The 57671-nt window shown below is 35.7% G+C and carries 59 protein-coding genes and 1 riboswitch (1 of these 60 running past the window's edge); of the genes, 33 read left to right on the forward strand and 26 right to left on the reverse strand.

The genetic code is table 11. The features are described from left to right. Positions 1–669 precede the first annotated feature (669 nt). From QWT87_RS02395 to QWT87_RS02405, 3 genes are all read left to right on the forward strand, one after another. Positions 670–2343 carry a glutamine--tRNA ligase/YqeY domain fusion protein gene (locus QWT87_RS02395; protein WP_302713265.1) on the forward strand — a complete coding sequence of 558 codons (1674 nt, stop codon included), beginning with the start codon at positions 670–672 and terminating at the stop codon, positions 2341–2343. 155 nt (positions 2344–2498) lie between these two features. Then, positions 2499–3731, forward strand: coding sequence for an MFS transporter (locus QWT87_RS02400; RefSeq protein ID WP_407933580.1), 1233 nt, complete (start codon positions 2499–2501; stop codon positions 3729–3731). Positions 3732–4051: 320 nt separating this feature from the next. Continuing rightward, a complete protein-coding gene (locus tag QWT87_RS02405) occupies positions 4052–6082 on the forward strand; it encodes a TonB-dependent receptor (RefSeq protein WP_302713269.1) in 2031 nt (676 codons plus the stop codon). A gap of 195 nt (positions 6083–6277) precedes the next feature. On the opposite strand, the gene QWT87_RS02410 is transcribed toward QWT87_RS02405, so the two are convergent. Further along, positions 6278–7240, reverse strand: coding sequence for a YpdA family putative bacillithiol disulfide reductase (locus tag QWT87_RS02410; protein ID WP_302713271.1), 963 nt, complete (start codon positions 7238–7240; stop codon positions 6278–6280). 175 nt (positions 7241–7415) lie between these two features. On the opposite strand from QWT87_RS02410, the gene QWT87_RS02415 reads away from it, so the two are divergent. Continuing rightward, positions 7416–8054: a hypothetical protein gene (locus QWT87_RS02415; RefSeq protein ID WP_302713273.1), complete on the forward strand. Its 639-nt coding sequence runs from the start codon at positions 7416–7418 to the stop codon at positions 8052–8054. 467 nt (positions 8055–8521) lie between these two features. Here QWT87_RS02415 and QWT87_RS02420 read toward each other — a convergent pair whose 3' ends face one another. From QWT87_RS02420 to QWT87_RS02455, 8 genes are all read right to left on the reverse strand, one after another. After that, complete coding sequence (locus tag QWT87_RS02420) at positions 8522–9817, reverse strand: glycosyltransferase family protein (protein ID WP_302713275.1); 1296 nt, start codon at positions 9815–9817, stop codon at positions 8522–8524. A gap of 85 nt (positions 9818–9902) precedes the next feature. After that, on the reverse strand, positions 9903–10310 hold the full coding sequence (locus QWT87_RS02425; RefSeq protein ID WP_116097837.1) for a GxxExxY protein: 408 nt from the start codon (positions 10308–10310) through the stop codon (positions 9903–9905). 31 nt (positions 10311–10341) lie between these two features. Continuing rightward, the gene (locus QWT87_RS02430) at positions 10342–12876 is read right to left on the reverse strand and encodes a hypothetical protein (RefSeq protein ID WP_302713280.1); all 2535 of its coding nucleotides are present in this window, start codon (positions 12874–12876) and stop codon (positions 10342–10344) included. Positions 12877–12911: 35 nt separating this feature from the next. Then, on the reverse strand, positions 12912–13145 hold the full coding sequence (locus tag QWT87_RS02435; protein WP_370688429.1) for a hypothetical protein: 234 nt from the start codon (positions 13143–13145) through the stop codon (positions 12912–12914). 72 nt (positions 13146–13217) lie between these two features. Beyond that, a complete protein-coding gene (locus tag QWT87_RS02440; RefSeq protein WP_116097843.1) occupies positions 13218–14270 on the reverse strand; it encodes a DUF6263 family protein in 1053 nt (350 codons plus the stop codon). 25 nt (positions 14271–14295) lie between these two features. After that, positions 14296–15039, reverse strand: coding sequence for a 23S rRNA (guanosine(2251)-2'-O)-methyltransferase RlmB (gene rlmB, locus QWT87_RS02445; RefSeq protein WP_076392298.1), 744 nt, complete (start codon positions 15037–15039; stop codon positions 14296–14298). Positions 15040–15164: 125 nt separating this feature from the next. Continuing rightward, on the reverse strand, positions 15165–15557 hold the full coding sequence (locus tag QWT87_RS02450; protein WP_302713286.1) for a four helix bundle protein: 393 nt from the start codon (positions 15555–15557) through the stop codon (positions 15165–15167). A gap of 34 nt (positions 15558–15591) precedes the next feature. Continuing rightward, on the reverse strand, positions 15592–16062 hold the full coding sequence (locus QWT87_RS02455; RefSeq protein ID WP_076392302.1) for a DinB family protein: 471 nt from the start codon (positions 16060–16062) through the stop codon (positions 15592–15594). Between the two features lie 251 nt (positions 16063–16313). Between QWT87_RS02455 and QWT87_RS02460 the strand changes: the two genes are divergently transcribed. The 10 genes from QWT87_RS02460 (at position 16314) to QWT87_RS02505 (ending at position 25140) form a co-directional block, all read left to right on the forward strand. Beyond that, positions 16314–17318, forward strand: coding sequence for an AAA family ATPase (locus QWT87_RS02460; RefSeq protein WP_076392594.1), 1005 nt, complete (start codon positions 16314–16316; stop codon positions 17316–17318). Beyond that, positions 17318–17773 carry a GNAT family N-acetyltransferase gene (locus tag QWT87_RS02465; protein WP_302713292.1) on the forward strand — a complete coding sequence of 152 codons (456 nt, stop codon included), beginning with the start codon at positions 17318–17320 and terminating at the stop codon, positions 17771–17773. The genes QWT87_RS02460 and QWT87_RS02465 overlap by 1 nt, the downstream gene beginning before the upstream one ends. Positions 17774–17854: 81 nt before the next feature. Next, a complete protein-coding gene (locus QWT87_RS02470; RefSeq protein ID WP_302713294.1) occupies positions 17855–18718 on the forward strand; it encodes a DUF58 domain-containing protein in 864 nt (287 codons plus the stop codon). A gap of 109 nt (positions 18719–18827) precedes the next feature. Further along, positions 18828–19724 carry a BatD family protein gene (locus QWT87_RS02475; RefSeq protein WP_374117541.1) on the forward strand — a complete coding sequence of 299 codons (897 nt, stop codon included), beginning with the start codon at positions 18828–18830 and terminating at the stop codon, positions 19722–19724. Beyond that, positions 19717–20709 (forward strand): vWA domain-containing protein, encoded by a 993-nt coding sequence (locus QWT87_RS02480; protein WP_108408815.1) that lies wholly within the window; start codon positions 19717–19719, stop codon positions 20707–20709. The genes QWT87_RS02475 and QWT87_RS02480 overlap by 8 nt, the downstream gene beginning before the upstream one ends. Next, on the forward strand, positions 20709–21716 hold the full coding sequence (locus tag QWT87_RS02485; protein WP_302713297.1) for a vWA domain-containing protein: 1008 nt from the start codon (positions 20709–20711) through the stop codon (positions 21714–21716). The genes QWT87_RS02480 and QWT87_RS02485 overlap by 1 nt, the downstream gene beginning before the upstream one ends. A gap of 100 nt (positions 21717–21816) precedes the next feature. Next, positions 21817–22554 carry a tetratricopeptide repeat protein gene (locus tag QWT87_RS02490; protein ID WP_076392314.1) on the forward strand — a complete coding sequence of 246 codons (738 nt, stop codon included), beginning with the start codon at positions 21817–21819 and terminating at the stop codon, positions 22552–22554. Beyond that, positions 22554–24293 (forward strand): BatD family protein, encoded by a 1740-nt coding sequence (locus QWT87_RS02495; protein WP_302713300.1) that lies wholly within the window; start codon positions 22554–22556, stop codon positions 24291–24293. The genes QWT87_RS02490 and QWT87_RS02495 overlap by 1 nt, the downstream gene beginning before the upstream one ends. Before the next feature lie 44 nt (positions 24294–24337). Continuing rightward, positions 24338–24940: a MarC family protein gene (locus QWT87_RS02500; protein ID WP_087709463.1), complete on the forward strand. Its 603-nt coding sequence runs from the start codon at positions 24338–24340 to the stop codon at positions 24938–24940. A gap of 5 nt (positions 24941–24945) precedes the next feature. Next, positions 24946–25140, forward strand: coding sequence for a hypothetical protein (locus tag QWT87_RS02505; RefSeq protein WP_076392320.1), 195 nt, complete (start codon positions 24946–24948; stop codon positions 25138–25140). Between the two features lie 347 nt (positions 25141–25487). On the opposite strand, the gene QWT87_RS02510 is transcribed toward QWT87_RS02505, so the two are convergent. The 8 genes from QWT87_RS02510 to QWT87_RS02545 all read right to left on the reverse strand — a co-directional run bounded on the left by QWT87_RS02510 (position 25488) and on the right by QWT87_RS02545 (position 33954). Next, the gene (locus QWT87_RS02510) at positions 25488–26459 is read right to left on the reverse strand and encodes a chorismate-binding protein (RefSeq protein ID WP_302713304.1); all 972 of its coding nucleotides are present in this window, start codon (positions 26457–26459) and stop codon (positions 25488–25490) included. A gap of 21 nt (positions 26460–26480) precedes the next feature. Continuing rightward, a complete protein-coding gene (locus QWT87_RS02515; RefSeq protein ID WP_302713306.1) occupies positions 26481–27374 on the reverse strand; it encodes a hypothetical protein in 894 nt (297 codons plus the stop codon). 15 nt (positions 27375–27389) lie between these two features. Further along, on the reverse strand, positions 27390–28505 hold the full coding sequence (locus tag QWT87_RS02520; RefSeq protein ID WP_302713308.1) for an RNA polymerase sigma factor: 1116 nt from the start codon (positions 28503–28505) through the stop codon (positions 27390–27392). Positions 28506–28923: 418 nt separating this feature from the next. After that, on the reverse strand, positions 28924–29358 hold the full coding sequence (locus tag QWT87_RS02525; protein ID WP_076392328.1) for a PaaI family thioesterase: 435 nt from the start codon (positions 29356–29358) through the stop codon (positions 28924–28926). 66 nt (positions 29359–29424) lie between these two features. Beyond that, complete coding sequence (locus QWT87_RS02530) at positions 29425–30021, reverse strand: 1-acyl-sn-glycerol-3-phosphate acyltransferase (RefSeq protein ID WP_288460715.1); 597 nt, start codon at positions 30019–30021, stop codon at positions 29425–29427. Between the two features lie 317 nt (positions 30022–30338). Beyond that, complete coding sequence (locus QWT87_RS02535) at positions 30339–32060, reverse strand: PspC domain-containing protein (protein WP_185206350.1); 1722 nt, start codon at positions 32058–32060, stop codon at positions 30339–30341. Between the two features lie 10 nt (positions 32061–32070). Next, complete coding sequence (locus QWT87_RS02540; protein ID WP_072952756.1) at positions 32071–32400, reverse strand: PadR family transcriptional regulator; 330 nt, start codon at positions 32398–32400, stop codon at positions 32071–32073. Positions 32401–32613: 213 nt separating this feature from the next. Next, complete coding sequence (locus tag QWT87_RS02545) at positions 32614–33954, reverse strand: cytochrome P450 (protein ID WP_302713317.1); 1341 nt, start codon at positions 33952–33954, stop codon at positions 32614–32616. A gap of 303 nt (positions 33955–34257) precedes the next feature. Here QWT87_RS02545 and QWT87_RS02550 point away from each other — a divergent pair, with 303 nt between their 5' ends. After that, positions 34258–34848: an HD domain-containing protein gene (locus QWT87_RS02550; RefSeq protein ID WP_087709479.1), complete on the forward strand. Its 591-nt coding sequence runs from the start codon at positions 34258–34260 to the stop codon at positions 34846–34848. Positions 34849–34937: 89 nt separating this feature from the next. Here the strand turns inward: QWT87_RS02550 and QWT87_RS02555 are convergent, their stop codons facing one another. The 3 genes from QWT87_RS02555 to QWT87_RS02565 all read right to left on the reverse strand — a co-directional run bounded on the left by QWT87_RS02555 (position 34938) and on the right by QWT87_RS02565 (position 37529). After that, positions 34938–35321, reverse strand: a complete 384-nt coding sequence (locus QWT87_RS02555; RefSeq protein WP_076392338.1) for an acyl-CoA thioesterase — start codon at positions 35319–35321, stop codon at positions 34938–34940. A 109-nt stretch (positions 35322–35430) separates the two neighbouring features. Further along, positions 35431–35611: riboswitch (cobalamin riboswitch) on the reverse strand. 60 nt (positions 35612–35671) lie between these two features. Beyond that, complete coding sequence (locus QWT87_RS02560; RefSeq protein WP_228459450.1) at positions 35672–36469, reverse strand: hypothetical protein; 798 nt, start codon at positions 36467–36469, stop codon at positions 35672–35674. 97 nt (positions 36470–36566) lie between these two features. After that, complete coding sequence (locus QWT87_RS02565) at positions 36567–37529, reverse strand: helix-turn-helix domain-containing protein (protein ID WP_302713324.1); 963 nt, start codon at positions 37527–37529, stop codon at positions 36567–36569. A gap of 229 nt (positions 37530–37758) precedes the next feature. Between QWT87_RS02565 and QWT87_RS02570 the strand changes: the two genes are divergently transcribed. Genes QWT87_RS02570 through QWT87_RS02580 form a run of 3 tightly spaced genes read left to right on the forward strand, consistent with a single transcriptional unit; the run spans position 37759 to position 39900 of the window. Continuing rightward, complete coding sequence (locus QWT87_RS02570) at positions 37759–39144, forward strand: hypothetical protein (RefSeq protein WP_302713326.1); 1386 nt, start codon at positions 37759–37761, stop codon at positions 39142–39144. Between the two features lie 25 nt (positions 39145–39169). Further along, complete coding sequence (locus QWT87_RS02575; RefSeq protein ID WP_302713328.1) at positions 39170–39598, forward strand: transposase; 429 nt, start codon at positions 39170–39172, stop codon at positions 39596–39598. Next, on the forward strand, positions 39574–39900 hold the full coding sequence (locus QWT87_RS02580; protein WP_087709489.1) for a transposase: 327 nt from the start codon (positions 39574–39576) through the stop codon (positions 39898–39900). Before QWT87_RS02575 ends, QWT87_RS02580 begins: the two co-directional genes overlap by 25 nt. Position 39901: 1 nt before the next feature. Here QWT87_RS02580 and QWT87_RS02585 read toward each other — a convergent pair whose 3' ends face one another. The 3 genes from QWT87_RS02585 to QWT87_RS02595 all read right to left on the reverse strand — a co-directional run bounded on the left by QWT87_RS02585 (position 39902) and on the right by QWT87_RS02595 (position 43705). After that, positions 39902–40570 (reverse strand): ATP-binding cassette domain-containing protein, encoded by a 669-nt coding sequence (locus QWT87_RS02585; protein ID WP_302713330.1) that lies wholly within the window; start codon positions 40568–40570, stop codon positions 39902–39904. A 495-nt stretch (positions 40571–41065) separates the two neighbouring features. Continuing rightward, the gene (locus QWT87_RS02590; RefSeq protein ID WP_302713332.1) at positions 41066–41557 is read right to left on the reverse strand and encodes a YcxB family protein; all 492 of its coding nucleotides are present in this window, start codon (positions 41555–41557) and stop codon (positions 41066–41068) included. After that, positions 41558–43705, reverse strand: a complete 2148-nt coding sequence (locus QWT87_RS02595) for an endonuclease MutS2 (protein ID WP_087709499.1) — start codon at positions 43703–43705, stop codon at positions 41558–41560. Between the two features lie 346 nt (positions 43706–44051). On the opposite strand from QWT87_RS02595, the gene QWT87_RS02600 reads away from it, so the two are divergent. The 3 genes from QWT87_RS02600 to QWT87_RS02610 are packed head-to-tail and all read left to right on the forward strand — an operon-like array spanning position 44052 to position 45707. Then, on the forward strand, positions 44052–44558 hold the full coding sequence (locus QWT87_RS02600; RefSeq protein ID WP_302713335.1) for a GNAT family N-acetyltransferase: 507 nt from the start codon (positions 44052–44054) through the stop codon (positions 44556–44558). 2 nt (positions 44559–44560) lie between these two features. Then, positions 44561–45055: a hypothetical protein gene (locus QWT87_RS02605; protein ID WP_302713337.1), complete on the forward strand. Its 495-nt coding sequence runs from the start codon at positions 44561–44563 to the stop codon at positions 45053–45055. Positions 45056–45065: 10 nt separating this feature from the next. Then, positions 45066–45707 carry a uracil-DNA glycosylase gene (locus QWT87_RS02610; RefSeq protein ID WP_288460703.1) on the forward strand — a complete coding sequence of 214 codons (642 nt, stop codon included), beginning with the start codon at positions 45066–45068 and terminating at the stop codon, positions 45705–45707. On the opposite strand, the gene QWT87_RS02615 is transcribed toward QWT87_RS02610, so the two are convergent. The 3 genes from QWT87_RS02615 to QWT87_RS02625 all read right to left on the reverse strand — a co-directional run bounded on the left by QWT87_RS02615 (position 45694) and on the right by QWT87_RS02625 (position 47939). Further along, positions 45694–46185: a hypothetical protein gene (locus tag QWT87_RS02615; RefSeq protein WP_288460702.1), complete on the reverse strand. Its 492-nt coding sequence runs from the start codon at positions 46183–46185 to the stop codon at positions 45694–45696. The genes QWT87_RS02610 and QWT87_RS02615 overlap by 14 nt on opposite strands. Before the next feature lie 8 nt (positions 46186–46193). Then, positions 46194–46685 carry a DUF456 domain-containing protein gene (locus tag QWT87_RS02620; RefSeq protein ID WP_116097893.1) on the reverse strand — a complete coding sequence of 164 codons (492 nt, stop codon included), beginning with the start codon at positions 46683–46685 and terminating at the stop codon, positions 46194–46196. 78 nt (positions 46686–46763) lie between these two features. Continuing rightward, on the reverse strand, positions 46764–47939 hold the full coding sequence (locus QWT87_RS02625) for a carboxypeptidase-like regulatory domain-containing protein (RefSeq protein WP_302713341.1): 1176 nt from the start codon (positions 47937–47939) through the stop codon (positions 46764–46766). Positions 47940–48105: 166 nt separating this feature from the next. On the opposite strand from QWT87_RS02625, the gene QWT87_RS02630 reads away from it, so the two are divergent. From QWT87_RS02630 to QWT87_RS02685, 12 genes are all read left to right on the forward strand, one after another. Further along, positions 48106–49374, forward strand: coding sequence for a mechanosensitive ion channel family protein (locus QWT87_RS02630; protein ID WP_302713343.1), 1269 nt, complete (start codon positions 48106–48108; stop codon positions 49372–49374). A gap of 88 nt (positions 49375–49462) precedes the next feature. Beyond that, positions 49463–49798, forward strand: a complete 336-nt coding sequence (locus QWT87_RS02635; protein WP_273074248.1) for a DUF2085 domain-containing protein — start codon at positions 49463–49465, stop codon at positions 49796–49798. Positions 49799–49801: 3 nt separating this feature from the next. Beyond that, positions 49802–50026, forward strand: coding sequence for a hypothetical protein (locus tag QWT87_RS02640; protein ID WP_273074246.1), 225 nt, complete (start codon positions 49802–49804; stop codon positions 50024–50026). Positions 50027–50082: 56 nt separating this feature from the next. Next, positions 50083–50802, forward strand: a complete 720-nt coding sequence (locus QWT87_RS02645; protein WP_087709511.1) for a pyridoxine 5'-phosphate synthase — start codon at positions 50083–50085, stop codon at positions 50800–50802. 92 nt (positions 50803–50894) lie between these two features. Continuing rightward, complete coding sequence (locus QWT87_RS02650; protein ID WP_302713346.1) at positions 50895–51674, forward strand: alpha/beta fold hydrolase; 780 nt, start codon at positions 50895–50897, stop codon at positions 51672–51674. A gap of 116 nt (positions 51675–51790) precedes the next feature. After that, positions 51791–52009, forward strand: coding sequence for a microviridin/marinostatin family tricyclic proteinase inhibitor (locus tag QWT87_RS02655; RefSeq protein ID WP_087709515.1), 219 nt, complete (start codon positions 51791–51793; stop codon positions 52007–52009). A gap of 27 nt (positions 52010–52036) precedes the next feature. Next, positions 52037–52255 carry a microviridin/marinostatin family tricyclic proteinase inhibitor gene (locus QWT87_RS02660; RefSeq protein ID WP_087709517.1) on the forward strand — a complete coding sequence of 73 codons (219 nt, stop codon included), beginning with the start codon at positions 52037–52039 and terminating at the stop codon, positions 52253–52255. 84 nt (positions 52256–52339) lie between these two features. After that, complete coding sequence (locus QWT87_RS02665; protein ID WP_302713350.1) at positions 52340–53296, forward strand: MvdC/MvdD family ATP grasp protein; 957 nt, start codon at positions 52340–52342, stop codon at positions 53294–53296. Beyond that, a complete protein-coding gene (locus QWT87_RS02670) occupies positions 53289–54293 on the forward strand; it encodes an MvdD family ATP-grasp ribosomal peptide maturase (RefSeq protein ID WP_302713352.1) in 1005 nt (334 codons plus the stop codon). Before QWT87_RS02665 ends, QWT87_RS02670 begins: the two co-directional genes overlap by 8 nt. Before the next feature lie 472 nt (positions 54294–54765). After that, positions 54766–55779, forward strand: a complete 1014-nt coding sequence (locus QWT87_RS02675) for an NAD-dependent epimerase/dehydratase family protein (RefSeq protein WP_302713354.1) — start codon at positions 54766–54768, stop codon at positions 55777–55779. Continuing rightward, positions 55776–57545 carry an AMP-dependent synthetase/ligase gene (locus tag QWT87_RS02680; protein WP_302713356.1) on the forward strand — a complete coding sequence of 590 codons (1770 nt, stop codon included), beginning with the start codon at positions 55776–55778 and terminating at the stop codon, positions 57543–57545. Before QWT87_RS02675 ends, QWT87_RS02680 begins: the two co-directional genes overlap by 4 nt. Positions 57546–57622: 77 nt before the next feature. Beyond that, positions 57623–57671: the start of a diphosphomevalonate/mevalonate 3,5-bisphosphate decarboxylase family protein gene (locus QWT87_RS02685; RefSeq protein ID WP_302713358.1), read on the forward strand. 1007 nt of this gene lie beyond the right edge of the window; the window shows 49 of its 1056 coding nt (coding positions 1–49); the start codon lies at positions 57623–57625; its stop codon lies off the right edge, out of view.

Here is a 57671-nt window from a genome sequence, read left to right on the forward strand (position 1 = left end):
TTTTTCATAGAAACATTTTTTTGGTTTTGTAATGTAAATATGAATTTCTTTTATTTAATGTACAACAACTTTAACTTATATTAACACACATTAAAGTGAATAATATAAGTTAAAGTATATAGAATACATCCAAAGTACATCAGAACTTTGTGTAACTTTCGGAAATTGTTTTGAGATTTTTAATTTGTAGTTTTCAGTCGTATAATCTTAGTGTTTATAATTAGGTGATTGGCGATTAGATAACATCTTTTACAAAAATCGCTTTCTTAATGTATTCCAAAAATAAAGAAAACTTACTTTTAACCTTTTTCATAATATAAAATGTTAATATTTTTGTGGTAATAAATTTACAATCTTTATGCCAAAAGTCAATGCATAATTTTTATTTTTTTAACATTTTTCTTTAATAAATTGTAAACTGTTGTATAATAGCTGTTTGGAGTTTTTTTTCTTTTATTTTTACTTTTACAGGTATAAATTTCTTTTATTTTGTTAATTTTTAGAAAGTATTGATGTTATTTTTATTTGAAATTTTGATATCTGCAAAAAATGTAACCCAAAAGAAATGCAAATCCACTATTACTCTTTTGCATTATTATTTCCATAAACCCTCAAAATTTCATAAATTTGCAAATTGCCGTATTATACAGCAATTAAAAGCGAAATTTAATGGAAGAAGAAAAAAAATCACTCAATTTTATTGAGCAAATTATCGAAGATGATTTGGCAAACGGTCTGGGAAAAGATCAGCTCCGTTTCCGTTTTCCGCCTGAACCAAACGGTTATCTACATGTAGGTCATACAAAAGCGATCTGCATCAACTTCGGTTTGGGTGAAAAATACAATGCTCCCGTAAACCTTCGTTTCGACGATACGAACCCTGAAAAAGAAGAACAGGAATTTGTAGATTCTATTATGAAAGACGTTGAATGGCTAGGTTTCAAATGGGATAAAGTTTTGTACGCCTCCGATTACTTCCAGCAGCTTTACGATTGGGCAGTTCAGTTGATAAAAGAAGGGAAAGCTTACGTAGATGAGCAGCCGTCTGAAGTGATTACCGAGCAGAGAAAAAATCCGGCAGAACCGGGTGTGGAATCTCCTTTCAGAAACCGTCCTGTTGAAGAATCTTTAGATTTATTCGAAAGAATGAAAAACGGTGAGTTCGAAAGCGGTTCTATGTCTCTTCGTGCAAAAATCGACATGACTTCACCGAATATGAACATGCGTGATCCTGTGATGTACAGAATTCTGAACAAACCTCACCACAGAACAGGAACCGATTGGAAAATTTACCCAATGTACGACTGGGCGCATGGTGAATCTGATTATATTGAACAAATTTCTCACTCGCTGTGTTCTTTAGAGTTTGAAAACCACAGACCTTTATACAACTGGTACTTAGATCAGGTGTACGAAGAAGGAAAAGTGAAAAACAAGCAGAGAGAATTTGCGAGAATGAACGTTTCTTACATGATTACTTCCAAAAGAAAACTGCAGAGGCTGATTGCCGAAAATGTAGTAAACGGTTGGGATGATCCGAGAATGCCTACGATTTCCGGAATGAGAAGAAAAGGATTTACGCCTGCTTCCATCAGAAATTTTATTGAAAAAGTAGGAGTTGCCAAAAGAGAAAATCTTATTGAGCTTCAGTTACTGGAATTCTGCGTTCGTGAAGACCTTAATAAAGTCGCAAAACGTGTAATGACGGTTGTGGATCCTGTCAAATTAGTCATTGAAAACTATCCGGAAGGAAAAGAAGAATGGCTGGAAACAGAAAACAATCCTGAACAGGAAAATGCAGGAACAAGAGAAATTCCGTTCTCCAGAGAATTATATATTGAGCGTGAAGACTTTAAAGAAGAAGCAAACAACAAATTCTTCAGACTAAAGTTAGGCGGAGAAGTTCGTCTGAAATCTGCTTACATCATTAAAGGTGAAAGAGTAGAAAAAGACGAAAACGGAAACATTACGACCATTTACGCAACCTACGACGAAAAATCCAAGTCAGGAAGCGGAACAGAAGAAAGCTTAAGAAAAGTAAAAGGAACCATTCATTGGGTGTCTGCGAAACACGCAATTCCTGTGGAAGTAAGAAATTACGACAAATTATTCACTGTGGAACAGCCAGATGCAGAGAAAGATGTCGATTTCCTAAACTTTATCAATCAGGATTCTGTAACTACCATTCAGGGATTTGCTGAACCAAGCTTAAAAGATGTGGCAGTTGGAGAACCTCTTCAATTCCAGAGAATTGGCTATTTCACGAAAGATCAGGATTCTACGGATACAAACTTTGTATTCAACAGAACTGTGACGTTAAAAGACTCTTATAAGCCGGAGTAAAAATTTATTATACATATAAATAAAACAGGGCTTAATTTTTAAGCCCTGTTTTTTGTTTTTAACCCTAACGAAACAAAAATGATAACCAAAAAATAAGGTTATCCGTGAAAAGTATTTGTGTCATTCGTGTTTAAAAACAGTAATTAAAATTAAAAATTGTGAAACTTATATATCTATACACCAACTCATTCAAAGGGCTTTCCAAAGAAAGCTGGATGCTTGCTTTGGTCATGCTCATCAATCGGGCAGGTTCCATGGTGCTTCCTTTTCTGGGAGTTTACATGACCGATCATTTGAAATTCAGTATCGAAAATACAGGAATTGTACTCAGCTTTTTCGGAATCGGTTCGGTAATCGGTTCCTGGCTGGGCGGATTTATTACAGACAGAATCGGGGAATACAGAGTTCAGTATCTCAGTTTATTGCTCAGTGTGCCTTTATTTTGTATGATTCCTCTATTTAAGACAGAAATAGGAGTGGCGACCATTATTTTGCTGCAAAGCATTGTAAGCGATTCCTTCCGTCCTGCAAATTCGGTTGCCATTACAAAATATGCGAAACCCGAAAATATCACCAGAGCATTTTCCTTAAACCGGATGGCAATAAATTTAGGCTTTTCCATTGGTCCTGCTTTGGGCGGTATTTTATCGGCAATTTCCTACGAATTTTTATTTTTCAGCAATGCTTTTACAGCTTTGGTGGCGGGAATTTTATACATCGTCTTTTTCAGAAAACGAAACATTCTGGCAAAATTAAAAGCCCGAAAAGTGCAGGAATCCATAGAAATTAAAAAAGAAAATTCACCTTACCGCGATGGTAAATTTCTGGTTTACTGTTTTTTCTGCATGCTGTTTTCAATCTGTTTCTTCCAGTTATTCAGTACGCTGACTATTTTTTATAAAGACACAGCACATCTGAGTCAGCAAAGTATAGGATATATTTTGGGATACAGCGGCTTTTTAGTCGTTTTACTCGAAATGGGATTGGTACAGGTTGCCGAAAAATATTTCAGTCTTGCTGTAACCATGCTTTTGGGAACCTTCATCTGTGGATTTGCTTATGCCATGCTTGGTTTTGATTACAGTATCGTGACTTTGGTTGTATCCATGAGCCTTCTCTGCGTAGGAGAAATTTGGGCTTTGCCGTTTATGTCAACCATCACGGCATTACGCTCCGGAAAAAACAACAAAGGAGCTTACATGGGCTTGAACGGAATTTCATTCTCCATCGCCTTTATTGTAACACCTACTTTGGGAACGTTCATCGCCGAAAGATTCGGATTTACCATATTATGGATCGGGACAGGAGTTTTATCCACAATCATTGCCATTGCGTTTTATTACATTGTTCCGTGGATGATTGGCGACAGAAAACAGGCAGAATCTTAAATATTTTGGGCGTGTCCCTCATTCCGGAGCTAAACCTCATAGGTTTTTAAAACCTATGAGGTTTCCCCTTACAATTCGGGTCGGGCTGCTTTGGGGTTCGCTTCGCTTCCGTACTCGTTCGTTCCTCACTCGCACCGGCGCCTTCGTCGCCGCCCGCCGCATCCCTCACGCGAACGAAGTAGTTCATAGAAATTTCAGTCCGTCACAGAAAATGTTATCATCAATTTCGTCTGAAGCCCAACTCACATTATTTTAAACAAATCTTCTGCGAATTTATATTTTCCACACAGAAAAGTACAGTTTTTGCTTCCCTTCATTCAATGACAAAACTCTGCTTTCTATTTTCATTATGTTCCGTTTCCCTGCTGTTTTCTCAAGAAAGAGATTCTGCAGCACTGATTTCAGAAGTCAGAATCGATGCCTACAAGAAACCCACAACTTTTATTTCGTCCACAAAATCGGTTGCTGTGGTTTCAGAAAATCTGCTTAACCAGAATACACCCGAAAGAATGCTCGAATCCATCAATCAGATTGCAGGAGCCAGAATGGAAGAACGTTCTCCCGGAAGCTACAGGATTTCCCTTCGCGGAAGCACTTTGCGATCCCCTTTTGGCGTTCGGAATGTGAAAGTTTATCTTGATGATTTTATTCTGTCCGATGCTTCGGGAAACACCTATTTTAATGTTGTTTCTCCTGAACTCATCAACCGGATAGAAATATATAAAGGCCCTGAAAGCGGAGATTATGGCGCCGTAACGGGCGGAACTGTTTTGCTTCAGACCAGAAAATCAGACCAGATTTCCGCAAATCTGGCAATTGGAAGTTATGGAACCTTTAACCAGAGTTTTGATCTTTCCAAACACATTGGGAAGCACTCTTTTCAGGTTTTTCAGAACTATTATCAAACCGATTCTTATCGGGAACAGTCGAAGGTTCAGCGAAAGCAGATTTTTGTAAAAGACCATTTTCAATATTTAGAAAATGGATTGCTCAAAGCCATGATTTTGTACGCTGATCTCGATTATCAGACTCCGGGAGGACTCACGTTAGAACAGATGCAGATCAACCGGAAACAGGCAAGACCGGCAACCAAAACAGTTCCGGGTGCAAAAGAACAGGATGCCGGAATCCGCAATAAAATGATTTTAGCAGGAGTTTCAAATGATTATAACTTCAGTCCGGATTTCTCCCATTTCATTTTAATTCAGGGTTCTTACGTAGATTTTGAAAATCCGTTTATCACCAATTATGAAAACCGTTTTGAAAAGAATTTTGCACTAAGAACGCATCTCAATTACGAAAAAAACTGGAATACTGTTTCATTAGCCTACCGATTGGGATTTGAAGTCGGAATTAATGATATTTTGGTCAGAAATTACGATAATAATAGAGGGACAGAAGGAAACCCGCAGAATTTCGATCAGATTAAAAATACTTCAGGATTTTTCTTTCTTTCTCAAAAACTGAATGTCAGCGAAAAATTATTCACCGATCTTTCCATCAGTTTAAATTCAAATTCTTACGACTGGAACCGGATATATCCCCGAAATGAAGAAGGAAAAGTTCATTTTAAAAATCAATGGCTGCCCAATTTTGGGTTTACCTATCTTTTGGGAAAAGGTTTTTCTGTGCGCGGAAAAATAGGGAAGGGGAATTCTGCACCCACGAATGAGGAAATCCGCTCTTCGAATCAGCAGTTTAATACAAATTTAAAACCCGAATTCGGTTGGAACAAGGAAATCGGGATTCGAAAACAATTCGGCAACTATATTTTTGTGGAAGGAAGTTATTTTGATTTCCGGATGAAAGATGCAATTGTGAGAAGGCAGAACGAAGCAGGACAGGAATACTTCGTCAATTCCGGAGAAACCGTTCAAAAAGGTATTGAAATTTTAATGGAATCGAAGAATTTTAATCTGAAAAACAACTTTTTAAGCCATTTTAAATTCAGGTTTTCGGGAAGTTTTTACGATTTTACATTTAAAAATTATCAGCAGAGCGTAAATGATTTTTCAGGAAATGAAATCACCGGAGTTCCCAAAACAACAATCAACAGTTTGCTGAATTTTACGTTTTTCAGAAAACTTTCGGTAGATTATTCCCATTTTTACACGTCAAAAATTCCTTTGAATGATGCCAATTCAGTATGGTCGGAACCAAGTTTGGTTGGGAATATTCAGTTCAGATTTCCTGTACATTTTGAAAAAACGAGAGTCAGTTTATATCTTCAGATTCAAAACTTATATAATGAAGAGTACGTTTTAGGCTTCGATATTAATGCTTTCGGAAACCGTTATTACAATCCGGCTGCCAAAAGAAATTTTGTGTTGGGGATGAAGGTTGATTTTTAATGTCATTGCGAGAAGCGAAGCGACGAAGCAATCTCGTGTTGTTGTCCGCAATTTGTAATCATTAAAAAATTTTGGATTCTTTGCTGAGTGAAAAGTTTATACTGAGTTTGTCTAAAACTAAACAGATGCTTAGTTAAAAATAAACAATAAAAATAGATAAAGATTGCTTCGTCACGTTTGTTCCTCGCAATGACATTATTTCGAAAGAATGTTTTTCACAATCATTTCCGCATGAATTCTCGAATTTTCAATAAACCAGAGATGTGTATCTTTTCCTCCGCAAACCACACCCGCCAAATACAGATTCGGAACATTGGTTTCCATGGTTTCAGGATGATAAAGCGGGTTCAAACAATCGCCCTGCAATTCGATTCCGGAATTTTTTAAAAAATCAAAATCAGGAAGATAGCCGGTCATTGCAAGAACAAAATCATTTTCAATTTCCTGCAGTTCACCTTTTTCATCTTTAAAAACAACGGAATGTTGTTTAATTTCCATTAATTCGGCATTGAAATAAGCAGCAATACTTCCTTCCGCAATTCTGTTTTCAATGTCCGGTTTCACCCAGTATTTTACACTTTTTGAAATCTCGGAATGTCGGATAATCATGGTGACTTCCGCGCCTTTTCTGTAAGTTTCCAAAGCAGCATCGACTGCCGAATTGCTCGAACCTACCACAACGATTTTCTGTTTTGCGTAAGGATAAGGTTCTGTATAATAATGTTTTACTTTGGGTAAATCTTCTCCGGGAATATTCATCAGATTCGGAATATCATAGAATCCCGTTGAAATAATGACGTTTTTCGCTAAATATTTTCCTTTCGATGTTTCAATGGTGAAAATTTCATTCTCTTTGGAAACTTTTTCTACCTTTTCATATAAATTGATTTTGATATTCCGCTGTCTTGCAATTCCCTGATAATATTCCAATGCTTCCTGTCTTCCCGGTTTTGGAGCCGTTGAAATAAAAGGAATTCCATCAATTTCCAGTTTTTCGGCAGTCGAGAAAAAACGCATATACAAAGGATAATTGTACAGAGAATTAACGATGGTTCCTTTTTCGATAACCCGATAAGAAAGATTGTTTTTCTGCGCTTCCAGTGCACAGTTCAGCCCGATCGGTCCGCCTCCGATGATAAGAATATCTAAAATTTCCATAGAACAAATGTAAGGAAAAGCCATCAACAAAGACTTTTTCAGTAAAAGCAAAAAACTATTCTTTTCATAATGACCATCTATTCGAAAAATATGAAATTCCTTCAACAGTAAACTTTCAAAACGATTCTAAAAGCATGGCATTTATTTTGGTAAATGATAATCAGACATTAAAAACATGAAAAAAATAATCATTTCCTTGCTGGTTTTATCTGCGGTTGCGTGTAAGAAGAACCCTGAAAAATTCGTTAATGATGAGGTTAATGCTAAAGGCAAAACCATTACGGATAGTTCAATCAGTAGTAGAACGAAAATTACCAAAGATCAGGCTTTAAAAAAGATCAATGAGGATATTATACAGGCTTTAAAGGATAAAAACTTTAAGAAGTTTGCGGAATTTATTCACCCTGAAAAAGGAGTCCGTTTTTCGATGTACGCTTTCGTGAATCCAAAAGAAGACAAAAAATTTTCAAAAGCAGATTTTATCAGATATCAACCTACCAAAACACTTTTCATTTGGGGAACAATGGACGGTACCGGAGATCTGTACAGAGCGAATATCCATGATTATTTAGCAGACTGGGTGTACTCCAAAGATTTTGCGACAGCGCAGGTTTCTTTAAATGAGTTTCAGGGAAAAGGAAATTCTCTGAATAATGTAAAGGAAATTTATCCAAATGCAGATTTTACGGAAAATTTCATGAAAGGCTCAGAAGCCAACTCCGGAATGGACTGGAAATGCCTTCGTCTGATTTTTGAAGAATTTCAGGGAAAATATTATCTGATTGGTGTTGTTAACGATCAGTGGACGATTTAGAATAAATTAAAAAAACTTCGACAGATCTAGTTCGATGTTGTGAATACTCAGTGTAATATTTAAACAATGTATCATTGTTAAATGTGTTTTCATTCATAAAGAAGTTCAACGATCTTATGTCATTCTGACGAAGGAAGAATCTCATAAATAGTTGTTTTGTAAGTAACTGAATTGTTAATAACTTATTCCGGTAGAGACCCTTCGACAAGCTCAGGGTGACATCTCTAATACTAACTGCAATATTTAAACAATATATGATTGTTAAAGATGATTTTCATTGAGACAGGAGTTTGACGATCCTATGTCATTCTGACGAAGGAAGAATCTCATAAATATTTGTTTTATAAGTAACTGAATTGTTAATAACTTATTCCGGTAGAGACCCTTCGACAAGCTCAGGGTGACACCTCTAATACTAACATAATATGATGTCTATACAGTAGCGTTAATATGTAAAATCTTCGTGATTATAAAATTTCCGCTAATTTTTTAGTTAAATTTTTTCTTGAAAACTGTTCAATATTCTGAGTGTTTTCTGAAAGATTTCCGTCTTTCCAAAGTTCAAATTTTTCTAAAATAAATTCTTTAATTTTCACGGAATCATCATAACTGAAATGTTTTCCGGCTTGTGTTTCATTTAAAATTTTCGAAACATCTGCATCTTTAGGTCCAAAAGAAATAATTTGTTTTCCTGTTGCCAGATATTCAAATATTTTTCCGGGGATGATTCCTTTGGAAGAATCGTTCGGAAAGTTGGTGATGAGCAGTATTTCCGAAGTCTGCATTTCTTCAATCGCTTTGTCGTGGGAAAGATATCCTAAATTCAGAATATGATTTTTCAGGTTTGAATGTTCTATTGAATTCAGAATTTTATCATCAATTCTTCCTGCAAATTTCAAAGTAAACTTTTCAGCGAATTCTTCATTTTCTGTAACCAGATCATTCAGAGCTTTCCATAGATTTTCAGGGTTTCTCAACTGTTCCAGAACACCGATGTAACTTAATGTGAATTTTGTTTGAGTGTCGGAGAATTTAAGTGTTTGAGAATTTGAGTCTGACTCGTCAAAACCATTCGTAATACAAAGTGCATTAGCTCCGTTTTTACGGAAATTTTCAGCATCGGTGTAACTTGTTGCCAAAGTAATATCTGCATTTCTGAAAACTTCGCTTTCCAGTTGACGGTGCTTTTGGTCGGAACTTTTGGTCAGTTTTAAGTGTTTGTAATAAGAGATTTCTGTCCACGGATCACGGAAATCGGCAATCCACTTTAGGTTAGGAAGTTTCTTTTTTAAATTCAAACCAATCAAATGCAGAGAATGCGGCGGCCCTGAAGTTACCACAACCTCAATCTGATTTTCTGTTAAATATTGTTCCAGAAATTTCACGGAAGGTTTTACCCAGAAAACTCTCGCATCGGGAATGAAAAAATTGCCTCTCACCCAAATCGAAAGCTTTGATTTCCAGCTTTGATTTTTACCGACATCAAACTGCCCCGCTTTAAATTTTTTATTGCTTTTGTTCAGTTTTTCAGCCAGTTGATAAGGCTCCCAGATTTTTGTTTTTACAATTTCCAGATCTTTCGGAACATCTTTCATCAAACTTTCATCCAGCAAAGGATAACTCGGGTTTTCCGGTGTATAAATCACAGGTTTCCATCCGAATTCAGGTAAATATTTTGCAAATTTCAGCCATCTCTGCACACCGGGACCTCCTGCAGGAGGCCAGTAATAGGTGATGATGAGTATTTTTTTTTGAGAATTCATTGATAATTATTTTAACCGCAAAAGGGGCAAAAGATGATGATGCTTTTTTAGATATTCAAAAGGTGACAAAATGTAATTCACTATTTTAATCGTATTGATCAAAATATTTATTAATAAATGTCTCTTGACCAAAGTGATAAATATTTTTTACATTAAAATTTACTAAAACACCTTTTGGTACTTTTAGTAGATTCATATAATTTAGAATTTGAGATTTGTGAATTTCCAAAAGAGAAGATACAGCTTTTATTTCCAAAACAATTAAATCTTCAATCAGGAAGTCGCATTTGAAATCACAATTTAAATACTCATCTTTATAAATTACAGGAATTTGAAACTCAGATTTGTATTCGATATTCCTTAATTTAAACTCTTTTTCTAAAGCTTTATGATATACAATTTCTGCCAAACCTGCGCCTAAAATCTTGTGAACTTCTATACAAGCTCCATTAATTCTATAGGTAAGATCTGTAATGTATTTTTGAGTAATCATAAGCTCAACGCTTTTTCAAACTTTTGAATTTCTAAATCTTTTCCATTTGTCTTTTGTCTCTTTTGCGGTAAAGAAAATAAATTCCAGCGCCACTCAAAACAATAAATAAACCGAAGCAGATTAATGAAATCCATTTTCCTTTTTCGATAACTTCCGGTTCGAAGACCATTCTCACACTATGATTTCCCGCAGGAACGTGAACGGCACGAAGAAGATAATCTGCCTTAATGTAAGGAACTTCTTTTTCGTCGATGAAGAATTTCCATCCGTGAGGATAGTAAATTTCAGAAAAAACTGCCAATTGCGGCGTTTTGGACTGAGATTTAAATTCCAGTTCGTTGGGTTGATATTTCGTTAAATTGATGAAGGCTGTTGAGTCTGCCTGAACAGGTTTTCCATCAAAATATTTCTTATCATCTGCGGAAATAACAGCGGTTCTTTTGCTGTTGATGGTTCCGATTGCTTTGATTTCCTGATTCGGAGATTCTACGAATTTAAGATCGCTTACAAACCATGCGTTTCCGTTGGCTTTTGGATTCGGCATTGCCTGAGGTTGTTCCGGACCTCCTAAAACCAAATATTTTGCATTCAGAAGATTCAGGATATTCGGAACTTTTACGGAATCCATGATCTGGAAATATTCGTTGATTACATCATCGTATCTTCTCAGTTTTACCGCATGATAACCTCCAATAGAAGATTTGAAATAAGAAGTATTTGTTTCGCTGAATGTTCCTAAAATATTGTTGAAAATTCTGTAATGCGTTTTGTCTTTTTCGGCGATGGTTTCTAATGTTTTGTTCACATTTACATTTGCTAAAATAGGTTCCAGATTTGGATTTCCCTGAACTTTTTCAGCCATCAGATCTGAGCTTTCCGTCTGGAAGGGATTTTCAGCAAAGATTTTATCAACATAATTATCATCGTTCAGATAACGTTTGTTAACCGTCCAAAGATCGAATAAACTGACTACTCCAATAATGACCAAAGCAATGTTCTGATTCAGCTTTTGCTTTAAGACAAGGAATAAAGCAGCAACTGCAATAGCAACATAAATGAATGCTTTAATGGCATCGATTCTGAATAATTTAAATCTTTCGTCTATAAGATAATCCAGTAAGAAAGGAGGAAGATAGGTCTTTTCATTATCGGTATGAAATCCTAATAAAGATTTTCCGAAAACCAGTAAAATCAATACAAATCCTAAAGTTCCGCCGCCTACGTAAAGAAGTGTTTTTTGTTTGTATTCCTGTGTGAGTGTTTTATCTGTGAAGAATCTGTATAATCCGATGATCGCAATTAAAGGAAATAATAATTCTACAACCACCAAAATAGAAGAAGGTGCTCTGAATTTATTATAAAAAGGCACAAAATCGATGAAAAAGTCGGAAAGTGCCATGAAATTACTTCCCCAAGCTAAAAATACGGTAAGAATAGAAGCTCCTAAAATCCAGTAGCGGTATTTTTTCCATGCGATGAAGAATCCTAAAAGCGCAAGAAAACAAACAATAGCTCCCTGATAAGCAGGTCCCGAAGTTCCCGGCTGATCTCCCCAATAGGTTAGATTCCCGAAACCTTTGGAAATTCTGTCATATTCAGCTTGTGAGCTTACGTTTTCCTGAACCAATTCCTGAATTTTAGCCATCATTTCTTTTCCTTCCGGTTCCTGACTTCCGCCTCCCATCAATCTCGGGATGAACAGGTTTAAGGTTTCCAGTTTTCCGTAGCTCCACATCAGCATACTTTCTTTATCCATTCCGGAATCTCCGCCTGTATTGCTGCTGTTCGTAAGGATCTGTTTTCCACGAACGGTTTCTTTGATGTACTCTGAATTCGCCATGATTCTCTGAGAATTCATTCCGACTCCGATTAAACATGAAGCGGCAACAATTCCGGACGAAATCAGGAAGTGTTTCATTGGTGTTTTTTTCAGAATACCTCTTATCAGCTCAGAAAGGAATAAAAATCCTAACGCTAAGAAAAGATAATACGTCATCTGTGGGTGGTTTGCAGCGATCTGAAGCCCCATAAACAAAGTCGTGACGATGAATCCCCAAACGTATTGTTTCCGGATGTAAACGAGTAAAATTCCGGCTAAGAGCGGTGCGAAATATTCAATGGTATTGATTTTTCCGTTGTGTCCCGCAGCAATGGCAATATAAAAATAGGTGGAAAGTCCGAAAAAAGTAGCTCCTAAAAGGGCGTATTTCCAGTTTCTTACCACAACCATTCCCAAAAGAAAAAATCCTGCGGAAAGAAGAAAAAGATAATTAACCGGTCTTGGCAGAAAATTCAGTTTGGAATCGATTTTTTTGATGATGTCTCCGTTAAACTGACTTCCCATCTGATACGTCGGCATTCCTCCAAACATGGAATCGCTCCAGTAGGTTTCCTTTCCGGTATCGGCTCTGTAATCGAGAAGCTCTTTTGCACCGCCTCGATATTGCACGATATCATGCTGAAAAAGCTGCTTTCCCGTGAAAACAGGAGTGGAGTATAAAAATGCTAAAACGATAAATACAACTAATGAAATTGCAATATAAATCAGGTTTTTATTTTTCGCCATGTTGATGGTTATTATCTAAATATTTTTCGGAATTGTTATCTTTTGCTGTTGTTTTCTTTTACCTCTTCATAATCAACGGTTTCTGCATCCCAGTTGATTTTTTTCTTCGTATTGTCTGAGTTTCTGATGTCCTGCTCCTTTCTGTTTTCGTTTCTGTTCTGGTTAGACAGATAGCTGTGGAATTTTCTGAAAAAGATTCTCTTCAGGATATTCCACACAAAATAGATGATAATCGTTGCGAGTACAAACTCAAAAATATGTTTCATCATAATAAAAATATTTAAGGTTTAATGCTCAAAGCCTCTGTAACGCTTTGACATTTCAACTTTAAACGATCTGCTTTATTTCGCAGAAGGATTTACCATTACAGAAGAATTGGAAACACTCGTCATAGACTGAGATTCTTTTCCTCTGGAAATACTTTCAATCTGTGTCGTTTTTACAGAAATATTCTGGTTTTTGATCCATCCTGTATTCTGGTCAAACGTAATCGTTCCGTTTTGTGTAAGTTCCGTGCTTAAGCTGTGCGTAACATCACCCTGATTTTCCTTATTAACTTTCTTAGGAATTCCTCCGGTTACAGAAATTTCAGCCACTCCGTTTCCTACACTTTTCAGAATATAGTTAGACGTCACTTTAATTCTTCCCTGTGCATCAGCATTTTCGCTGTTTGTCCATTTTTCGCCGATTTTTGCACCTTTTTTAGGGATAATCGTCAAATTTTTGTTGAACTGATCTCTAAGAACTTTTTCGTTGAAAGATTCCTTAAGACTTGCAACTACGCTTTCTTTCTGGTTTTTATCTTTAATCAGCGATCCTACAGAATTGGCAACTTTACTGTAAACAGCATCAAAACCTGTAATAGAAATTACATTTCCTTTGGTGTCCATCTTCATGTTCAGCTTATTTCCGGTCAATGCTCTGTTGATATTCCAGATCATCTTCAGGTCATCCTCTTTCGGGATCGGCAGTTTCGTATCTACTACGATAGTTTTTCCCTGTGCCGTCTGAGAGCTTCTTTTTGCGATTAAATTTAAGGTAATATCGTAAACATTCCCTTTAATATCATTCACCGTAAAAGACATTTCGTCGGTAGATTCACTCGTTCCGTTCAAAGTTTTCCCTTGAGGATCAGTCATGGTTTTCGTATCTCTCTGATACGTTGTTAAAGGATAAGTTTTTCCTTTTTCCAGTTTAAAAGTCTGCGTATACACTCCCGCTGAATCTTTAATCGCCGGATTTTCCTCTACTTTCGCTACAGAATCTGCCGGAACTTCCACCGTAATCGTTTTTCCGGTTTTAGGATCTACTTTTGTAATTTTTGCCGTTTCTTTTTTGTTGCACGAAACAATGGCTATGGTTGAAATGAGCGCTAACGCTGCTATGTTTTTCATTGTAAATTTTTAAATGTTAATCGAATTAATTGGCTTTCATAAATTTCTGTCTCACCGCTTCATATAAAATTGCTCCACACGCAACAGAAACATTTAAAGACTGTGTTTTTCCCTCGATCGGAAGTTTTATTTTTTCATCAGAATGGTGAAGAACCTCTTTGGAAATTCCTGTTTCTTCATTTCCCATAACGATTGCACAAGGTTCTGTAAAATCAATATCATAAATTAATTTTTCAGCCTTTTCGCTTGCTGCAAATACGGAAATGCCGCTTTGCTGAAGAAAATCTACCACATGAGCAAGATTCGGAGCTTTACAGATTTTTACATTATAAAGAGCTCCTGCTGAAGTTTTTATCGCATCGGAATTAATCGGCGCTGCTCCTTTTTCGGGAATAATCACCGCATCTACTCCCACACATTCTGCGGTTCTGCAGATGGCGCCAAAGTTTCTGACGTCTGTTAATCTGTCCAGAATCAATAAAAAAGGAGTTTTTCCGTCCTCAAACAATTGAGGAACCACATCTTCCACTTTATGAAAAGGAACATCCGAAATAAAAGCAACCACTCCCTGATGATTTTTTCTCGTAAAACGATTCAGCTTTTCTACCGGAACGTAATTGGGACGGATTTTATTTTTCGCCAGAATGGCTTTAAGTTCAGCATAAATAGGTCCCTGCAATGCATTCTGCACAAAAACCTTGTCAATTGTTTTTCCCGCTTCTATAGCTTCAATTACGGGACGCAGCCCGAAAATAAAATCGTCTTTCATTGAATAAATTTTATGTTAAAGGTTCAAAGTTCAAAGTTTTATGTTTAAAGTTTAATGTTTTGAGTTCTCTGTTTTAAAGTGAATCCGGTTCACATCAAGAATTTTAAACTTTAAACCAGAAACAATTATGTTTTGTACTTTGTTCCTTTTAAATCTGTTATATTTAAATATTTAATAAATGAGCCAATCTTTCGGCTTAATACTTCAGTCTGTTCTCTTAATGTTTCAAATTTTTCCTCAGAGATAAAATTTCTGTCAAAAACCCGGTATAACTGTGACCTTGTTTCGCCACAAGAAGCTTTTACTATTGAAAGAAACTGAATAAATTCTCTGTTTCCGTTTCTTTCAAAACCTTCAGCGATATTATCCATCACTGAACCCGAAGAACTATCAATCTGATTGCAGAGTTTAAAATTATTTTTAAGATTAGTAGATTCAATAATTCCGTAAATTTCTTTACACAATTCGCGCGATAATTTCCAAATTTCTAAATCTTCGAATCTATTTACTGTTGCCATGAACCTTAAACTTTAAACTAAAAACCTTGAAACTCTAATACTTTTCCCCTAAAATAGCTCTCTTCTGCGCCAAAGCATAGCCATAATGCAGACCTTCGTGCATATTGTTAAAAATAATGGCATCCTGAATGCTTTTCAGATCCAGCCCAAAACTTGTGGTGTAAGGTGTATAATCTGAAAAGAAATCGCTGTCGTAATCTTTCATCAGGATTTTTGAAGTTTCGGTTAGTAAAAACTCCAGATCTTCCACTTCAGATTTCTGCACATCCAGATTCGGAAGCGTTCCTTTTTTGTAGGTCTCAATCCAGTATTTATCAATTCTGAAAGGATTTCCGCTTAGATAATAGTGTAGCAACTGTTGTGTAGCAACCGTATGAGCAATGTTCCAGTAAAGATTATTGTTGAAACCGTCCGGAATCAGTAAAAGATCTTCATGAGAAGTGTTTTGCAGAATATCCAGAAGGTTTTTTCTTACTTGTCTGTGTGCTTGAAAATGATAATTCATTTTGCAAAAATTTTAATCTCCAAAAATAGTTTAATAAACTGGAAATGACAATTTTTGAACGGTGGATTAAAGCAAAATTTATATATTTTTAAGAAAAATAATATTGATTGTATTGAGTTTTAAGCCTTCATCTATTCAGGATCCTGCATTAATGCCGGAATATTTAACAAACTTTAACTCAAAAATGGCATTTTTTGTGTTGATTAATGCAAGTATTTATTGGAAATTTACCCATTATTTTAAATCAAGATATGTCAGAGATCAATCAAGCTGAAGATATTCGTCAATTGACGGAGCAGGTAAAAGAAGCAAACTACTTTTTTTCTCTTTTGAGACAGGAAATCAACAAGGTTATTATTGGACAGGAATATATGATAGACCGTCTTCTGATCGGTCTTTTAGGCAATGGTCACGTTCTTTTGGAAGGTGTTCCGGGACTGGCAAAAACTCTGGCGATAAAAACTCTGGCTGAAGCGGTTCACGGAGAATTTTCCAGAATTCAGTTTACGCCGGATCTTCTTCCTGCGGATGTTGTGGGAACAATGATCTACAATGTAAAAGACAATGATTTTTCCATAAAAAAAGGTCCTGTTTTTGCGAATTTCGTTTTGGCGGATGAGATCAACCGAGCGCCTGCGAAAGTGCAGTCGGCTCTTTTGGAGGTGATGCAGGAAAAGCAGGTAACCATCGGAGACGAAACCATGAAGCTTCCAAAACCGTTTTTGGTATTGGCAACGCAAAACCCGATCGATCAGGAAGGTACTTATCTTTTACCGGAAGCACAAAGCGACCGTTTCATGCTGAAATGCACGATTGATTATCCAAAACTGGAAGACGAAAGAACCGTAATGAGAATGGTTTCCACTTCACATCAGCCAACTGTAAAACCTGTGATTTCACTTGAACATATTGTTGCGGCGAAAGAATTGATCAATCAGATCTATCTTGATGAAAAGATTGAAAAATATATTCTGGACATGGTTTTTGCCACCCGTTTCCCTGAAGATTACGGACTGTCTGAACTTAAAAATTACATCAGTTTCGGGGCTTCTCCGAGAGCATCAATAAATCTTGCGATTGCTTCCAGAGCGTATGCTTTCTTAAAAGGAAGAGCATTTGTAATTCCGGAAGATGTAAAATCGCTGGCAAAAGATGTTCTGAGACACAGAATCGGATTAACTTTCGAGGCTGAAGCGGAGGAAATTTCTTCAGAAGAGATCATCAACAGAATCTTAGCAAAAATTCAGGCGCCATAATGAGTGAGGTAATTATTAGAAAGGCAGTTCAGGAAGATTGTGAACCGATGCTGGAATTAATTAAAGAACTGGCGGATTATGAAAAGGCTTTGCATGAAGTTACCTTAACTTTAGATCGGTTTATTGAAGACGGATTTGGAAAATCTCCAGTTTGGGGAGCTTTTGTAGCAGAATTCAATGGTGAAATTGTCGGGATCTCTTTGTATTACGACAGATATTCGACCTGGAAGGGAAGAAGATTGTATCTGGAAGATCTTGTGGTGACGGAAAATCTGAGAGGAAAACAGATCGGCAAGAAATTATTTGAAGCCACCTTGGAATACGGAAAATCTAACCAGTACAGCGGAATGGTTTTTCAGGTGCTCAACTGGAATGAACCAGCGATTAATTTCTACAAAAAATACAGCCCGAAATTTGATGACGAATGGCTGAATGTATCTATTGAATTTAAATAGGATAGGAGTTGGAAGCATGATGATGGAAGTTTACAAAATCTCAAAAAAACGCTTATACACTAAAACACTCAGACAAAGGAAATGCAGATAAAAGATATTGTAAAAAAAGTAAAGCAGATAGAAATCCGAACCCGAAAGAAGACGGAAGCTACTTTAATGGGGCAATATCACAGTGCTTTTAAAGGACAGGGAATGACGTTTTCGGAAGTTCGTCCCTATCAGTTTGGAGATGAGATCCGCAGGATCGACTGGAACAAAACGGCACGTTTCCGCGAACCTTTCGTAAAAGTAATGGAGGAGGAGCGTGAACTGACGATGATGCTGGTTGTGGATATTTCCGCTTCAATGGATTACGGAACTAAAAATCAGCTGAAAAGAGAATACGTTGCAGAAATTGCAGCAAGTTTAGGTTTTTCAGCAGCCGGAAATAATGATAAGGTAGGTTTAATTCTGTTTGCGGATAAAGTGTACAAAGTAATTCCGCCACAGAAAGGAAGAAAACATATTTTATCGATAATCAGTACCATCTTAACAGCAGATTATATTCCTGCCATTTCAAAAATGGATAAAGCGATGGAATACATGATGGGAATTTTCAAACGAAAATCTCTGGTCTTCCTGTTTTCTGATTTTGAAGATGAATATGACACTAAAATGCTGAGAGTCGCTTCCAAAAAACATCAGTTGTTGGGAATGAGAATTTATGATGAAAAAGACAATGAAATTCCGGATGTGGGATATACCTTATTATATGATGCAGAAACCGGAAAGCAAATTTGGGTAAATACCTCAAGTGCAAGATGGAGATACAATTTTGCCGAAGCCAAAAAGCAGAAGCTGAAATCTTTAGAAGAAGATTTTGCCAACAGTTCGGCGAGTTTTATGAATATTAGTACAGGTTCGGATTATTCGAGATTACTGTATAATTATTTTCAGAAGAAATAAAAATAGACACTTTTTGTCATTGAGAGGAGGAACGACGAAGCAATCTTTTTTAATACAGATTCTTCCTTCGTCAGAATGACAAAAACGACGTTAAAATTTAATAATAAAATTGAAAAAACTATTATTTATATTTTGTTTTTTAATCTGTGCAAATGCGTTTTCGCAGATCCTTTCTTCCAGTGTTGAGAAGAAAACCATTGCTTTGGGAGAAGTGAACCATATTGTGATCACGATAAATAATCTGAACAATGAAAAAGTTTCTGCAGCTCGCGAGAATGAGTTGCTGCCTTTTCATTTCGAAGAAATTAAGGACAGTATTGCGCAGACTCAGGATGTTTATTACAGAAGGATTGAATTTGCTGTTTTTGATGAAGGAAAATTTACCATTCCCGAACTGGAATTCAAAGTCAACGGAAAAGTTCTGAAAACAATTCCTTACGAAATTGATGTCATTAATACGGCTCAGAAGACTGACCAGATTAATGACATTATGAACAACAAAGAAGTAAAACTTGAAGCTACCGATTACTGGGAACTGTATAAATTTTACATATTAGCCGCCATTGCGGTGATTTGCCTCATCATTGCGGTCATCATGTTCATAAAATACGGACGAAAACCAAAAGATTCGCCGGTTGTCGCCACAAATCAGACCCTGAAGGAACTGGATTCTCTCAAAAAGAAAAAATATGTGGAAAGTGGAAATTATCGTTCATTTTATGTTGAACTGATCGATATTTCCCGAAAATTCATCGCAAAACAATACCGCGTTCCGGCAGATGTTTTACTAACGGATGACCTTATTGATGTGATGAAGAAGAACAATACCATTTCTCAGGAAAATGAAAAAATAGTGGAAGACGTATTTTTAAGAGGCGATCTGGTGAAATTTGCGAAAACATTCCCGGATCAGGCAACCATGGAAAAAGATTTTGCCGACATCAGAGATTTTGTAAAAAGATCCTCAAAAGATCTTGAATTTGAAAACTTGAGAAAGGATGCCTGATTTTGAATTTTACAGTCCGTGGTTTCTGTTGCTTTTCGCGCTGTTTATCCCTTTGTTATTCAGGGATGCAAGCCGACAGAAAAGAAAAGGAATAAAAGTTCCCACGGTAAAAAATATGGGGGAAAGCGGTGGAATTCATTTCATTATGTTTATCCTGCGAATTTCGAAGTATATTATTCTTTCTGCACTCATAATTGCGATGGCAAGACCGAGAACTTTTACGGTTTCTCAGGACAGAGACGACACCAAAGGAATCGATATCATGCTTTCTGTGGATGTTTCCCTGAGTATGCTGGCAAAAGATTTAACGCCCGACCGTTTAACGGCTTTAAAGGATATTGCGATTAAATTCGTTAATAAAAGACCGAATGACAGAATTGGTCTGGTTGCCTATTCCGGCGAAGCATTTACCAAAGTTCCGGTAACGTCCGATCATCAGGTTGTTGTGGATGAACTGAACAATCTTAATCCTCTGGAATTACAGCCGGGAACAGCCATCGGAGAAGGACTTTCCGTTGCGGTTAACCATTTGAAAAACAGCAAGGCGAAAAGTAAAATCATCATTCTGATGACGGATGGTGTGAATACCATTGAAAATGCAATGCCTCCTGCAATTGCTGCGGAACTGGCTAAAAATAACGGAATTAAAGTATATTCCATCGGAATCGGAACGAACGGATATGCTTTAATGCCTACACAGACCGATATTTTCGGAGATCTTGTTTTTACGGAAACCGAAGTGAAAATTGATGAGCCTGTTTTAAAAGAAGTCGCACAAATGACGGGCGGAAAATATTTCAGAGCCACATCAAACAGCAGTCTTGAAGAAGTGTATGACGAAATTAACCAACTGGAAAAATCTGATGTAAAGGTGGCAAAGCTTTTCAATTATCAGGAATATTTTAAAATTTTCCTGTGGATTGCTTTGGGTATGCTGTTTTTAGACGCTTTACTGAGATGGGTGTTTTATAAAATTTTAAGTTAATGGATTGGTATTTAGGAAATTATTGGTTTTTATTATTGCTGTTGCTTTTGCCGCTGTTAGCTTCCTTTTTGATCCGTTTTCTGAAATGGAAAAAAAAGAAAAGAGAAATTTTTGCAGACAGCCAGTTTCATGAGCAGTTATTCGAGAAAAAATCCGGTTTTACCAAGTTTTTTCCGGCTCTGTATCTTTTCGGAACATTGTTTTTAATATTTTCGATTATCGATTTGTTAAGCGGTTCAGAAGAAATTAAAACCAGTCAGAAATTAAATAATGTCATTTTCATGCTGGATGTTTCCAACTCGATGAATGCTGAAGATATTAACCCGAGCCGTTTAACGGAAGCAAAGAATCTCATGCTTCAGACGATGCAGAAGATGAAAAGTGATAAGGTAGGAATGGTGATTTTTGCAGGACAGGCAACCTCCATCATGCCTTTAACCACAGATTACAGCTCGGCAGAAACCTACATCAGCGGAATCGAAACAAACTCCATGCAGATTCAGGGGACAGATTTTCTGAACGGGATGAAAATTGCTGCCGAAAAATTCAAAAATGTAAGCAAAGACGGAAGAAAAGTTGTTTTGCTGAGTGATGGGGAAGACAACGAAGGAAATGACGAAGCAGCGATACGACTGGCTAAAAAAGAGGGAATAATGATTACGTCCGTCGGAATAGGAACAGAAGAGGGAGCTCCGGTTCCGGAATATGTTTTCGGACAGTTAATGGGGTATAAAAGTGACATTAACGGACAGACCGTTATCTCCAAAAGACAAACGGAAGCACTTAAAAAAATGTCTGATGCAACCGGAGGAAGTTATATCGACGGAAATAATATCAACGAAGCACCGGACAGAATTTTAGACGCATTAAGAAAGAAAACCGGTTCATCTGAAACGATGGTGAAATCACAAAATGCCAATCATTATTACCAGTATTTTCTGGCAGTTTCTCTGTTTTTCTTCTTTCTGATTTATTTATTTAATCCTAAAAGAGACTTTAATTTATAATAATCCGGATACATTGTCTCAGAATCAGACCATTACTTTAACCCAATTTTAACAAATAAGACACTGTTTATTAACATTTAAAGGAATAATTTTGCACATAATGAATACTAAAATCATTTTTTTATCGTTTATAATTGCTTTCATCTTTCCGGGAAATCTTTTCGGGCAGAAAAATTACAGGACTTTAGTCTATGAAGGCAATGAAAAATTCAACGGTAAAGATTATGATGGAGCGTCTGTAAAGTATCTGGAAGCGATAAGAACCAACAGTAAAGATTTTACGGCGCACTACAATTTAGGAAACGCATTATATAAAAGCAAAAAATACGAAGAGGCAAAAGCAGAATTTGAAACGGCTCAGAAACTTTCTCAGACGCTTCCGGATAAAGCAGCCGCTCTTCATAATTTGGGGAACACCTATATGCAGATGAACAAGCCTGAAAAGGCAGCGGAATTTTACAGACAGTCCCTGAAGCAAAATCCGTACAGCGAAGTAACAAGAAAAAATTACGAAATTGCCAAGCTGAAGGATAAGGAAAACCAACAGAAAAAACAACAGCAAAATAACTCCGGTAAAGGAGGCGGTGGTAAAGACCAACAGCAAAATGATGATCAAAAAGGAAAAGATCAAAAGCAGGATCAGGGACAAGGTCAGCAGAATAAAGGAGACGGACAGGGAAATGATCCCAACCGGAACCAGAATAATGAAGGCAAAATCCCTAAAGGTCTCGAAAATCAAATACTCAACAAAGTAAGCGACAAGGAAAAAGAAACCGCCAGAAGAATTTTGAATAAAAATTCTTATTCGATGCCCGAGAGCAACGAGAAAGATTGGTGATGCAGAACAGAATTATCTACATATTACTCTTTATGTCTTCCGTAATTTCTTACGGACAGGTAAATCTTTCTGTAACTCCGGATAAAACCACATATAGCTCCAAAGAAGTTGTCAATCTCAGTATTGTTCTTGAGGTAGAAGGCGCTGAATACAATCAGCAGACAAAACTTCGTCTTCCGGATTTTTCCAAATTCAATCTTATCGGAACAGGCTCACTGAGCAATGGATTTATAGATCCTGAAAGTAACGTTGCGGTTTCCCAAACCATCACAAGACTTGCTCTTGAGCCCAAACAGAAAGGAAAAGTAAAGATCGGATCTTTCCTGATTACCATCAACAATAAAATTTATAAGACGGAACCTTTTGACATTTTTATTAAGGATGTAGAAAAGAAACCGGTTGCAGCCAATAATGCTTCAAAAGATGTTTATCTCAATATGGAGATTGACGACCGTGAAGTGTATCAGGATCAGCCCACCATTGCCGTTCTGAAAGTCTATTCAAAAAACATGGATAACTTTAGAAGAGTAAGAAACATTCATCTTCCCGAGCAGGACAATCTGGATGTTTTTCCGGTAAGTTTTACCAAATCTGAGATTGATCCTTCCGACGCGGGAAATATGGCATCCCAGATTCTGGCTGTATTTATGGTTTTCCCGAATGAAGCGGGGTATGTGGATATTCCGGGAGTTTCGGCTTCGCTGAATTCCTACGCGCACAAAAACAAACTCGTTTCCAATAAAGTAAAAATTAACGTTAAAAAACTTCCTGAAGGTTCTCCGGAATGCTTTAAAAATGCGGTAGGAAACTTCAATGTAACGGTTGCCAATACTTCAAAAGAAAAAGTTGAGGTTAAAAAACCAATGAATGTTCTTATAAAAGTAAGCGGTGAAGGTAATCTTAAAAGCATGGAGCTTCCCAAAATTGCGGAATCTCCGGATTATGAAGTTTTTGCACCCAAAATTACTTCACGTGTCACGGTGGGAACGGAAGGAATGAAAGGGGAGGTTTTGGCAAATTATCTTGTTATTCCTAAAAAAGCGGGAGAAATTACGATTAAAACAGAGCATTTCGCATTTTTCGATCCTTCGAACAAGGAGTATGTAGATCTTGGAGAACAGTCTTTAGCAGTAAATGCTTTTTCTCATGATCAGATCCTTGAATCCCGCACTGCGGTTGAGAAAGTGAATGAGTATACCAATACTTTTTTAGAAACGGTAAATACGCCGGTTTTAAAAACAACTTCATTTAAAGTAAAAGAAAAAAAGAAATTCCACTGGAATATTCTTTTCATCAATATTGCGATTTTACTTTCGTTATTCGGGATGTATCTACTGTTTAAAACGTGGCAGAAAAAGAATAAATTATCTAAAGAAACGAAGACTCCGATGGCTTTAGGTTCTGTTGCTGAAACAGAAAATGAAATCCGTGAAAAGTTTAAAACAGACATCAATGATTACTTCGGGTATTTGGAAAATCTTAAAGATAATGAAGATTATCAAAAGTTTTTTCAAACCTTCGATGAGCTTGATGAGGAAGTGAAAAGCCAATATTCTGTAAATCCGGCTGATCATTTCGCTGAGCTGCTGGAAAAAGAAAAAGGCTCGTCAATTGCCGAAGAATACAGGAATCTTATTCAAAAAGTGCAGGTTGAAAAGTATGCCCCGATAAAATCTTCCGAAGGAATGGACGAACTTTTATCAGCAATCGTTAATTTGTATTCTAAGATTAGCAAATAATTAATTTATTTTCATATTTTTGCGAAATTATTAATTGCAAGGAAATGGAAATATTTAATGATTTTTCGATTAAAGAGATTGTTACCTGTTTTATGGTTCTTTTCGCAGTAATTGATATCATCGGTTCAATCCCGATCGTGGTAAGTTTACAGCAGAAATTCGGACAGATAGAAGCTGAAAAAGCAACGATTACCGCAGGAGCGATTATGCTTGTTTTCCTTTTCGTGGGAAACAAAATTCTGAAATTTATAGGTGTAGATGTTAATTCTTTTGCCATTGCAGGAGCTTTTGTGATATTTATCATAGCCCTGGAAATGATTCTGGGGATTGAGATCAATAAAACGTCTGAAGCAAAGGCTGCATCCATCGTTCCCATCGCGTTTCCGCTGGTTGCAGGAGCCGGAACTCTAACAACTACACTTTCTCTCAAGGCGGAGTTTCATGATATTAACATTATTTTTGGAATTATTCTCAACACAATTTTCGTATATTTGGTGCTGAAATCTGCAACGTGGCTGGAGAAGAAAATGGGCGATGCAACACTCGCTATTTTACAGAAAGTTTTCGGAATTATCCTGTTGGCGATTTCAATTAAATTATTCACCGCGAATTTTGCGCAACTGGTGCAGAATTACATTAATTTTTAAGAGTTATGCAGAAGTTTTATAAAGTATTTTTGGTACTGTTCATCGTGTTTATCGCAATTAATCTTTATGCTTTAGACTGGCAATCGGATATTTTGTCTGAGGATAACCTGAAGTTTGTTTTCTCAATAGCTTCAGCGGCGATAGGTCTTATTTTGCTTTTTGTAATGAATACATGGAGCAAGATCGGAGTAAGAAAATAATTGAATTACAATTTATATAAAGCCTCTTTCAGTTTGAAGGAGGCTTTTTTATGTCTGCTTCTTATTGCATTTTAACTCTCAAATAATAAAACTCTAAAGTAAAGAGTCTTGCTCCTTTAGGAGCAGAATCTGTGTAGAAATAAGAATATATCTATTAATCAATCCGTAGGATTGATATCTATGATACGATACATTTTCTAAAGATAGCGTTCCTACGGAACGCCGAACGTCTATTCAATATGATTTCTACACAGATAAAACTCCATAGAGTTTTCTAGCGTTTTACTTTAGACAAAATCTTGAATCTTTTGCCTCTTTTTCGGTCAAATAAAATTTAAAGAAGTTTATTATTTTAAAATCGCCAGATTTTTCAGAACAGCTTCAGATTTCAGTTCAGTTTCTGTCCATTCTTTTTCGGGATTGCTTTGTGCGGTAATTCCGCCACCTACAAACAAATGAACCGCATTTTTATACAGTTTTGAACAGCGAAGATTAACAAAATACTGTACCGTTTCATCAGTCTCAATTTTTATATATCCGGCGTAGAGTTCGCGAGGAAATTTTTCAATTTTCTGAATTTCTTCTTTACAAAAATCTTTCGGAATTCCGCAAACAGCAGGAGTGGGGTGTAATTCCTGAATAATCTGATCTAAGTTTTCAGGCTTAATTTGGGCTTTAAAATCGGTTCGGAGATGCTTGATATTTCCTGAAATATGATCGTAGGTTTCAGATTCCGTTACGTTTTCAGAATACTGATTTAAAATATTTCTGATGTAGGACGTTACAGGTTTTTGTTCCTCAATTTCCTTTTCCGACCAGTTTTCAGAAACGGGAAGCGTTCCTGCGAGACTCATCGTTTCAAATTCGTGTGTTTTTTTACTGAATTTTCCTAAAACTTCCGAGAAAGCACCCATCCATGAATTTTCGTCATCGATAAAAATATATCTGAATGCATTCGGATAGGATTGACAAAGATGATTAAAGCTTTCTTTCAGATTAATTTCTTCAAAATCTGTGAAAATTTTTCTTCTTGAATAGACCAGTTTCGGAAGCTGATGCTCTTTGATAACCGCAATTACTTTTTCAAGATTTTTTAAATATTCTTCCTTGGTTTCGGCTTCAAATCCGCTTTTGTCTTCAGGTAAAATCTCACTTGAAATTGCTGTCTGATTAAAATTTTCAGGATTTAATTCAATAATTTTTCCTCCAAAATCCAATCGTTCCAATCCATCAAAAGAATAAAAACTGATAGGGTTTTCGCCGGAATTTTCATCTGTGGAATACAGTTTTTCGTCGAATGGAAATTTGAAATAAATCATTGTTTGAAGCTTTTTAGAAAATCAGAGTCGGGAAATAATATAAGAAATTCCAACATTGATTTTTCTTTCTGCAAAGGTATTATTAGTCTTAAAAATCTCAAAATCAAAGTCAGGTTTTTTTAAGGAAATATTTTTGATGCTGTAATGCTGATATTCCGCAGAAATGATGAAACGTCGCAGCAATCTGTACTGAAGCCCCAAAGAAAGTCCGAGATTGGTCTGTGTGCTTTTAAAATCCTCCAGTTTGGTTAAAGCGTCATTTTCAGGATTCAGAAACTGCATTTTATAAGTCTGATTATTTAGTAAAATTCCTGCAAACGGATGGAAGTTTTTCCAGTTATACATCAGTTTAAGCTGAAGTGCAAACTCAAAATGTTCATTATTAAACTTATGAAATAGAAGCGGCTGATTATCTTCGGTAAAATAATATCCGTTCAGAAAGGTGTCTTCTTTGTTGGCATCAAGATCGAAGGATGAATTCCAGTGATACGCATTGGCAGAAACCCAGACTAAAAACTGAGAATCAAAGAAACTTTTGGAAGCCCAGATTCCGAGATTTTCCCCGAACTGCGGTTTATTTTCTAAAGACCAGTTTGCACTTTTTATGCCAAATCCGCCTTCAATTCCGTACTGAAAGGTCGCCGGTTTTCGCAATCTTGCTCTTCTTGAAGCCCTCTGTTTGTCGATTTCCTGTTTGTAAGCATCCGTAACAAATTTCGTTTCCTGAACGGTTGGTGTTTTCATTACAATATCATTCAACCTGAATTTTAAAGGCTTCATAAGATATACGGTATCATAAACGACTACTTTTTCGTAGACGTAAACCGTATCAATTTTCTTTTTCCTGATTTTCTGTGCAAACGAAAAGTTGACACAGGCGATGAGAAAAAGAAGTATTATTTTTTGGAAGGACATATTCTGGTTTTCAATTTATTTTTCAATAAATACGGTGTCTCTTTTAATGATTTTTTTAACGACAATTACTTTCTGCGGAGCTTCTTCAATGGTGTCGTTTGCAGCCGTTTTTTTTAAAACCGGTCTGCTTTTCAATCCTGTTTCATCGTCATTTATTTTTGTTTTTGAAGTGTTTTTCTCTTCAATTATATTTGTTGCTGACTGATTTACAGCATCATTGTCTGATTTTTCTTTTTTATCGAAATTGATAGTTTCTAAATATTCTTTAGTCTCTTTATTTTTTATTTCACCTTTGTTTTTAAAAGTTGATGAAACTGAATCATGATCGGTTGTGAAAAACGAATTCTTCGGATTTAGGAAAAAAACGGACAGAACAATAATGATTAAAAATGTTCCTCCAATTATTATTTTCTTTTTCAGGCTTTTACCGGATGATGAAAATGCAACATTATTAATTTTAAGATAGGAAGGAATCTGCAATTTTTTTGATGGCTGAATGGTAAAATCAGCAAATTTGCTTTTAAAAGTCTGCGCCCAAAGCAATCCGCCAAGTCCGAAAATAACAAACAGTTGAGCCATTTTTTTCTTCGGAGTATTTTGATTGACGAAATTCTTCATCAGATAATTCTGAACCGCTTTTTTAGCTCTTAAAAGGTGAGATTTTGATGTGTTTACGGTAATTCCCAATAAACCGGAAATTTCTGCATGAGAATGATTTTCAATAAAATACAGATTGAAAACGGATTTATGATGGGATGGAAGACTGTCGATGGAAGACAGCAGTTCTTCACTGGTGAAGTCGTAAACGAAAACGTTTTTTTCTTCTGATAAATGATGGTCCATTTCTGAATAGGTATCTGGGATTTCCGAAGGTTCTGTGGTTACAAAAGTGTCTTTGCTGTGTTTGCGGATGTGTTGCAGCGCATTGTTTACCACAATTTTTTTCAGCCAGGCAAAGAGAGCCTTTTCATCATTCAACTGATCGTTTTTCTGGATTGCGGTAATAAAGCTGTCCTGCACGATGTCTTCTGCTGTGTAAATATCGTCTATATATCTTCTGCATATTCCCAGAAGTTTCGGGGAATAATCGAGATAGATTTTCTGCCAGTTGAAGTTGCTGTTTTGCTTCATAATTTAATTCGCGGCAAATAGTAGGTTTTATTTACCGGAAGTATTATTAAAATTTTTTAATTATCCGTTATTAATCATAATGCTTAATTTTTACGCAAAGGATCGCTAAGATTCTTTTATATACCAACTGTTTTTAAGTTCGCAAAGGTGCTTCGACAAGCTCAGCATAAACTATTCACTAAGCAAAGAACTCAAAGATTTTCAATTATGACCAATTACGGGCAATATATAAAATTTTGACCTTTTCAAGATAAAGTTAAATCTTTATATAAATGAGCAGTGCCGGTAAAAAATAAATTTAAAGTTTTCATGGTTATTATTTTCTTATAAGATGCAGAAAAAATAAAAGGTTGCAGCAGGAAAATAAAAAAAGCTCAAATTTTTTTTGAGCTTGGTATTTTTTAGTGAAAATTAAATCTTATCGGTTGATGATATTGTTCGTCATCGTGGTATGATTGATGAGCTGACCTTTTTCATCGCGGATCTCAATTTCTGAAACATGCATCGTTTTTCCTTTTCGGATGAATCTTGCAACGGCTGTTACGATTCCGTCTTTTTTGCTTCTTAAATGGTTGGAATTGATGTTGGTTCCCACTCCGAAATATTTTGTACCATCAATAAAAATATTAGACAGGCTTGAACCCATGGTTTCTGCCAAAACACAGCTTGCGCCACCGTGCATAATTCCGAAAGGCTGATGAATTTTTGGTGAAACAGGCATCGTGGCCGTTAATGTTTCATTGTCAACATCAATATCCGTGAATTTGATATCCAGAGTTTTTGCAAATGTTTCTCCGCCCCAGTTGTTGATGAATTCTAATATTTCTTCCTTGCTTTTATCTTTTATGAACATATTTTTTAATAATGAATAATAAGTAATTGGTAATGAGTAATTTTGATAGCTTCCAGCTTCTAACTTCTAGCTTCCAGCCTGAGTATCATTTCCCATGATATTCGGGTTCCAGTTTTCAGGGATTTTAGGAACTATATCATTTTTTATGTAGTAATCCTGAATTTCCTGCATAATTTCTGTAAACGGTGCAGATGCAATTCTTTCGTAGGGAATGGTATACCCAAGATAAATGATTTTTCTTTTAAAATCTCCCGCCGCGAGAACGATAGGAACTTTTGCCGCTAAAGCCATATGATAAAAGCCTTTTCTCCATTTCGGAACCCAGCTTCTTGTTCCTTCGGGAGTGATGACCAGACTGAAATCGTCTTTTTCAAACTGTTTGGCTACGAAATTCACGAGATCATTCTTCTGGCTTCTGTCGATCCCGATTCCGCCCAGACCTTTTACAACGCTTCCGTACCAAGCTTTGGTATGTGCATCTTTGATGATGATTTTTAATGGTTTTTTCAGAGACCAGTAGGAAAGATTTCCTAAAATATATTCCATGTTGTGCGTGTGTGGCGCGACTACAAGAATACATCTGTTCAGAACGTTTTCGTCGCCCTGAAGAACGACTTTCCAGCCCATTAATTTTAGCAGCAGTTTGCCGATCAGCTTTCTCATATAGTTTTAGATTAAAAACAAAAAAGTATAACCAAAGTGGTTATACTTTACAAATATATTGAAATATTATCGCTCTTAAAACAGACTGCTGATTAAATCAACAATTTTCATTACAATTTCTAGTGCCAGTTGTACCATGATTATTGAATTTTTATTGAGTGTTTTGGTTTTAATTTTTTACTACACAAATGTAAAGATTTTTATTGAAACAGCGAACAAAATCTTTATATTTTTTTGTTTTCAGTGAGAGAAGAAGAGTGTGAATTTCAAACGGTTGTGTTATTCATTCACACCTTCTGCCACTCTCTGCAGTTTAGTTATTTGGTTTGTATGGAAATTTCGTTTTTACCTTCGTCTACTTTGAAGTCGATGTTGGCTCCTTTCATCTTTTTGATGCTGCTTTTCATGGAGTCGATTACCTGATCTGCCTTATTGCTCGGAACTTTTTTTCCGTTAACGATAATGCTGTCTTCATCATCAGAGTTGTATTCAATCGTAGAACCATTTACCGTGATTTTATTTTTTTCGATTTTGATGTTTCCGTCTTCGTCTCTTTCCTGATCGTCATCATTAATTCCATCTGCGTTAAGATCTCCGTCGAAGCTGATTCCGTCTTTTTTTACAGGGATCACTACGGTTTTCAAAGGAAGTACCAGTTCATAATCTATGCTGTAATCTCTGAAACGGTGTTCGTATGGATATTTGATGTAGTTCGGAAGAACAATTTTATTGTTTACCACTTCTACAGGAACGCTTACATTTAATGGAAGGTTATAGCCTTTAGCTTCTTTTTTGATGATTAAATAAGGCGTTTTGATGTCTGCTTTTCTCGTTACATCCACATGCATCCAGTCTCTTTCGTATACGGAAACTTTGTCTGAATAAAGATCATCATCGTATCCTTTAAAGTTTTGCGGAATGGAAACCTGCTTGAAATCTACATAGATACTGTCTGATTGGGTGTTGATCGCAATTTCTTCCGTATCCTCTTTATGACCTTTCAGGAACATTTCTCTTTTCGCCATGCTGAATCCGAAATAAGTACCTAAAGTGATGAGTGCAAGGAATAAAGCTCCGATTACCCAACCTGTATTTCTCAGTTTTGTTTTAGGAGAAATTAATTTGATGCTTAATAATCCGAATAACATGGCAGGCAATAAACTTCCTAAAGTAATCAGTGCCATAAGAATGTATTTCATATTGTCGTTATCAAAATAGAAATTCATCTGGCTTACCGGAGGAAAATCGCTGTCTGCTCCCATAAAACCGAATACTACAAATACTCCGATGAGACAAGACAAAGACATGAATCCGAAAATACCTCCTAAAATATATCGTAATACATTCCAAAGCCCGCTTCCGGCGTTGTTGATGTAGGGTTTGTTTTCAATATAGATCTCTCCGACCCTCTGAGTAGATTCATTGGCAAACTGTACCAATTTATTAGACTCATTCTTAAGATTGTCGAAGTTCATAGGCTTTCCCTTCATTTTCAGGAAATCTGCTGCGGTTTCTGCTTTTGGCAAAACTGCCCAAAGAATGATGTAAAGTAGGAAAACCAATGTTGAAGAAACGGCCGCCGTAAAGATTCCAAGGATGAAAACGCCAAGCCAGATCGCTCTCATGGCAGTAATGTCCATTCCTACGTAATGCGCTAAACCTGCACAAACACCGGCGATTTTTTGTCTTTCAGGATCACGGAACAGTTGCTTTTTATCAGAATATTCGGTTCCTGAAGTGTTTGTTCTTTTGGTATTTTTTTCAGAATAATAAGCTTCTTCCTGTTCTTCGATTTTTTCAGGGCTTCCGATCTGTGCAATTACTCTTTCTACATCCGAGTCGTTAATTACCTCACGTTTTGCCATAGAATCTTTGAAGATTTCTACCATTCTGATTTCTATGTCATGCATTACCTCATCTGCTTCCGAAGCATCCAGAGAGCTTCTCAGAGCATTCAGGTAATCGCTAAGTTTTATGTATGCGTGTTCTTCTATGGTAAAAGAAAAACCTGCGAGTCCTATTGAGAGTGTCTTGTTCATAGCTTTGTTTTTAATTTTTTTGAGTGATTTGGTTAACTGAATTGGTTAATTCGTTCCAGGTGTTTTGAAGTTCATCTAAAAATAATTTACCTTTTTCGGTAATCTGGTAATATTTTCTCGGAGGTCCTCCTGTAGATTCTTCCCATCTGTATGAAAGAAACTCTCCATTTTTTAATCTTGTTAAAAGAGGGTAGAGTGTTCCTTCTACGACATCCAGTTTTCCTTTTTTCAGTTCATCTATTAAGTCGGAAACGTACATTTCGCGATGATTGATGAGACTTAAAATACAGAATTCCAGAATCCCTTTTCGCATTTGCGCTTTGGTATTTTCAGTATTCATCTTTAATAAGTTTTGTTAATTAGTTACATAATTTTCGAAACCCGGAACCTAGCTAGTTGTACCTGTTTCGATTTTACATTACAAAGATATGTAATTAAAATGGTATTATGCAATACAAAGTAGTGAAAAAATACAAATAAATATTTTAACTAATTGATAATCAGTTTAATTATTTTTAATGAGAAATTTTATGTAATGAGAATTTTATGAAAATCAGATCATATTTTTAACAATTTTACCTTTTAGGCTCAATGTTCTTAAAGTAACCAAAGCTTTTTTCTTTAATTCTTTCTGATATGATACGAAGCTGTAGTTTTTGTAGAATCTACGGACGATAAGAGCCATTTCCATCATGGCAAAGTGTTCTCCTATGCAGAGTCTAGGTCCTGCTCCGAAAGGGTAGTAGGCGAAGTTCTTGGCATTTTCATGATCAAAACGTTCAGGAATAAAAGAATCGGGATCATTCCAGTACTTCGGGTTTCTGTGCAGCCCTGTAATATAGAGGATTATTAAAGTTCCTTTTTTCCAAGAGTAATTTCTAAAGCTGTCGTCTTCCAGAGCCTGCCGGTCGATTGCCCATGCCGGAGAATGCAGTCTCATTGCTTCTTTAATGATATTTGTGGTGTAAGATTTTTTCATTAAGCTTTCTGTACCAAAAGCATTTTCACCTTCTGCTGCAATTTCAGCTCTTAGTTTTTCTTCGGCCTCAGGATTTTGGCTGATCTCGAAAAAGATAAAACTTAAAGCATTGGCAGTGGTTTCGTGTCCTGCAATAAAAAGAATGAGCATTTCATCAATTAGCTGTTCATCAGACATTGGAAGCTGTGTATCTTCGTAACGTGCCTGAATAAGCATATCCAGCAAATCATTTTTTTCTTCACCTGAGCTCCTTCTTTTATCCAGAACATTTTTAATTATATTTTTTCCCTCATTGCTTTTTCTCATCACTTTATCAATTATCCCAAGACTTTTTATCATCTGGCTATACAAAGGAATTCTTACTTCTTTCGCAAAGACTTCCTGAACTTCGGTAATGATTTTTCCTAATTCTTTTACGCTTTCTTCATCAATATCCGAGCTGAAAAGTGTTTTCGCAACAATGTTGAAAGCCAGTGTATGAAAGAGGTCGTACAAATCAGTCTCCGGTTCCTGTGGAAAAGCCAGAAATGCTTTATCAATTTCAGTCTCCATAATGCCAACCAAATTGGAGATTTTGATCTTACTGAATCCCGGCTGGATGAGTCGTCTCTGTTTCAGCCAGTCTTTTCCGTTATTGGTAAGAAGTCCTTTTCCGAGATATTTTCCTAACACAACCGATTGTATATCAGATTTAGAATAGTTTTTATGGTTTTGTTTTAGAACATATTCAATAAATTCCTTATCCTGAGAAAAGATAAAATCAGTATTTGTTACACTGGCTTTTAGATGGAAAGTGTCTCCGGCAATGTTATGATTTCCGCTGATGACTTTTAAGGGATTATTTACACCATAAAAAAGAGAGTACAGTTTTCTTTTTCCTTTAATTTCTGTAGGATAATTGTAATTTGGAGTCATGTAGAATATTTATAATAAAAGTAATACTAATCTGTGAATTAGAATAGGTTTAAAGCTAAAAGTCTTATTTTTGTATTGCCATTTTACTCGCTTTAATTTTATGCTTTTTTAAATTTTAACCATAAAGCAGCCGAAAGATTTATCATAAACTCATTATCAAAATAAATAGTATTCTAATAAGCATAAAAGTCTGGGATCTTTTTAATTGATATTTTTTTAGAAATGTGAATCTTTTAAATGAAAAATTGTCAAAACTTTTTTTAAGTGATTGAGAAATAAATGGTCTCGAAATAATTATATACAATGAAAATACAAAAGGAAATCGATTTTATTCTGGCTGTTGATGCCCTGAAAAATGTACAAAGAAGAAATTACAATGCAGACGATTCACGAAGAGAAAATACGGCGGAACATTCATGGCAGATTATTATTCTGGCGCAGATCCTTTTCCCATATGCAAAGAACAGAGCAGATATCGATTTATTAAGAGTAATCAGAATGTTGTCTATCCATGATCTGGTAGAAATTGAAGCAGGAGATACTTTCTTATTTGATGAAGCAGCAATGGCAGGTAAATTTGAAAGAGAAAAAGTTTCAGCTCAGAAAATCTTCGGAATTTTAGATGAGCCGCTTCGTTCTGAATTTTTTAATCTTTGGCTGGAATTTGAGGAAGAGCAGACTCCTGATGCAATTTTCGCCTGCGCGATCGACCGCATTATGCCTTTTATTTTAAATTCCCACACTTCAGGAAAGAGCTGGACAGAAGCCGGCGTTACAGAAAAGCAAATCAGAAATATGTTGGAAAATGCCATTGTAAGAGCTTCCGATGAACTGGGAGAGGCTTTTCAATTACTCTTGCTGAAAAATCTGGAAACTGAAAAGGTATTGAAATAGAAAGGTTTCGGCGGGAAAAGCCCGCCGAAACAGCTTTAAAGAACATTGAAAATATTGGATTCCGGCGACCGAAGGTCGCCGGAACCTTTTTATAATATTTGAATTGGCTTCTTGAATTCATCAATCGCTACAAAAGTAAAATCTCCTACGATTGCTCTTTCTCTTTCATACGAATACATCTGTTCTGTGAAAATTTCCACATTTACTTTCATACTCGTTTTTCCGACATGAACCACTTTTCCAATCAGTTCAACAATGGTTCCGGCAGGAATAGACCTTTTAAAATCAATTTTATCGCTGCTTACGGTTACCACGCGTTTTCTTGCAAATCTGGTGGCAGCAATAAAAGCCACTTCATCCATCAGTTGCATGGCTGTACCTCCGAAAAGCGTATCGTAATGATTGGTTGTGTTCGGGAAAACCGCTTTGAAAATTCGGGTTTCAGATGCTTCAATTCTTTCTTCTGTAGTCATATATCATTATTAATTAAAGCGAAATGAAAAATAGAAGAACAATAGAAAAAGCAGAGACAGAAATCTCTGAGTATCCATTAGATCAACAAACTTCAAATCGCGAAAGTTTTTTGTTATGAAGAAAAAGGCAGGTCTCCTGACTTGTAACATCTTTATTCCCTTCCCATGAATTACACAGTGGATTTTTTTTATAAAGACTTTAGTTACTTACAGTTGCGCGACAGTTCGTGATTTTCACACGATTCCCTTTTAATCTGCAGTTAAGCAAAACCAGTTTCCTGAAAAGTCACAGCCTGGAAAAGAGTCCATACTCATGCTTTTCGGGTACAAAAATAATGATAATTAATGAATTATTCGGGAGTTTTATAAATGATCTGGCTTTCAGCTTTTCCCTGTTTGATCGTCCAGATTGTTGTATAGCGGTTTTCACCGGAGCCATTTATCATATAAAGAAAAATATGATCGTTATCGATGGCGGTTACACCCACATTATTGAAATCCATCGTTGGCTGAAACATATTTTTAATAGCATCTCTTACAAAAACAGAACCTCTTCCCGGTTGCTGAACGCGTACAGATTTTATTTCGGTTAAACCTTCAGGCAATTCCTTTCCTACGCCCCAGGCTTTTACTTTGTCAACTTTAGTAATGTTTCCATTGGCGTCTTTTTCCTGTTTCTTAATGTGTGCATAAGAAGGGTAAACGTCAATAATAACCTTTGTTCTTTGGTTTCCGGGAATTTTAGGATTGGTGTCGTCTGTAAAGATCAGAGATTTTCCGTTTTTCGATTTTGAAGGTGTAAATTTTGGTAAATTATCAACAAAAACCACGCGGTTTTTATTTACCATTCCTTCTTTGGTGATGCTGTCGTATCGTACGAAAGGTTTTTCTGTATCCTCTTTTTCAGGATATTTTATCCAGATCCATTCTGTTTCTCCCGGAGCCGGTTTTTCATAAATAAAAACATCTCCTGTTTTCATACGGATCTTATCAACGATTTTTCGGTAATCGTCTTTATGAACACGCACCATGGCATAACCTTCCTCAGCTTTTACAACACCAAAAGGAACTTTATTCTGACCTTTCGCCAATGCAAAAGAAAAAACACTGAAAACTGAAAGATAAAATGCTTTACGTAGAGACATCATCATGAAATTTTTTGACGCTTCAAATATATAAATTAAAATTTGTTTAAACTTTTCAAAAATATAAAAGTAAACTGATTAATTTAAACTTAAAAAGCCGTCATGAAACCTTTGTACTGGTTTTCTGTATATATTCACTTGGAGTTACCCCTTCTATTTTTTTAAATACTTTATTAAAAGTTGACTGATTCTTAAATCCTGCTTCAGAGTAGATATGCATCAAAGTCATCGTTTTCAGTTCATCACTATGAAGTTTATTCTTTACGTATATCACACGATGTGTGTTGATGTAATGATTAAAATTATCGAATCCGTTGATTTTTATGGCTTTGGAAATATAATTGTTATTCACTTTAATTGTACTGCTGAGCTCGGAAATCGTTAAATCTGCATTTCTGAATAACTTATTACCAATAACTTCCTGGTCTATTTTCTCAAAAATATTTTCTGCAAGTTGCAAATCTTTATCGGCAACAGGAGCAGCAGGCTGAGAAACCTTTTTCTCAATAATTACCTCTTTACTCTTTATATTTTGAATCAGGCTTTTATAATATGTTCCTAAAAATATCTGTATAAGGTTAACAGTAAATATAAAAGCGTCTGTAAGGTTTCCTTTCTTAAGATCATTAAAAGGATACCCGAAGTAGTCGTTTCCGGCAAATATGCAGCAAAAACTTATGAGAAAAATAGCATATACCGTGAAGATAACCACTTCTTTTTTCGAAAAAAAGATATTTGCCCAAAAGGGAAGAGCTACAATCCATATTAAACTGCAGACTGAAATATTCCAGAACCTGAATACTATAAACAAGTTGTAAAGCGGCATTACAAGAATGAAAACCTTCACGACTTTAAGAAGGTCGTAATGATTTCCCAATATGTAAAAAGGAAGGAGTAATGAAAAAAAACCTCCGATGAGGTAGTAAACCATTATCGGATCTTTCATGTAAAATGAAAAAATCAGGATGCATGTAATAAAAGTTACAGCCAGTACATAAATATATCGGTTAGCAAGTTCTCTTTTCAGATCCAGCACTTCAATTTCAGTATTTTTTTTCCCCATAATGTTCTAATATAATAAAATTCAGAAAATCATTTATTAAATACGTTGATTATCAGTTTTTTATATTAGTTGCAATGAAAAGTCATTTATCATTTATTTCTTGTTTTCTACTCAAAAATGTGACTCTATATTTGCAATGTGTTTTTCAGTTAGCAAAATTACAATAAAAATTTAATCTTTAAATATTGATAATATAAATATCTGATAACCCCCTTTAAAAACATATATTATGACGAACAAAAAAAAATTATTTCTTCTCATTGCGATTTCTGTTTTGGGATTTAAATCTTTCGCTCAGGTTGGTATTAATACCACAAAACCGCAAGGTGTATTCCATGTAGACGGAAAATCTTCTTCTACCACAACCAATGATCCGGATAACGCACCAACAGCTTTACAGTCTTCCGACGACTTTGTTGTTAAGAGCAATGGAAGTGTAGGTATTGGTACAGTAACTCCAGATGGTTCCGCTATACTGGATATGAATGTGGATCAGCTTTCTTCAGGAAGCAAAAAAGGTCTTCTTATTCCAAGAATGGCTTTAACATCCAGAACGGATATTACAACAATTCCGAATCCGGCAACAGGATTATTGGTGTATAATTTAGGAACAAATTCAGGATTTAGCTATTCCGGGTATGTTTACTGGAACGGAAGCGAGTGGCGTCTTATGGAAGACACTTCTCCGGTAGGTGCAGTTGCTGTTTTAAACTGTAATGCTGCTGCATTGGATCCATCGCAGTTAATTGATGGAAATACGCCTACTGCAATTACTTCAGGAACTGTGATGAAAATTCCATACTCCGGAGCAAACGGCGGTCAGTATAGTGGAATTACATTATATTCAGTAGGAAATCCGGGAGTTACGGCAACCATTACCGGCGGAAAGCTTGAGGTTGGATCCGGATCTTTAGCATTTGCAGTACAGGGAACTCCTATTGCTTCGCAAACGTCACCGGTGGGAATTACATTTGATCTGACTCCTTTTATTACCGCAAATTCCGGACTTACAGGCTGTAGCTCTGTTACTGTAGGAACTCAGGTGAATGCTGATATTAAAACAGTAGCGGTTATGGATTATATGAAATTTGTAACAGATCCGGACACGGGAGTAAAAGGATTTGTAGTAGAAGCAAAGACACCGGATGGTCTTTACACAGTAAAAGTTTTTATGAGACACTCTATTCAGAATGCTACCGCTACTGCTACCAATAACACAACTTCTACTGCAAGTGGGGCAGAAAACAACGTACTGTTGCGAAATAACTCCAGTACATCCAAAACCATTATGTGGAATTACTCTACATTTTATGGAGGACAGATTACTGATGCCGTAGGAAGTTTAGTAGTTCCGTCACAAACTCCGGGTGGTGGAGACGGAAATACATGGAGATCATTATCCACTTCTAATGCAGGCGCTTGGGGAAATCCGGGGATTTATAACGCATTTAATAGCGGACCGGAATATCGATACTATTCCTGGATTGATACTTCCACAACCTCCAAAGTAGCTTACACTGCAACTGTAATGGCAGGGATGGATCCTTCGGCTACTGCAACAGAGGTAACCAAACAAAAAGTTTTTATTAAAATCGAACAGATTACAGGACAATAGTAAATATAATACACATTGATGAAAAATGAATTTCAAGGACATCCATATTGGTAAGTTTATTGAAATTAAGGTTACAGAATGTGGGATGGAAATTTCCCACATCTGTAATTATTTTAATTTGAAAGAAGAAGATATATACAAAATGTTCAGCTCGTCGCATATAGACTGTACTGTTCTGCTGAACTGGAGTAAACTTCTTAATTATGACTTCTTTAGACTTTATACTCAGCATTTAATATTTTACTCGCCTCCGTCTTCAAATCTGAAACCGCAGTCACAGACTAAACATAAAGTATTGAAATCAAACTTCAGAAAAAATATTTATACTCAGGAAATTATTGATTTTATTCTCGAATTGATGGAAGAAAAAAAACTGTCAAGACATGAAATTTACGAAAAATATAAAATTCCAAGCACAACACTATACAAATGGATATCAAAGAGAAAAAAATAAAGAAAACAACTCCGGACTATAAACAGATATATCAGGATCTTATTACAATGAAATATCCTGAAAAACTTCAGCAGTGCGAACATATACTTAGAAAAAAAGAGCTGGGTTTTCTGGATGTTTTAGAAGTTAATAATATTTTAAAACCCAATAAGGCAGATCAGAATTTAAAATCATATGATAAATCTACTATTTTAAAAATTCTGGATTATCAGAAAAAATATAATTTAAACAATACTGAACTGGCTATTAAGTTTAAAATGAGCAGAAATACGGTAGGGAAATGGAAAAAAATATTCTTCTGAATTAATCTGAATAAGAGACCGGAAGATAACCGTGCCGTTGCAATTCTTTTAAATCTTTAATCTGCCTTAAATAAGAATCAGAAAGAAGATAAATTTCATCTGAAACTTCCAACACTTCCTTATAGCGATGATCTGAGAGGATAATTCCTTTCTCTCGCGATTGATCCTTAATCATCCTCTGAATTTCAACAATCATTTTTGGAGATAAAGCGTTAAAAGGTTCATCCAGAAGAATAAACTTTGAATCGGAATATAAAATTAAAAGAACCTCAACAATTTTCTTCTCACCGCCGGAAAGACTTCCAGAAGTTTCATTTAAAAAAGTTTTTAATAAATCTGATCCAATAAGCTGATCTGCATTTTCTTTATTACAGAAAAGTGAGATCAGTTTTTTAATTTTTACACCTCTCGGAAGAAAAGAATGCTGAGGTAAATAAGCAATCCTTCCTTTCCTGTCCATTTGGTTTTGTAAAATTTTATCATCCACTCTTACAAACTGAGAATCGCCTTTCTCTGTTCCGAAAATAATTTTTAAAAGAGTAGATTTTCCCGTACCGTTTCTTCCCAGCAATCCGATAATCTTTCCTGTTTCACAACCAATATAGATATCTCTCAGAATTTTTTTTTCGTTGAAAGACTTTGTAACACTGTCAACATGCAGTCGGCTCATATGAATTTTGTAATCATATTAATAGTAATTCCCGATGAAAAAGTAAAGATCCAAAGAAAAGACCTTGAAAACCCGAAATTGGCAAAGAAAAAATATTCATTTTTAAATCTTAATTCATAAATCAGATAATGAAAAGCCGGAAAAAATACCAAAAAACACAATCCGAAATTGTCAGCAGTGAAACCAAGTATGGCATTCATCAACAAAGAAAATAGAACAGCATGAATCAATAATTTTACATAAAAAATCCAGAGAATCCTTATATTTTTAACCATATTTCAAATGTAGTAAAATTTTGGAATGGTCTTTAATTTATCATCGATGAAAATTTTAAAGCTCATTGTTGAGCGGATTACCCTACGAACTTAAAAGCAATGTTAGAAAATTTGTGATTTTTGTGTAGATCAGAAATTGTATTGTAAAATAAGAGACCATTAAATTCATAAAAATAAACGAAAAAAGTGCTCCGTCATAGAACACTTTTTTTATTTTAAATTACTCTTTTCTGAGTTTTGCTTTTACATTATTTTCTGTAATCATTCTTCGCAATCCGGTAATCTCATCTTTCGTAAAATACTTTTTCGGAACCATATTCATCGTCTGTGCGCTTTGGTAGATCAGAAACCATTCTTTATTTTCCTTCACTTTATAAACCATATTCCATGCAAATTCTGCATCAAAAGTTTCTCCTTCTGTACGGATTTTCTCTTCCGTAAAAATATATGTAATATTTTCCTGAATCTTTTTATTTGAACTGAAAGCAAATCTCAACCTTAAAAAAGACCGGATTACGATAAATACAAACATGATTCCGAGCCACATTGAAGCTGAAAGCAAAATTTCCTGTTCAGAATTGCCATCTGCAAACAGTTTTACAATAAAGAAAAGCACAATCAGCAAAGGAAAAGCAATAAGCCTTATTAAAGAACTTTTGAGATGAAACATCAGAAAATCCTTAAAACTGATATGAGTTTTTACCGTTATCATTTAAATTCTTTCCAGTTCGTCTGCGTCAATCGTCGTTTTAAATGTTCCGTAATTCACGATCACTTTATTCCTCGAAATTTTTTCAATGGTTCCTACACTCGTACTGCCGGAAATACGGACACGTTGCCCGACTTTCATCCAAAGAGCGCGGTCGGTTTTGCGTTTTTCCTCCAGTTTTTCATTGGTTTCCGTAATTTTTTCAATCACTTCTTCCTTTTTAAGCTGTTGGGTAATCTTTCTTTTTACAACCTGAAGACGTTTAGATTCATCTTTATCCGCACCCAGTTTTCTGAATTTTTCCTGCTCAAGAATTTTTACAAAATCTTTTACCACATCTTTTCTGGATTTTCCTTTTACATAGCTGTCGATAAAAGCCTCAATTTTGTTCCCGAACTGCAGTTTACGGTGCTCTTCTTCATATAATTTCTGGAAATTGAATAGCTTCTGCTGAAGCTGTTCATTCAGTTTCTGAAGGTTATCGCGCTTATCTTCTACAGATTCCTTTCTTTCGGCAAGATCGGTTTTAAGCTTTTCCACTTCATATTTTTCCTGCTGAAGTTTTACAATCGTTTTATCCAAATTTACAATATCATGCTCCACTTTTTTCTTGGCAGAATGAATAATGAATCTCGGTATTTTATTCTTTTCCGCCACCTCAAAAGTAAATGAACTTCCCGCTTGTCCCACTTCCAGTTTATACATCGGTTCCAGCGTTTCTTCATTGAATAACATTGCGGCATTCTGAGCATTCGGAAGCTGTTCCACAACAAGTTTAATATTGGTGTAGTGCGTCGTAATGATCGCAAAACTTTTTTTGTCATAGAAAAACTCAAGGAAACTTTCTGCTAAAGCACCTCCCAGTTCAGGATCGGAACCTGTACCGAATTCATCAATCAGTAAAAGCGTATTCGCTTCAGCTTCACGAATGATTCCCGACATTTTCTTCAATCTTGATGAATACGTCGAAAGATGGTTTTCAATCGACTGATTATCCCCAATATCGGTCATGATCTTATCAAAGAAAAACATTTCCGATTTTGGATGGGTTGGAACCAGAATTCCGCTCTGGATCATTAGTTGAAGCAATCCTACCGTTTTCAGCGTAATGGATTTTCCTCCCGCATTCGGTCCGGAAATACAGATGATTCTGTTGTGTTCCGTTAAACTCAGCGTTTGAGGATAGATCGTTTTATTTTCCGCTTTATTCCTTAAAAACAGTAAAGGATGGAACGCTTCTCTTAATCGCAGCGTTTTGTGGCGGTTGATTTTTGGTAAAACACCGTTGATAAGTTCAGCAAATTTAGCCTTCGCTCTCGTTAAATCAAGGTCGAAAATATACTTCTGATATCTCCAGAGCTGAGGTTGAAATTCCGCCAGTTCTGCGGTAAGCTGTCTTAAAATCTTATCAATTTCCTTTTTCTCTTCCTCCTCGCTTTCACGAAGCTTAAAATAATGCTTTACTACGGAATCCGGCTGAATATAAGTGATGGAACCTGTTTTTGAAAGTCCTAAAACCCTTCCCGGAACTCTTCTTTTGAATCCCGATTTTACCGCTAAAACTCTTTGGTCATCAATAATCGTTTCGCGGATATCATCCAGAAAATCACTCTGTCCGTAAGTCGTTAACGCACGGTTAAAGTTTTCCTGAATCGCTTTTTTGGCGTGCTGAATTTCACTTCTTAATCCTTTTAAAACAGGAGAAGCTTCACTTTTAACCTCACCAAAACGGTTGAACACTTTATCAACTTTATCAATAATCTCTTTTCTGAATTCCAGAACAGAAACATCTTCCATGAGAGTCGGGAAGGTTTCCGGCATGGTCGGAAAGAACTTCTGCAGTTTCCCGATTTGCTCCGTGATGGTTTTGATTTTGATGAAAGCGCTGTTTTCCAGTCGGTAATTTTCGATCAGCATTAGCTTCAGCTCACTTTCGATATCTTCATATTCATCAAACGGAATTGCATTTGAACTTTCAAAACTCGAAAGATACTCGGAAGTTTTTTTCAATGAAAGTTCTGCCTCGTCTATTTCCATCGGACGAAGTTGAAGAATTTTTTCTCTTGTTTTCGGAGAATACGCAAAGGGAGAAATTTCCGCGAGCAATTGCGGAAACTCTAATTCGTTTAAATCTTCTTTATTTATATACACAGTGCAAAGATAATTAATTTGAAAATGAAATAATTTGAGAATTTGAAAATGATTTATTGATTTGATCTCTTTTATTAATATAAGCTTCGGCAAGTTCAGTCTATGCTTTTAACGCTTCGATTATATTCGGAATGAAAAGTTTTCTGAAATCATTAGTATGCTGTATAATTAAGTAATGGCTGATTTAATTTTAAAACCTCACAGGTTTCCGAAACCTGTGAGGTTTGCCACTGTTTAACAACTAGATTTAATTTTTGAATTTTACAATTTCTTTTAGTAAAATTTTGTGTGATTTTTTTGGTCGAAACTAATAAGTTTAATTACTAAATTTATGTAAGTTTGAACTATGAAGCTAGAAACCGAAAGATTAATTCTGAAACCCATCGACGAAAGTTATACGGAAGACATTCTAAAGATCAGAAGCAATGAAACCATCAACCAGTTCGTACACCGAAATCCTCCTAAAAACAATTATGATGCGCTTCAGTTTATTTTAACCATTAAAGAAAATACCCGAAATCAGACATCTTTTTATTGGGGAATTTCGTTAAAAGACCAGCCGAATCTGATCGGAACTATCTGTCTCTGGAATTTTTCCGAAGACCGGAAAGAAGCAGAAGTCGGTTATGAATTATTACCGGAGTATCACAGAAAAGGCATCATGTCGGAAGCTTTGGCGGCAGTCGTGGATTTTGCATTTAAAAATTTACATTTGCAGGAAATTATTGCGATGACGCACAAGCTCAACGAAAATTCAAAAGGACTTCTTTTAAAACATGATTTTGTATTGCAGGAAGATAGAAAGGATGAAGATTTTCCGGAGAATCTGGTTTTTAGCTTGAATCGAAGATAATTATGTATTCAGATTTATATAAAGCTAGTGATTTTTTAATAGAATCTGTTGAAAATTATCTAGATCTATTTGCTTCCAAAGTAGATTTTACAGCTGAAGATGCTCTTAATGCGATGATATGCCATTATAAAGAAGTTAAAATGGTGGATTTTTATTTGAATTTATACCCTAAAGAAACATTTCTTCTCTCCTCCGATAGTTTATATATTAGTCTTTTTGGAGATTATAAAAGCAATTTGCATTTTTCATTTATGCGTTCTTTCAAATTTAATGATGATACAGATGAGACAATAGAAATTCGATTCGAAATGTTATTTGATACTATAAGATGTGATTCAAAATATGGAAATTATGTTTCTCTCAATGAGCGTGATTTAATATATAATGAAAATGAACATGAAAGTTTAATTGAAAATTTTAGAAATGATCCATTTTATATTAAAATTAGAAATAAAAAACCAAGTACTTTTGAATTGAGAATAAATTATAATGTTTAAATTTTAAAAAATGACCTGGACAGAAATATTAGCCCCGATAAAAAAGACAGAATACTTTACCAATTTATGGGAAAAAGTAAAGCAGGAATATGCAGCCACTAAAGTTTTTCCACCAAAAAATCAGATTTTCAGAGCGTTGGAAATTACGCCTTTTGAAGATATCGAAGTAGTGATCATAGGGCAGGATCCTTATCATAATGATTATCAAGCGAATGGTTTGTGCTTTTCCGTTTCTGAACAGGTTGCCGCGCCGCCTTCTCTGAAAAATATTTTTATCGAATTAAAAGATGATCTTGGTGTTGAAAGAACTTCAAAAGAATTGGACGATTGGGGAAAACAAGGGGTTTTACTGTTGAATGCAACTTTAACCGTTCGTGCGCATTCTCCGAATTCACACAAAGATTTGGGATGGGAAAAATTTACAGATTTCATCATCAAGGAAATTTCAGATAAAAAAGAAAACGTGGTTTTTGTTCTTTGGGGCGCTTTTGCACAAAAAAAAGCCGAACTCATCGATCCGGCTAAACATTTTATCTTAAAATCTGCGCATCCTTCTCCGTTTTCTGTTTACAGGGGATTTTTCGGAAGCAGACCTTTTTCAAAAATTAATGAATATCTGGTTTCAAGAGGGAAGAAACCTATTTCATGGTAGGATTTTCTCCTCCTTTTTTAATGGTAATTCCTATTTTATACTTTCCGTTCAAAGCCTTCGCTCCGTCTGCCGAAGCAGGATAAGGCTGAACATCCGTTAAAGAAATAGTATATCCGTTAAATGCAGCCGACTGATGATAGTTTCTGCCTTCATTGTCCATACTGGCTAAATTCAGAACCACCGGTCGGGTTGCAGTTCCCATTACTTCAACCTGTGCCACAGCAACACCTGCCCAAATGCAGTTTACATCTTTTGGGCAACGGCTGTCTTCGGAAATTCCTTTAAAGGTTACATTCATCTGATATTCTTCAAGGAATTTGTTCTCACCCTCATTGAAATAGATCATTCCGCCATCTTTGCTGGTTACTTTGGTAACGCCTTTTTTATCCGTGTTCACTTTTAATTTATTTTCTTTTTGAGCATTGCAGTTCATTAAAAACAATGAGCCTAAACTCAGGATAAGCATTTTATGTAGCATAATTTTTTTTATATAATATTAAGCATATCTAATAATACCACCAAAAACATTGCCACACCTACAACTAAGCTGAAACCTGTTCCGTAGATAAATCCTATAAAAGCCCCTTTTGTTGATTTCAGGGCTTTATTCACATCCTTGCTGTCGTGAAGAAGTTCCCCGATAAATACTCCCGCAAACATACCCACCAGAAAACCCAAAGGAATGGGTAAAAATATTCCGACAATGGTTCCGATAATCGAACCGATGCTTCCCCAACGCGTTCCTCCGTATTTCTGATTGGTTTTTGCCGGAATTACATAGTTTAAGACCACTGAAGCTACTGTAAGAATTCCGAATGCCCAAACATAAATCATAGGAAGATCTGCATCTGTTCCGAATTTGTAAATCAAAAGTCCGCAAATACTTAGCAATAATCCTGGCAAAACAGGAAGAAACGTTCCTAAAATCCCCAGAAACAAAAGAATAAGACAAAGGATATTAATTAATGTCGTGTCCATAGTTTGAAATTTATTTGCAATATATAACAAAAGTGACTCCAAAAAGAGCCACTTTATATAGTAATGAAAAAAATATGATTAAAGATTCAGGATCACGTACTGTAAAATCACACCCGCATTTCCGATGTTTCCTGCAGCATGATTATGGAAACTTGTATAATAGATATATCCGCTGTTTGAAGAACCGGAGCAAGGACCTACAGTTGCACCCAATGCAACAAGATAAGGAACCAAAGTCTGCGGAACCGAAATCGTGATCTGAATACTGCTTCCCGGAATAGTAATGCAAACCGGAACAAAAGTTGTGTTCGGAGCATTTCCAATAGGCGTTACCGGAATTCCTGTAGCTGTAAAATGATTCGTTCTCAACATCAATGCCTGATTAGCACCGTCTTTTACCAGAACTTCCCAGTAAGAAGGGTCATAATTGGTAATTTTTTGCCAGGATCCCAAATCAAAATCGATATTCAGATTATTGAAACCAAGTGCCGAAGACAATCCTGCGTTGCTTACCACAGCCGGAACAATGCCCGAGCTTCCGTTGTTCACAGAACAAAGTTTTGAATCGGGAACAAATCCTCCCGCAGGAGCGCAGCCTGAAGTATTGTCTGTACCGCCCACTAAATAAGAAACATCCCAATCTGAAGCATAAATACTTCCGCCATTAGCAACGAAGATTGCTAGGTTTGCATCGATTGCAGGGAAAAGTGCCTGATTGGTAGAGTATTTTCTGGAACCGCAGTTCAGGAAAATAATATCATACTGTGCAATAGTATTTAAATTTGTAAGATCATTATTCGTGATTTCCGTAGCGGTATATCCCAAAGTAAGAATAATATCTTCAATTTTATCATACGAACCTTTTACATAAGCAATTTTAGCCACCTGATTCAGTTTGGTCTGAGACAGATCCAACGTTAAAGTTTCGTTATTTTTTACCGTTGCAGCAACTTCTGTACGGAAATTGCTTCCATTCCCGGTCTGAATGTGAATGGTGTGATTGCCTACCGGAGCGTCTAGTGTAAAATTACCATCCGCATCAGAAGTTGTGTAGTAGATCTTATATTTATCGTCGAAAGTAAAAACAGACGCGCCGCCAATGGCTTTGGCTCCGTTTTGTGACATTACTTTTCCGGTTATTTTTCCGGTTTTTACCGTATTATCTACCGTAGCTTCCGTAGATGGAGAATCCGAGCGACAGGAACCCACAGACAATAAGATAATAAAAATAAAAATGAGGTTTAGTTTTTTCATAAGTTTTAGCGTTTAATTACATCACTAAATTAACAATTTTATTATTATAAATATCTTAATTTTAGAATAATTTTAAATAATCGTTAATTTAAATTGAAATATTTTATGAAAAATCCTTATTTAATCGATATTGAGTGAATTTAATTTTTTTACTAAATTTGTTAGAATGAATGATCAGTTACAGGAAACCAAAAATTTCATACAGGATTTAAGCGAACAGCTTTATTTATACATTACCAAAATTTCTCCGGCAGGTCTGGATTGGGTTTTTCATGCCTTTACAAAACTTGCGATTCTTGTTATTGTATTTTTGCTGATAGACTTTCTTGTAAAACCTGTAATCAATCTTATCTTCCGCTTTTTTCATAATGAAGAAAAATACCCCGTAATAAAATCAATTTATCAGTCAAGAATAACAAATTCTGTTGCACATCTTTTTGCTTTGGCAATTGTACTGGGAATTCAGACCTCTATATTTCCGCCTAAAGCAATTCCCAGAACCAATATCTTTATTATACGTTCCATTAATTTAGGACTTGTATTAATTCTTGCCGGCATGCTCTATCGTGGTCTTACTGCTTTCAGAAACTATTTCGCCATTAAACAGGATTATTACAAAATCATGGCATTGAATGCGATTTCTGAAACAATGAAAATTTTAGGAATCTTCATTTTCTCCATTGTAGGGATCTGTGTGATTTTCGGGATTAAAGGAGCTACCATTGTTGGAAGTTTAGGAGCAATTACAGCAGTTCTGGTACTGGTTTTCCGCGATACCATTCTCGGATTTGTAACCGGAATCCATGTTTCAACTTCTAAAAGTCTTAAAGTAGGGGACTGGATCAGTATTCCTAAATACAATATCGAAGGAAATATTTCAGACATCAGTCTTTTAACGACGAAGATCATGAATTTTGATAAAACCATTTCTTCAATTCCAACCTATGATCTTTTAACCACTGAAATTAAAAATCTTCAGGTGATGTCAGAATCCAACACCAGAAGAATTAAAAAATCAATCTACTTTAATATCAATTCCTTTAAATTTTTAACGGAAGAAGACATTGATCGCCTGAAAGACATCAATCTGATCTCAGAATATCTTGAAGGAAAAAGCATTGAGCTGAGAAAAGAAAAAGAAACTTTGAAGCACAGTGATAAAATAGTGAACGGAAGACAGCTTACCAACATTGGCGTTTTCAGATATTATGCAGAAAAATACCTCCAGAATGATCCCGATGTTGATCAGGATGGTGCAATGATGGTTCGTCAGTTGGATATTACTCCGCAAGGTCTGCCTTTAGAAATTTACTGTTTCGCTAATGATTCGCGTTGGGAACATTTTGAGCAGATTCAGGCAGATATTTTTGATCATTTACTGGTTGCTTCTAAAGAATTTGATCTTCAGGTAATGCAGATCAGTGTAAAGGTGTAATGAATACCCCAAATTGATTTCATCACTTTATATTTTTCATATATCAAAAAAATATTTTCCCGCAGAATTTTTTTTGTATTTTAGCTTTATGACTAAAATACAATGGGTGGATTGTCACAGAATGCCCTCAAGATCATTTTTTTACAAGAATAAGCAGTTTCCGGTGTGTGCAAGATGTACCGGTATTTATTTGGGATATTTTGTCATGATTCCTTTATTATGGTTTTATCAGATAAGTATTCTGTTAAGTGTTGTGCTTGTTCTTCCTACGTTTGTTGATGGCTTAACTCAGGCTTATCTCAACAGAGAAAGTACCAACTTTATCCGTTGTTTTACCGGAATTCTCGCAGGAGTAGGAATGAGCGGACTTAGTGAAAGAATTACCTATCATACTTATAAATTCATTGAAACATTAATAACTTAAACTATGAGCGATTTTAATCAAAATTACCAAAAGCCTAATCAGTCTAATGAAGACCTGCATATAGGATTAAAAATTTTATCATTCTGTATTCCTTTGGCAGGTGCAATTATTTACTTCGTAAAAAAAGACAAAGAACCTATTGCAGCGAAATCAGCATGTAATATGGCGCTTATAGGACTTGCCGTAAATGTAGTTCTTACTATTATAAGACTTACCTTACAGAAATAGGAAAAATCTTAAGATTATAAACCCACTTTTAAGTTGGGTTTTTTTATTTTTGCAGTATGACAAAACTAAGTGTAAACATTAATAAAATTGCGACGCTGAGAAATGCAAGAGGAGGAGAAACACCCAGTGTAACGGAGGCGGCCGTAAAAATTCAGGAGTTTGGAGGACAGGGTATTACCATCCATCCAAGACCCGATGAAAGACACATCACAAGAAAAGATGTTTATGATCTGAAACCTTTGGTAACTACGGAATTCAATATCGAAGGAAATCCTCACCGTTCTTTTATCGATATGGTTCTTGAGGTAAAACCGGAACAGGTAACGCTGGTTCCCGATGCAGATGATGCCATTACTTCAAACGCCGGTTGGGACACCAAAAAACATCTGGATTTTCTGACGGAAATTATCGCAGAATTTAAAAATGCAGGAATCCGTACTTCAATTTTCTTAGACCCGACTCCCGAACTGGTAGAATATGCTGCCAAAACAGGAACCGACAGAATTGAACTCTACACTGAAGCTTATGCTAAAAATTATACTCTAAATAAAGAATCTGCTATAAAACCTTACTACGATACGGCGGTTGTTGCCACAGATTTCGGGTTGGGAATTAATGCAGGGCACGATTTAAGTTTAGAAAATTTAAAATATTTCGCAGATACCATTCCGAATTTGCTTGAAGTTTCCATTGGTCACGCCTTGGTTTCAGAGGCGTTATATATGGGAATGGAAAATACAGTTCAGGCTTATCTGAAGAGACTGGCAAAATGGTAAAAATCGGAAGTTATATGTGAAGCTAAAGGTTTGATAAATATTTTCTAAACTTCCTGCTTCCGTCACCCCACTTCTATCTAAAAACAAAACGTATGGAAATTTTAAATTCAAAAATATTTGGCGAAAATCTTTCGTTTACACCGCTTTTGGTATTTCACGGTTTATTTGGAATGCTTGATAACTGGGGAACCTTCGGAAAAGATTTCGGAGAATTTGTACCGACTCACCTTATTGATCTCCGCAATCACGGGAGAAGTTTTCATTCCGATGAGATGTCTCACGACGATTTAGCGGATGATATTCTTCGGTATATGAATCATTACGGCATAGAAAAAGCTCATATTCTGGGGCATTCTTTAGGCGGAAAAGCAGTGATGCAGTTTGCTATTAAATATCCTGAAAAAGTTGAAAAGCTTATCGTTGTGGATATTTCTCCGAAAGCATATCCTCCACATCATCAGGGAATTATCAAAGCTTTGGAAACGGTAGACTTCAATACTGTAAATTCCAGAAATGATGTGGAAGCGGTTTTGAGCCAGTATATTCCTGAAAGATCAACCATACAATTCCTTACAAAAAATCTGTATTGGGACGATAATAAAAAACTCAACTGGAGATTTAACCTAAAAACTCTGTCTGAAAAATACAATCAGTTTGTCTCGAATGCCATTAAATTTGGCGTTTTTGATGGTGAAACGTTGTTTATTGCGGGCGAAAAGTCAAACTATATTCTTCCTCAGGACGAATTTGCCATCAAACAGCAGTTCCCAAAAGCTCAGTTTTCAACGGTTAAAAATGCAGGACATTGGGTTCAGGCTGAAAATCCTGTCGATTTTGCTAAAATCGTCAAAGAATTTTTGAATATTATGTAACATAAAGTGTTTATTTTGGCTGAATTGTTAAAATTTTCTTAAATTTTAAATTTACTCTTCTTTGTGTGATATTTTTTAATATTTTAGTCGAAGCTAAATCACTAAATATTAACATCATGGAAAATAAGAAAAACAAAAAGCCGTTCTTCGCATCATTTTTAGAAAAACAAATCGCAGAACCGGAAAAAATCAAAGGAGGATCTGAAACTGTTGCCACAGCTCCGTTAAAAGATAATGTTACAACAGCGCTTCAGGACAGCATTACAAAACCTTCCAATGATAATGTTACCATGAAATATCCTTCCGATGGCGATGAGGGAGGTACAGAAATCTAAAAACGAACAACCCAAAATAAAACAACTATGAAAAACAAAGATTCAAAGAAGAAGCCATTTTTCGCTTCATTTTTAGAGAAACAATTACAGGATCCTGAAAAAATTAAAGGAGGAGCAAATGTAACAATTGCTTCGCAGGATACGGTTACAAAACCTGCTGTAGATACTGTGACAAAGCCAATCTATGATATGGCGCAGACAATGAAATATCCTTCTGATGGGGATGATGATTCTCCGTCAATTTAATGGATTTTTATCTCGATCACATTAAAAAAATCATACTAAAAGGAAACTTACACTCTAAGTTTCCTTTTTTAATAAAAATGGCAGATGATTCTTTGCATTACACATTCTCAGGATTTTTACAATATTGATATCTTTTTTGAATATTTAAAATCTAAAAATATTCCTTTTTTCAGACTAAATTCTGATAAAATAAATCATTATCAGAAAATAAGCATCAGCGAAAACTTTTTTGAATTAACCGATGAACTCGGAAATACCGTTAATTCAAATGAAATTAAAGCGGTGTGGCATAGAAAATCATGGGGAATTTCTGTTCCTGAAGAACTGGATGAAACCTACACAAAAATTTTTCTGAAAGAATACGCTGCTCTCAGATACAATCTTTTCACCTTGCTGGAAGAAATTCCGTGGATCAATCCGTTTGAGAATGAAAATAAGATTGATGGCAACAAAATGTATCAATTAAAGATCGCTCAAAAAAACAACCTTACTATTCCCGAAACTATTTTTTCGAACAATTCAGAACAAATAACTGAGTTTTTCTATCAGAAATGCAATGGAAAAATGGTGGCAAAACTTCATGGTGCGCTTTCAAAAACAATGAGCGGCGAAAATTTCCTTTCCACCAACATCATCGATGAAAATTCTCTCGAAAATATAGAAGACATAGAATACTGTCCCATGATTTTTCAGCCCTACATCGAAAAAGAATATGAATTGAGAATACTGTATCTTGAAGGAGAATTTTTTACCGGAAAAATCAATAACAGCGAAAACGCAGACTGGAGAATAGCCAACGAAAATTATTTTTGGTCAGAATACAACTTACCCGAAAATATTAAAACCAGTCTTACCTCAATGATGAAAGATATGGGATTGTACATCGGAGCAATCGACATGATAAAAGGTAGAGATGGAAAATATTATTTCCTCGAAGTAAATCCGCAGGGAGAATGGGGAATGCTGCAAAAAAAACTCAATTTCCCGATTGCGGAAAAAATTGCCGATAACCTTATAAAAAGAATGAAACCCAATGAATAAAATTTTAATAATTACCCATACAGGAGATAATTTTTCCATAGAAAAAGTAACAGAATATATTGCTGAGAATAATTGTGAAGTCATCCGTTTCGACGTAGATTTATACCCTTTGCAAAATAAATTATCTACCCGTTTTGAAGAAGGAAAGTGGATCAGTATTTTAGAAACTCCAGAAAAAAAACATCGTTTAGACGATATTTCCGCAGTCTGGTACAGAAGAGCCTACAATATTGGATCTGGTCTGAAAGAAGAACTGGATTCTAAATTTTACGGAGCTGCGATGGGAGAGATCAGGACGACACTATTTGGATTTTTAGAGTCTATTGATGTTTATGCATTCGGAAAACCAAGTGTTTACAGAAGAGTAGACAGTAAGGAAGAACAGTTGAAAATAGCTCATAAAATTGGACTCAGGATTCCGGAATCCTGCCTTACGAATAATCCGGAAGAGGCAAAACAATTCATTGTAAAACATAAAAATGTGGTTGCCAAAATGCAGACAGGATTTGCCATTTATGAAGACGGTGTAGAAAGTGTGGTCTTCACCAATGTGGTAAAGGAAGATAAACTGGAGGAACTGGATACGCTTTTGTATTGTCCGATGCAGTTCCAGAAAAAAATTGAAAAGAAAAAAGAACTTAGAATTACCATTGTCGGAAGAGATGTTTATGCTTTCGAAATCGATTCTCAACAATCGGAAGCCGCAAAAATAGACTGGAGAAAAGACGGCGTAAATCTTATTGATAAATGGATTCCGACGGATCTTCCAACAGACATCGAAGCAAAATTGCTGGAACTTCTGGATGTTTACAATATCGATTACGGAGCAATAGATATGATCGTTTCACCCGAAGACGAATATTATTTCATTGAGATCAATTGTGCCGGAGAATTCTTCTGGCTGGATAATCTCACCGAAGGAAACCTTATTTCTAAAAGTATTGCCGATATCTTATGTGATAAAGCTCCAAGAAGAAACAATATGGTTTTGGTCTAAAATTCTTCTAACACACGATAATACAGAAAACGGGCTAAAGTCCGTTTTTTTTAATTTATCCTCAGTTCGGGATAAGAAATAAATTTAAAAAATTGATTTATAGCATTATATTAGTTGATCGCAAATAAAAACAAAAGATTTTTTACTTATTGAAAGTTTGTAAGCTAAACAAAGGCACTTCGTTTATTCAAAAAACACAAAAATGGTATTACTTTAATAAGTTTTACGCCTTTGTATATCTTAAAAAATGAATTCCTGATAATTGAATCTCTTTGTTTTACCTTGCGTTTAAGAAGACTTATTCCGAACTCAGGTTAATTTAATGATCATCTTATCTAGTGCTCAAAACAGAAACATCAAAACTTTTGACGTTTTTATCCATTTAAAAAACAGAAATCTCCCTTAAAAATCGCAAATTTGCATAACGTAGAATATTATCATAATTTAGTCAGCAATCAAGTAAAAAAAATTGATGGTTTTTGTAACGGGAGCAACCGGAATTTTAGGCAGAGTAATCGTTTTGGAACTTCTGAAAAAGGGAAAAAACGTTCGTGCAGCAAAAAGACCGACGAGCAATTTAAACGAAGTAAGGCATTCCTATACATTTTATACGGAAAATCCCAATGATTTCTTCAATAGAATAGAATGGGTTGATGTAGATTTTAATGATATATATTCTCTTCAGGAAGCTTTGAAAGACGTGGACGAAGTATATCACTGCGCTGCCAAAGTAAGCTTTCATCCTCATGACGAAAAAGAAATGTATCGTACCAATATAAAAGGTACAGAAAATCTCATGTACGCCTGCGAAGACTCCGGTGTGAAGAAATTTCTTCACGTGAGCTCAATTGCTGTCCTTGATAATTTTAACGAAAAAGGAGAATTGGACGAAGAATCTGATTTCAATCCTAAACTGGATCATTCTGCATACGCACTTTCCAAACACCTTTCCGAAATGGAAGTGTGGAGAGCTTCAGCAGAAGGTTTAAACGTTGTTATTGTAAATCCCGGAATCATCATCGGAAGCGGAAACTGGGGAAACAGCAGCGGAGATGTTTTTCCTACCTTCGAAAAAAACAGCTTTACATTTTCTGGCGGATCTAGTTATGTGGATGTAAGAGATGTTGCAGAAATTTCCATAAAATTAATGGAAAAAAACATTTTTGGAGAACGTTTTATTGTAATTGCAGAAAACAGAAGGTACGCAGAATTAGGAAAACAAATCAGATCCAGATTAAATTTAAAAGAAGCTAAAATTCTTTCAGACTTTCAGCTCAATATCGGAGTTTTGGCAAATACATTATTCGGCTGGTTGATTCCGGCTTTAAGAATGGCAACAAGATCCAATGTGAAATCAATTTCAGAAATGAACACCGTTTCCAACGAAAAAATAAAAAGCAGATTGAATTATCAGTTTATTCCTCTTTCGGAAAGTATTGATTTTCATTTAAATAATTATATCAACGATAAAAAGATAAAGCAATGAATCTTGCAGAGGCAATTATCTTAAAAAATACAGAAAAGCATCCCATAAAATCTGCTATCGGATTTAAAAAGAAAGATGCAGGCTGGAAAGAACTGAGCTGGAAAAAATTCGGCGAAATTGTGTATAAAACAGCCAATGCGCTTAAAAATGCAGGAATTCAGGAAAATGATAAAGTAGCCATTTATTCGGATAACTCTTCCGAATGGATGATTTTTGATCTCGCGGTGTTGGCAATCGGAGCCATCACGGTTCCAATTTATTCTACCAACAATGCAGAACAGGCAGAATACATCATCAACGATTCGGAAGCGAAGGCAATTTTAGTGGGAGATCAGGCTCAGTATGATGCGTGTCTGGAAATTTTGAAGAAAGAAAGTACGGGTCTGCAAACGATTATCATTTCTAAAAAAGCAGTCTGGATCAAGAAAGAATTCAGCAGTTTTTATCTGGAGGATTTCATTGCTAAAAGTTCTCCCAAATTAGAATTCTGCAAGAAAGAGTACGAAGATATTGCCACGCTTATCTACACTTCCGGAACTACAGGAACGCCGAAAGGAGTCATGCTTACGCACGGAAATTTCATAAAAGCCTTTGATGCGCATTTTGAATTTTTCAAGTTTAAAAACTTTGAAGAAGAGCTTTCTCTGGCATTTTTACCTTTAACCCACGTTTTCGAAAGAAGCTGGAGTTTATTATGTCTTTACGGAGGCGCAAGAGTGTATTTCCTCGAAGATCCGAAGAATATCGCCAATGCTTTGGAAGAGGTAAAACCGACCATGATGTGCGCGGTGCCGAGATTTTTCCAGAAAGTCTACGCCGGAGTTTTGGAAAAGGCAGAAGAAGGTTCATCACTGAAGAAAAAAATCTTCAAATGGGCATTGGAAACCGGTTCGCAGACCGCAGAATTAAGAAGAAGAGAACAGCCGGTTCCGTTTGGATTAAAAATAAAAGAAAACATTGCCGAATCTTTGGTTTTCAGTAAAATTAAAGAAAAAATGGGCGGAAGATTGTGGTTTCTGCCTTGTGGAGGAGCTTCATTATCTCCGGAAGTGACAAAGTTTTTTGAGTCGGTTGGAATTCATGTAACGGTTGGCTACGGTTTAACGGAAACTACGGCAACTTTAACCGCTTTTCCTTTGACGAATTTTGAACATGGAAGCTGCGGAAAACCTCTTCCCGGAGTAGAAATCAGGATCGGGGAAAACGACGAAATTCAGGCAAAAGGAAACGGAATCATGAAGGGATATTACAAAAAACCTGAAGAAACGCAGAAAGTTTTCACCGAAGACGGCTGGTTTAAAACCGGAGATGCCGGAACCATCGACAGCAAAGGGAATCTTACCATTACAGACCGATTGAAAGATCTGATGAAGACTTCCAACGGAAAATACATCGCACCGCAGCAGATTGAAAATATCCTAACAAACAATAATTTCATTCAGCAGATTGTCCTGATTGCCGAAGGAAAACAGTTTGTTTCCGCGTTGGTTGTTCCGAACTTTGAATTTTTAAAAGAATATCTCAAAAAAAATAATATTCCTTTTACCAATTGGGAGGAAATTGTAAAAAACGAAAAGATACACGATTTTTACAAAGACAAAATTAAAGAACTGCAAAGCCATTTATCCGATTACGAAAAAGTGAAAAAATTCACTTTGATGCCTTCGGAATTTGATATCAATACAGGAGAAATTACTCCGACATTGAAGGTAAAAAGAAATGTAGTGCTTAAAAAATATGCAGATCTTATTGAGAAGATGTATTAAATTTTTAAGGCTGAGTTGAAGATTGAGCTGTAACAACTGTACATTAAGCAAGATCTCACCTTGCAAAAATTGAAATTATGACAACACAGGAATTTTTAGGAAAAAAAGATTTTACAATAAACAATC

This window comes from Chryseobacterium urinae (genome assembly GCF_030518295.1).
GTDB classification, from domain to species: Bacteria; Bacteroidota; Bacteroidia; order Flavobacteriales; family Weeksellaceae; genus Chryseobacterium; species Chryseobacterium mucoviscidosis.

Bases quoted from the DNA above. Each gene is read 5' to 3' on its own strand.
- QWT87_RS02395 (WP_302713265.1), top strand. From the start codon at position 670: ATGGAAGAAGAAAAAAAATCACTCAATTTTATTGAGCAAATTATCGAA.
- QWT87_RS02405 (WP_302713269.1), top strand. From the start codon at position 4,052: ATGACAAAACTCTGCTTTCTATTTTCATTATGTTCCGTTTCCCTGCTG.
- QWT87_RS02410 (WP_302713271.1), bottom strand. From the start codon at position 7,240: ATGGAAATTTTAGATATTCTTATCATCGGAGGCGGACCGATCGGGCTG.
- QWT87_RS02415 (WP_302713273.1), top strand. From the start codon at position 7,416: ATGAAAAAAATAATCATTTCCTTGCTGGTTTTATCTGCGGTTGCGTGT.
- QWT87_RS02420 (WP_302713275.1), bottom strand. From the start codon at position 9,817: ATGAATTCTCAAAAAAAAATACTCATCATCACCTATTACTGGCCTCCT.
- QWT87_RS02425 (WP_116097837.1), bottom strand. From the start codon at position 10,310: ATGATTACTCAAAAATACATTACAGATCTTACCTATAGAATTAATGGA.
- QWT87_RS02430 (WP_302713280.1), bottom strand. From the start codon at position 12,876: ATGGCGAAAAATAAAAACCTGATTTATATTGCAATTTCATTAGTTGTA.
- QWT87_RS02435 (WP_370688429.1), bottom strand. From the start codon at position 13,145: ATGATGAAACATATTTTTGAGTTTGTACTCGCAACGATTATCATCTAT.
- QWT87_RS02440 (WP_116097843.1), bottom strand. From the start codon at position 14,270: ATGAAAAACATAGCAGCGTTAGCGCTCATTTCAACCATAGCCATTGTT.
- rlmB (WP_076392298.1), bottom strand. From the start codon at position 15,039: ATGAAAGACGATTTTATTTTCGGGCTGCGTCCCGTAATTGAAGCTATA.
- QWT87_RS02450 (WP_302713286.1), bottom strand. From the start codon at position 15,557: ATGGCAACAGTAAATAGATTCGAAGATTTAGAAATTTGGAAATTATCG.
- QWT87_RS02455 (WP_076392302.1), bottom strand. From the start codon at position 16,062: ATGAATTATCATTTTCAAGCACACAGACAAGTAAGAAAAAACCTTCTG.
- QWT87_RS02460 (WP_076392594.1), top strand. From the start codon at position 16,314: ATGTCAGAGATCAATCAAGCTGAAGATATTCGTCAATTGACGGAGCAG.
- QWT87_RS02465 (WP_302713292.1), top strand. From the start codon at position 17,318: ATGAGTGAGGTAATTATTAGAAAGGCAGTTCAGGAAGATTGTGAACCG.
- QWT87_RS02470 (WP_302713294.1), top strand. From the start codon at position 17,855: ATGCAGATAAAAGATATTGTAAAAAAAGTAAAGCAGATAGAAATCCGA.
- QWT87_RS02480 (WP_108408815.1), top strand. From the start codon at position 19,717: ATGCCTGATTTTGAATTTTACAGTCCGTGGTTTCTGTTGCTTTTCGCG.
- QWT87_RS02485 (WP_302713297.1), top strand. From the start codon at position 20,709: ATGGATTGGTATTTAGGAAATTATTGGTTTTTATTATTGCTGTTGCTT.
- QWT87_RS02490 (WP_076392314.1), top strand. From the start codon at position 21,817: ATGAATACTAAAATCATTTTTTTATCGTTTATAATTGCTTTCATCTTT.
- QWT87_RS02495 (WP_302713300.1), top strand. From the start codon at position 22,554: ATGCAGAACAGAATTATCTACATATTACTCTTTATGTCTTCCGTAATT.
- QWT87_RS02500 (WP_087709463.1), top strand. From the start codon at position 24,338: ATGGAAATATTTAATGATTTTTCGATTAAAGAGATTGTTACCTGTTTT.
- QWT87_RS02505 (WP_076392320.1), top strand. From the start codon at position 24,946: ATGCAGAAGTTTTATAAAGTATTTTTGGTACTGTTCATCGTGTTTATC.
- QWT87_RS02510 (WP_302713304.1), bottom strand. From the start codon at position 26,459: ATGATTTATTTCAAATTTCCATTCGACGAAAAACTGTATTCCACAGAT.
- QWT87_RS02515 (WP_302713306.1), bottom strand. From the start codon at position 27,374: ATGTCCTTCCAAAAAATAATACTTCTTTTTCTCATCGCCTGTGTCAAC.
- QWT87_RS02520 (WP_302713308.1), bottom strand. From the start codon at position 28,505: ATGAAGCAAAACAGCAACTTCAACTGGCAGAAAATCTATCTCGATTAT.
- QWT87_RS02525 (WP_076392328.1), bottom strand. From the start codon at position 29,358: ATGTTCATAAAAGATAAAAGCAAGGAAGAAATATTAGAATTCATCAAC.
- QWT87_RS02530 (WP_288460715.1), bottom strand. From the start codon at position 30,021: ATGAGAAAGCTGATCGGCAAACTGCTGCTAAAATTAATGGGCTGGAAA.
- QWT87_RS02535 (WP_185206350.1), bottom strand. From the start codon at position 32,060: ATGAACAAGACACTCTCAATAGGACTCGCAGGTTTTTCTTTTACCATA.
- QWT87_RS02540 (WP_072952756.1), bottom strand. From the start codon at position 32,400: ATGAATACTGAAAATACCAAAGCGCAAATGCGAAAAGGGATTCTGGAA.
- QWT87_RS02545 (WP_302713317.1), bottom strand. From the start codon at position 33,954: ATGACTCCAAATTACAATTATCCTACAGAAATTAAAGGAAAAAGAAAA.
- QWT87_RS02550 (WP_087709479.1), top strand. From the start codon at position 34,258: ATGAAAATACAAAAGGAAATCGATTTTATTCTGGCTGTTGATGCCCTG.
- QWT87_RS02555 (WP_076392338.1), bottom strand. From the start codon at position 35,321: ATGACTACAGAAGAAAGAATTGAAGCATCTGAAACCCGAATTTTCAAA.
- QWT87_RS02560 (WP_228459450.1), bottom strand. From the start codon at position 36,469: ATGATGTCTCTACGTAAAGCATTTTATCTTTCAGTTTTCAGTGTTTTT.
- QWT87_RS02565 (WP_302713324.1), bottom strand. From the start codon at position 37,529: ATGGGGAAAAAAAATACTGAAATTGAAGTGCTGGATCTGAAAAGAGAA.
- QWT87_RS02570 (WP_302713326.1), top strand. From the start codon at position 37,759: ATGACGAACAAAAAAAAATTATTTCTTCTCATTGCGATTTCTGTTTTG.
- QWT87_RS02575 (WP_302713328.1), top strand. From the start codon at position 39,170: ATGAATTTCAAGGACATCCATATTGGTAAGTTTATTGAAATTAAGGTT.
- QWT87_RS02580 (WP_087709489.1), top strand. From the start codon at position 39,574: ATGGATATCAAAGAGAAAAAAATAAAGAAAACAACTCCGGACTATAAA.
- QWT87_RS02585 (WP_302713330.1), bottom strand. From the start codon at position 40,570: ATGAGCCGACTGCATGTTGACAGTGTTACAAAGTCTTTCAACGAAAAA.
- QWT87_RS02590 (WP_302713332.1), bottom strand. From the start codon at position 41,557: ATGATAACGGTAAAAACTCATATCAGTTTTAAGGATTTTCTGATGTTT.
- QWT87_RS02600 (WP_302713335.1), top strand. From the start codon at position 44,052: ATGAAGCTAGAAACCGAAAGATTAATTCTGAAACCCATCGACGAAAGT.
- QWT87_RS02605 (WP_302713337.1), top strand. From the start codon at position 44,561: ATGTATTCAGATTTATATAAAGCTAGTGATTTTTTAATAGAATCTGTT.
- QWT87_RS02610 (WP_288460703.1), top strand. From the start codon at position 45,066: ATGACCTGGACAGAAATATTAGCCCCGATAAAAAAGACAGAATACTTT.
- QWT87_RS02615 (WP_288460702.1), bottom strand. From the start codon at position 46,185: ATGCTACATAAAATGCTTATCCTGAGTTTAGGCTCATTGTTTTTAATG.
- QWT87_RS02620 (WP_116097893.1), bottom strand. From the start codon at position 46,685: ATGGACACGACATTAATTAATATCCTTTGTCTTATTCTTTTGTTTCTG.
- QWT87_RS02625 (WP_302713341.1), bottom strand. From the start codon at position 47,939: ATGAAAAAACTAAACCTCATTTTTATTTTTATTATCTTATTGTCTGTG.
- QWT87_RS02630 (WP_302713343.1), top strand. From the start codon at position 48,106: ATGAATGATCAGTTACAGGAAACCAAAAATTTCATACAGGATTTAAGC.
- QWT87_RS02635 (WP_273074248.1), top strand. From the start codon at position 49,463: ATGACTAAAATACAATGGGTGGATTGTCACAGAATGCCCTCAAGATCA.
- QWT87_RS02640 (WP_273074246.1), top strand. From the start codon at position 49,802: ATGAGCGATTTTAATCAAAATTACCAAAAGCCTAATCAGTCTAATGAA.
- QWT87_RS02645 (WP_087709511.1), top strand. From the start codon at position 50,083: ATGACAAAACTAAGTGTAAACATTAATAAAATTGCGACGCTGAGAAAT.
- QWT87_RS02650 (WP_302713346.1), top strand. From the start codon at position 50,895: ATGGAAATTTTAAATTCAAAAATATTTGGCGAAAATCTTTCGTTTACA.
- QWT87_RS02655 (WP_087709515.1), top strand. From the start codon at position 51,791: ATGGAAAATAAGAAAAACAAAAAGCCGTTCTTCGCATCATTTTTAGAA.
- QWT87_RS02660 (WP_087709517.1), top strand. From the start codon at position 52,037: ATGAAAAACAAAGATTCAAAGAAGAAGCCATTTTTCGCTTCATTTTTA.
- QWT87_RS02665 (WP_302713350.1), top strand. From the start codon at position 52,340: ATGATTCTTTGCATTACACATTCTCAGGATTTTTACAATATTGATATC.
- QWT87_RS02670 (WP_302713352.1), top strand. From the start codon at position 53,289: ATGAATAAAATTTTAATAATTACCCATACAGGAGATAATTTTTCCATA.
- QWT87_RS02675 (WP_302713354.1), top strand. From the start codon at position 54,766: ATGGTTTTTGTAACGGGAGCAACCGGAATTTTAGGCAGAGTAATCGTT.
- QWT87_RS02680 (WP_302713356.1), top strand. From the start codon at position 55,776: ATGAATCTTGCAGAGGCAATTATCTTAAAAAATACAGAAAAGCATCCC.